51 protein-coding genes and 1 tRNA gene (1 of these 52 running past the window's edge) are annotated in these 57,671 nt (G+C 38.8%); 28 read left to right on the forward strand and 24 right to left on the reverse strand.

Going from position 1 to position 57,671, the window contains the following annotated elements; genetic code table 11:
* Window positions 1–93: 93 nt before the first annotated feature.
* Both B3E92_RS02545 and B3E92_RS02550 read right to left on the reverse strand, forming a co-directional pair.
* Window positions 94–1,191 carry a TlpA disulfide reductase family protein gene (locus B3E92_RS02545; RefSeq protein ID WP_286895231.1) on the reverse strand — a complete coding sequence of 366 codons (1,098 nt, stop codon included), beginning with the start codon at window positions 1,189–1,191 and terminating at the stop codon, window positions 94–96.
* Between the two features lie 20 nt (window positions 1,192–1,211).
* The gene (locus tag B3E92_RS02550) at window positions 1,212–2,510 is read right to left on the reverse strand and encodes a hypothetical protein (protein WP_286895232.1); all 1,299 of its coding nucleotides are present in this window, start codon (window positions 2,508–2,510) and stop codon (window positions 1,212–1,214) included.
* A 125-nt stretch (window positions 2,511–2,635) separates the two neighbouring features.
* On the opposite strand from B3E92_RS02550, the gene B3E92_RS02555 reads away from it, so the two are divergent.
* The 3 genes from B3E92_RS02555 (at window position 2,636) to B3E92_RS02565 (ending at window position 5,388) form a co-directional block, all read left to right on the forward strand.
* Window positions 2,636–3,778, forward strand: a complete 1,143-nt coding sequence (locus B3E92_RS02555) for a hypothetical protein (RefSeq protein WP_286895234.1) — start codon at window positions 2,636–2,638, stop codon at window positions 3,776–3,778.
* Between the two features lie 36 nt (window positions 3,779–3,814).
* On the forward strand, window positions 3,815–4,042 hold the full coding sequence (locus B3E92_RS02560) for a hypothetical protein (protein ID WP_286895236.1): 228 nt from the start codon (window positions 3,815–3,817) through the stop codon (window positions 4,040–4,042).
* A gap of 266 nt (window positions 4,043–4,308) precedes the next feature.
* A complete protein-coding gene (locus B3E92_RS02565; protein ID WP_286895238.1) occupies window positions 4,309–5,388 on the forward strand; it encodes a fatty acid desaturase in 1,080 nt (359 codons plus the stop codon).
* A 175-nt stretch (window positions 5,389–5,563) separates the two neighbouring features.
* Here the strand turns inward: B3E92_RS02565 and B3E92_RS02570 are convergent, their stop codons facing one another.
* Complete coding sequence (locus B3E92_RS02570; RefSeq protein WP_115050152.1) at window positions 5,564–6,298, reverse strand: SDR family NAD(P)-dependent oxidoreductase; 735 nt, start codon at window positions 6,296–6,298, stop codon at window positions 5,564–5,566.
* A gap of 225 nt (window positions 6,299–6,523) precedes the next feature.
* Window positions 6,524–9,337, reverse strand: coding sequence for a PAS domain S-box protein (locus B3E92_RS02575; RefSeq protein WP_286895240.1), 2,814 nt, complete (start codon window positions 9,335–9,337; stop codon window positions 6,524–6,526).
* Between the two features lie 442 nt (window positions 9,338–9,779).
* Here B3E92_RS02575 and B3E92_RS02580 point away from each other — a divergent pair, with 442 nt between their 5' ends.
* Together B3E92_RS02580 and B3E92_RS02585 are read left to right on the forward strand one after the other, a co-directional pair.
* Window positions 9,780–10,502, forward strand: coding sequence for a ferritin-like domain-containing protein (locus tag B3E92_RS02580; protein WP_046675105.1), 723 nt, complete (start codon window positions 9,780–9,782; stop codon window positions 10,500–10,502).
* A 21-nt stretch (window positions 10,503–10,523) separates the two neighbouring features.
* Window positions 10,524–11,357, forward strand: a complete 834-nt coding sequence (locus B3E92_RS02585; RefSeq protein ID WP_046675104.1) for a ferritin-like domain-containing protein — start codon at window positions 10,524–10,526, stop codon at window positions 11,355–11,357.
* A gap of 65 nt (window positions 11,358–11,422) precedes the next feature.
* Here the strand turns inward: B3E92_RS02585 and B3E92_RS02590 are convergent, their stop codons facing one another.
* The 3 genes from B3E92_RS02590 to B3E92_RS02600 all read right to left on the reverse strand — a co-directional run bounded on the left by B3E92_RS02590 (window position 11,423) and on the right by B3E92_RS02600 (window position 13,435).
* Window positions 11,423–12,259 carry an anti-sigma factor gene (locus B3E92_RS02590; RefSeq protein WP_286895242.1) on the reverse strand — a complete coding sequence of 279 codons (837 nt, stop codon included), beginning with the start codon at window positions 12,257–12,259 and terminating at the stop codon, window positions 11,423–11,425.
* A gap of 2 nt (window positions 12,260–12,261) precedes the next feature.
* Window positions 12,262–12,717: an RNA polymerase sigma factor gene (locus tag B3E92_RS02595; protein ID WP_286895244.1), complete on the reverse strand. Its 456-nt coding sequence runs from the start codon at window positions 12,715–12,717 to the stop codon at window positions 12,262–12,264.
* A gap of 397 nt (window positions 12,718–13,114) precedes the next feature.
* Window positions 13,115–13,435 (reverse strand): hypothetical protein, encoded by a 321-nt coding sequence (locus B3E92_RS02600; protein WP_286895245.1) that lies wholly within the window; start codon window positions 13,433–13,435, stop codon window positions 13,115–13,117.
* 439 nt (window positions 13,436–13,874) lie between these two features.
* On the opposite strand from B3E92_RS02600, the gene B3E92_RS02605 reads away from it, so the two are divergent.
* The 5 genes from B3E92_RS02605 to B3E92_RS02625 all read left to right on the forward strand — a co-directional run bounded on the left by B3E92_RS02605 (window position 13,875) and on the right by B3E92_RS02625 (window position 16,969).
* The gene (locus tag B3E92_RS02605; RefSeq protein ID WP_286895248.1) at window positions 13,875–14,864 is read left to right on the forward strand and encodes a preprotein translocase subunit SecD; all 990 of its coding nucleotides are present in this window, start codon (window positions 13,875–13,877) and stop codon (window positions 14,862–14,864) included.
* A 147-nt stretch (window positions 14,865–15,011) separates the two neighbouring features.
* Window positions 15,012–15,455: a hypothetical protein gene (locus tag B3E92_RS02610; protein ID WP_286895249.1), complete on the forward strand. Its 444-nt coding sequence runs from the start codon at window positions 15,012–15,014 to the stop codon at window positions 15,453–15,455.
* A 180-nt stretch (window positions 15,456–15,635) separates the two neighbouring features.
* A complete protein-coding gene (locus B3E92_RS02615) occupies window positions 15,636–16,331 on the forward strand; it encodes a hypothetical protein (RefSeq protein ID WP_286895250.1) in 696 nt (231 codons plus the stop codon).
* Window positions 16,328–16,693, forward strand: a complete 366-nt coding sequence (locus tag B3E92_RS02620) for a hypothetical protein (RefSeq protein ID WP_286895252.1) — start codon at window positions 16,328–16,330, stop codon at window positions 16,691–16,693. The genes B3E92_RS02615 and B3E92_RS02620 overlap by 4 nt, the downstream gene beginning before the upstream one ends.
* A gap of 194 nt (window positions 16,694–16,887) precedes the next feature.
* A tRNA-Leu gene (locus B3E92_RS02625) sits at window positions 16,888–16,969 on the forward strand.
* A 133-nt stretch (window positions 16,970–17,102) separates the two neighbouring features.
* Here the strand turns inward: B3E92_RS02625 and B3E92_RS02630 are convergent.
* Both B3E92_RS02630 and B3E92_RS02635 read right to left on the reverse strand, forming a co-directional pair.
* Entirely contained in the window at window positions 17,103–17,486 is a 384-nt protein-coding gene (locus tag B3E92_RS02630) for a hypothetical protein (protein WP_046675100.1), read from the reverse strand.
* A 239-nt stretch (window positions 17,487–17,725) separates the two neighbouring features.
* Window positions 17,726–18,694 (reverse strand): ROK family protein, encoded by a 969-nt coding sequence (locus B3E92_RS02635; protein WP_046675099.1) that lies wholly within the window; start codon window positions 18,692–18,694, stop codon window positions 17,726–17,728.
* 396 nt (window positions 18,695–19,090) lie between these two features.
* Between B3E92_RS02635 and B3E92_RS02640 the strand changes: the two genes are divergently transcribed.
* On the forward strand, window positions 19,091–19,906 hold the full coding sequence (locus B3E92_RS02640) for a DUF389 domain-containing protein (RefSeq protein ID WP_286895253.1): 816 nt from the start codon (window positions 19,091–19,093) through the stop codon (window positions 19,904–19,906).
* A gap of 10 nt (window positions 19,907–19,916) precedes the next feature.
* A complete protein-coding gene (locus tag B3E92_RS02645) occupies window positions 19,917–20,384 on the forward strand; it encodes a hypothetical protein (protein ID WP_286895255.1) in 468 nt (155 codons plus the stop codon).
* A gap of 71 nt (window positions 20,385–20,455) precedes the next feature.
* Here the strand turns inward: B3E92_RS02645 and B3E92_RS02650 are convergent, their stop codons facing one another.
* The gene (locus B3E92_RS02650; RefSeq protein ID WP_286895257.1) at window positions 20,456–21,148 is read right to left on the reverse strand and encodes a CPBP family intramembrane glutamic endopeptidase; all 693 of its coding nucleotides are present in this window, start codon (window positions 21,146–21,148) and stop codon (window positions 20,456–20,458) included.
* 75 nt (window positions 21,149–21,223) lie between these two features.
* On the opposite strand from B3E92_RS02650, the gene B3E92_RS02655 reads away from it, so the two are divergent.
* A complete protein-coding gene (locus B3E92_RS02655) occupies window positions 21,224–21,661 on the forward strand; it encodes a helix-turn-helix domain-containing protein (RefSeq protein WP_070566885.1) in 438 nt (145 codons plus the stop codon).
* Between the two features lie 7 nt (window positions 21,662–21,668).
* On the opposite strand, the gene B3E92_RS02660 is transcribed toward B3E92_RS02655, so the two are convergent.
* On the reverse strand, window positions 21,669–22,157 hold the full coding sequence (locus tag B3E92_RS02660; protein WP_112375864.1) for a hypothetical protein: 489 nt from the start codon (window positions 22,155–22,157) through the stop codon (window positions 21,669–21,671).
* A 161-nt stretch (window positions 22,158–22,318) separates the two neighbouring features.
* On the opposite strand from B3E92_RS02660, the gene folE reads away from it, so the two are divergent.
* From folE to B3E92_RS02685, 5 genes are all read left to right on the forward strand, one after another.
* Window positions 22,319–22,990, forward strand: a complete 672-nt coding sequence (gene folE, locus B3E92_RS02665) for a GTP cyclohydrolase I FolE (protein WP_286895259.1) — start codon at window positions 22,319–22,321, stop codon at window positions 22,988–22,990.
* A gap of 66 nt (window positions 22,991–23,056) precedes the next feature.
* Complete coding sequence (locus tag B3E92_RS02670; RefSeq protein ID WP_286895261.1) at window positions 23,057–24,064, forward strand: CobW family GTP-binding protein; 1,008 nt, start codon at window positions 23,057–23,059, stop codon at window positions 24,062–24,064.
* A 488-nt stretch (window positions 24,065–24,552) separates the two neighbouring features.
* Window positions 24,553–26,592, forward strand: coding sequence for a M13 family metallopeptidase (locus B3E92_RS02675; RefSeq protein WP_286895263.1), 2,040 nt, complete (start codon window positions 24,553–24,555; stop codon window positions 26,590–26,592).
* A 186-nt stretch (window positions 26,593–26,778) separates the two neighbouring features.
* Window positions 26,779–28,587: a glycoside hydrolase family 2 protein gene (locus B3E92_RS02680; protein WP_286895266.1), complete on the forward strand. Its 1,809-nt coding sequence runs from the start codon at window positions 26,779–26,781 to the stop codon at window positions 28,585–28,587.
* A gap of 110 nt (window positions 28,588–28,697) precedes the next feature.
* A complete protein-coding gene (locus tag B3E92_RS02685) occupies window positions 28,698–28,874 on the forward strand; it encodes a DUF6496 domain-containing protein (protein ID WP_167450483.1) in 177 nt (58 codons plus the stop codon).
* 58 nt (window positions 28,875–28,932) lie between these two features.
* Here B3E92_RS02685 and B3E92_RS02690 read toward each other — a convergent pair whose 3' ends face one another.
* From B3E92_RS02690 to B3E92_RS02720, 7 genes are all read right to left on the reverse strand, one after another.
* On the reverse strand, window positions 28,933–29,340 hold the full coding sequence (locus B3E92_RS02690) for a hypothetical protein (protein ID WP_286895268.1): 408 nt from the start codon (window positions 29,338–29,340) through the stop codon (window positions 28,933–28,935).
* Window positions 29,341–29,506: 166 nt separating this feature from the next.
* On the reverse strand, window positions 29,507–30,121 hold the full coding sequence (locus B3E92_RS02695) for a DUF417 family protein (protein WP_046675093.1): 615 nt from the start codon (window positions 30,119–30,121) through the stop codon (window positions 29,507–29,509).
* A gap of 67 nt (window positions 30,122–30,188) precedes the next feature.
* A complete protein-coding gene (locus B3E92_RS02700) occupies window positions 30,189–31,028 on the reverse strand; it encodes a helix-turn-helix domain-containing protein (protein WP_286895269.1) in 840 nt (279 codons plus the stop codon).
* 32 nt (window positions 31,029–31,060) lie between these two features.
* Window positions 31,061–31,795, reverse strand: coding sequence for a YoaK family protein (locus B3E92_RS02705; protein WP_070566898.1), 735 nt, complete (start codon window positions 31,793–31,795; stop codon window positions 31,061–31,063).
* Window positions 31,796–31,844: 49 nt separating this feature from the next.
* Complete coding sequence (locus B3E92_RS02710; RefSeq protein WP_286895271.1) at window positions 31,845–32,651, reverse strand: glycoside hydrolase family 16 protein; 807 nt, start codon at window positions 32,649–32,651, stop codon at window positions 31,845–31,847.
* Between the two features lie 197 nt (window positions 32,652–32,848).
* Entirely contained in the window at window positions 32,849–33,700 is an 852-nt protein-coding gene (locus tag B3E92_RS02715) for a universal stress protein (RefSeq protein ID WP_286895274.1), read from the reverse strand.
* 226 nt (window positions 33,701–33,926) lie between these two features.
* Window positions 33,927–34,952 (reverse strand): NAD(P)-dependent alcohol dehydrogenase, encoded by a 1,026-nt coding sequence (locus tag B3E92_RS02720; protein WP_286895276.1) that lies wholly within the window; start codon window positions 34,950–34,952, stop codon window positions 33,927–33,929.
* Window positions 34,953–35,169: 217 nt separating this feature from the next.
* On the opposite strand from B3E92_RS02720, the gene B3E92_RS02725 reads away from it, so the two are divergent.
* The 5 genes from B3E92_RS02725 to B3E92_RS02745 all read left to right on the forward strand — a co-directional run bounded on the left by B3E92_RS02725 (window position 35,170) and on the right by B3E92_RS02745 (window position 41,823).
* Window positions 35,170–35,394, forward strand: coding sequence for a YdeI/OmpD-associated family protein (locus B3E92_RS02725; protein WP_053003798.1), 225 nt, complete (start codon window positions 35,170–35,172; stop codon window positions 35,392–35,394).
* 209 nt (window positions 35,395–35,603) lie between these two features.
* On the forward strand, window positions 35,604–36,026 hold the full coding sequence (locus B3E92_RS02730; protein ID WP_070566908.1) for a hypothetical protein: 423 nt from the start codon (window positions 35,604–35,606) through the stop codon (window positions 36,024–36,026).
* 105 nt (window positions 36,027–36,131) lie between these two features.
* Window positions 36,132–37,217 (forward strand): efflux RND transporter periplasmic adaptor subunit, encoded by a 1,086-nt coding sequence (locus B3E92_RS02735; RefSeq protein WP_286895279.1) that lies wholly within the window; start codon window positions 36,132–36,134, stop codon window positions 37,215–37,217.
* Between the two features lie 15 nt (window positions 37,218–37,232).
* The gene (locus B3E92_RS02740; protein WP_088162530.1) at window positions 37,233–40,394 is read left to right on the forward strand and encodes an efflux RND transporter permease subunit; all 3,162 of its coding nucleotides are present in this window, start codon (window positions 37,233–37,235) and stop codon (window positions 40,392–40,394) included.
* The gene (locus tag B3E92_RS02745) at window positions 40,387–41,823 is read left to right on the forward strand and encodes a TolC family protein (protein WP_286895280.1); all 1,437 of its coding nucleotides are present in this window, start codon (window positions 40,387–40,389) and stop codon (window positions 41,821–41,823) included. The genes B3E92_RS02740 and B3E92_RS02745 overlap by 8 nt, the downstream gene beginning before the upstream one ends.
* A gap of 77 nt (window positions 41,824–41,900) precedes the next feature.
* Here the strand turns inward: B3E92_RS02745 and B3E92_RS02750 are convergent, their stop codons facing one another.
* Together B3E92_RS02750 and B3E92_RS02755 are read right to left on the reverse strand one after the other, a co-directional pair.
* The gene (locus tag B3E92_RS02750) at window positions 41,901–47,900 is read right to left on the reverse strand and encodes an alpha-2-macroglobulin family protein (protein ID WP_286895282.1); all 6,000 of its coding nucleotides are present in this window, start codon (window positions 47,898–47,900) and stop codon (window positions 41,901–41,903) included.
* Window positions 47,901–48,037: 137 nt separating this feature from the next.
* Complete coding sequence (locus tag B3E92_RS02755) at window positions 48,038–48,610, reverse strand: hypothetical protein (protein WP_286895284.1); 573 nt, start codon at window positions 48,608–48,610, stop codon at window positions 48,038–48,040.
* A gap of 363 nt (window positions 48,611–48,973) precedes the next feature.
* Here B3E92_RS02755 and B3E92_RS02760 point away from each other — a divergent pair, with 363 nt between their 5' ends.
* Window positions 48,974–49,471 (forward strand): DinB family protein, encoded by a 498-nt coding sequence (locus B3E92_RS02760; RefSeq protein WP_046675081.1) that lies wholly within the window; start codon window positions 48,974–48,976, stop codon window positions 49,469–49,471.
* A 51-nt stretch (window positions 49,472–49,522) separates the two neighbouring features.
* Here B3E92_RS02760 and B3E92_RS02765 read toward each other — a convergent pair whose 3' ends face one another.
* The 3 genes from B3E92_RS02765 to B3E92_RS02775 form a co-directional block, all read right to left on the reverse strand.
* Window positions 49,523–50,113 (reverse strand): dihydrofolate reductase family protein, encoded by a 591-nt coding sequence (locus tag B3E92_RS02765; RefSeq protein ID WP_286895286.1) that lies wholly within the window; start codon window positions 50,111–50,113, stop codon window positions 49,523–49,525.
* 118 nt (window positions 50,114–50,231) lie between these two features.
* On the reverse strand, window positions 50,232–52,301 hold the full coding sequence (locus B3E92_RS02770) for a M48 family metallopeptidase (RefSeq protein ID WP_286895288.1): 2,070 nt from the start codon (window positions 52,299–52,301) through the stop codon (window positions 50,232–50,234).
* A 151-nt stretch (window positions 52,302–52,452) separates the two neighbouring features.
* On the reverse strand, window positions 52,453–53,379 hold the full coding sequence (locus B3E92_RS02775) for a 2-hydroxyacid dehydrogenase (RefSeq protein ID WP_046675078.1): 927 nt from the start codon (window positions 53,377–53,379) through the stop codon (window positions 52,453–52,455).
* Between the two features lie 232 nt (window positions 53,380–53,611).
* Between B3E92_RS02775 and B3E92_RS02780 the strand changes: the two genes are divergently transcribed.
* The 4 genes from B3E92_RS02780 (at window position 53,612) to B3E92_RS02795 (ending at window position 57,341) form a co-directional block, all read left to right on the forward strand.
* Entirely contained in the window at window positions 53,612–55,150 is a 1,539-nt protein-coding gene (locus tag B3E92_RS02780) for an ArnT family glycosyltransferase (RefSeq protein WP_286769931.1), read from the forward strand.
* 167 nt (window positions 55,151–55,317) lie between these two features.
* Window positions 55,318–55,875, forward strand: a complete 558-nt coding sequence (locus B3E92_RS02785; RefSeq protein ID WP_286895290.1) for a hypothetical protein — start codon at window positions 55,318–55,320, stop codon at window positions 55,873–55,875.
* Complete coding sequence (locus B3E92_RS02790) at window positions 55,868–56,749, forward strand: helix-turn-helix domain-containing protein (protein WP_286895291.1); 882 nt, start codon at window positions 55,868–55,870, stop codon at window positions 56,747–56,749. The genes B3E92_RS02785 and B3E92_RS02790 overlap by 8 nt, the downstream gene beginning before the upstream one ends.
* Window positions 56,750–56,939: 190 nt before the next feature.
* Window positions 56,940–57,341: a hypothetical protein gene (locus B3E92_RS02795; protein WP_112375845.1), complete on the forward strand. Its 402-nt coding sequence runs from the start codon at window positions 56,940–56,942 to the stop codon at window positions 57,339–57,341.
* A 13-nt stretch (window positions 57,342–57,354) separates the two neighbouring features.
* On the opposite strand, the gene B3E92_RS02800 is transcribed toward B3E92_RS02795, so the two are convergent.
* On the reverse strand, window positions 57,355–57,671 hold the final stretch of the coding sequence (locus B3E92_RS02800) for an NIPSNAP family protein (protein WP_239468817.1). The gene runs 475 nt beyond the window's last position; the window shows 317 of its 792 coding nt (coding positions 476–792); its start codon lies off the right edge, out of view; the stop codon is at window positions 57,355–57,357.

Consider the following 57,671-nt stretch of genomic DNA (forward strand, 5'->3'; position numbering starts at 1 on the left):
CATAGCCATATTTAATAAAAAAGCTGCCTCAATAAATTTGAGACAGCTTCATAACCTCCCCCTCGGCTCCTACTCTATTTTTTATACTGGATCTTAAAGCAAAGGATCGAGAGATTCTTTTATAGTACGTTCTAGGTCCACCCCAGATCCTCCGGTATCTATGATAAAACCATTTCGATCAATGATATAAACCTTTGGTAATCCCTGCACCCGATAGTTAATTGCTGTTTTGCTATTCAGCGCTTGCTGATCGCCCACATTGGTCCAGGATATGCCGTCTTCGACCGCTGCTTTCTTCCAAATCTCCCTATTTGTGTCTAGGTTAAAAGATAGGATCTCTAGACCTCGTTTTTTATATTTAGCATACAACATCGGTAGCTTCTTATTACTTTTTCTACAAGGCACACACCAAGCAGCCCAAAAATCGAGAACAACAATCTTTCCCCGAAAATCAGTCAAATTCACATCATTATTATTAAGGTCTTTGACAATAAAAGCTGGAGCCAGATCCCCTCTTCTAAGTTCCTTTGCTTGGAGAAATTCCTTTAAGAACCGTCCTGTTCTACTTTTTTTCATATTCTGAGAGAACCTATCAAAAGCCAACTGCAAGGAATCTCTTGTCAATGATGTCCTTAAGAAATAGAGTTCCTGCATAAGTGGATAAGACGGTGTTTTATCAAAAATATTGTGGACTCTCAACTGTCTGATGGACCGATAATAATGGTCCGATGCTATTTTCAACTCCACCAGTTGGACCGAATCGGTTTCAATTTCAATTTTTCGGTCAAGCTCAGCTGCTCCTTTCCACATGGGATCCAGTTGCCTATTGATTGGGATGGCATCAGCCTGTGATCTGGAATTCAGCACCGCTATATCCGAAAAATGTAAACTATCGCCTAATATCTTCATGCGAGCCGGTTCAATCCAGATGACTGCCCTCAAATTGGGCTTTGCCGTTAGTACATATAAAGAAGGCTCCTCTAGAGTTCCTTTTATGGCACATTTTCCATCCTTAAGTATGACGTCATAGGACCGACCACCTTCCTGGAAGCTATTCAATTGAAGCTTTGCGCCATTGGAAAGTCCCGAGATATCAAATTGTATTTCGAAAGGCTTTCCTTTTTCTTGCTGAGCCAAGCAAGCTAGCGGTAAGAAAAATAAAAAAGGAAATATCTTTTTTAGTATCATCATATGCATAATTGGTTTACCTATCAAAAACTAATATCCTTCCTCTCCGACCCACTTAAACGGGTATTTCTAACAAAACCTGCCCCTTTAAAACGATATTGCAAACCAACTATTTCAGTTGGTGCATTTTTAATCATCGTAGTGTATGTAGGTTTATCATTGATCCAAAATTTAACCTGCTGATTTTTACAAACTATTTTAAGCTTGGTCCACTTGGAAAGATCGCAGCCAAATCCACTGAGGTCATCTTGTTTGCTATCCGTATAAAAGCCACCAGCTGTAAGAGCTATGTCACCGATACAGGCTGTATTTACTAAAGGTACAATGATGATATCGTTTTTAGCCTGTAAGAGTACTTCCACGCGCTGGCAATTATTACCATTATTGCTCGCTCCTGTTTTGATGTCTGTTTCAAAACTAAAGTTGTCGGTCATAACTCCTGTCATATCCTTTTGATTGTAAAGTCTTACCAGTGGAGCATCAGGGAGGAGGTCGACATTATAGCTATTCAACAATTCCTGAGTAATGGCAGTTTCATGGGGTAACACGATTTCAGTTTTTTTGAAATACAAAGGCTCCTTTCCCGAGGCTGCTTCTTCTAATCCTAGCCAGCCATTGGTTTTAATCTGTATATCATGTTCTCGAACAATTTTATTCCCAATAATCAGTTTAGCTCTAAAGTAACCTGGATAATAATAAATCGCAGAATGGTGTTTGCCCTTTCTATCCACCTGTATCTTACGGCTGGTGTCCCAACTTTGTGCAATGAATATCGAATCGTTTTCATTTGCAGCAGAAGCATCGTAATTAAAAACGACCGAATTTGGCAAGCCTTCTGTCAGCATTGTCTTCGACGAGAAGTGGAAGGCACTATTATTAATAGGCTTCTTATTTGGAATAAACCTATTACCGAAAAGTCCGACCAAGACAAGGACGAAAACAGATGAAATAGCGATAATAAATATAGGACCGTGCTGTTTTCTTTTCTTCACCTTTGGTTCAAAAGCGGATTTATGCAATAACTGCTCCTGCGGTATATATTTCTGTGCATAAGCATTCCGAAAAGCCCGCCAGTCCTCATGATCAACGTAGCGCGCCAATGTATTTAATGTCGTGAGGGCTGGTTTGCTCTGGTAATCAATCCTACCAAAAATCCGCTTCAACGTAGAAACACTAAGTATTACTCCCGTTTTCTCCTGTATCTTGTCCGAAAGTTTTTCAAAATCAGCTGTACTCCAATGAGCTGTTTCCCCCCATTCAAGTTGATTTTCAATGGAATTCTTAAGATGCAGAAACAATTCGGGATCACTCAACTTAACCATAATTTATTATATATCAACATTTTAAAAACAAACAATCTGCTTGAACAAACTTGAATAAACTTGCCGCAAGGTTGAGCGAGTTGAAATAAGGTCTATCCGTTAAATTTATCAAAAATTTAATTAACATGAAAAAGATATTTTTGACACTAGCCTTCATATGGGTCATTCTATTACAAAGTTATACTCAAGAAAAAAATAGCAAAGCATCAATAAGCAAGAGCATTCCATTAAACGCAGAACAATGGTCCTTCCAGCACGGAAAAGTTGATTTTCTAAACTTTAAAGGTCGTAAAGCAATGAAAATCGCTCCAGCATCTGGTCCAGTCGTGATTAAAGACTTAATTTTTAAAGACGGAACCATCGAGTATGATGTGATACCTTCAAAAACAGAGTTCGCCAGCGCCATTTATTTTCATCGAAAAAATGAAAAAGAACAGGAGATTGTCTATCTCCGAGTTCCTAAAATGGCTCATCCATTCGCTAATGAAGGCATTCAGTACTGTCCCATCTTAGACGGTGTCAACATGTGGGACATCTATCCCCAATATCAGGCACCTGCGGCTGCTAAAACAGAAGAATGGAATCATATTAAACTCGTCATATCAGGTGTGCAAATGCAGGTTTTTGTCAATAACAGCTTGAGATTGACCGTACCAAAACTCGAGGGACGAGAAAATACTGGAAGCATTGCCTTCGACGGCGATGCATACATCAGTAATATCGAGATTAAACCTAATGAAATTGAGAACCTACCGCAAGCCGAAGGTGTGGACCTGACCCGACATGAGGCCAATTATATCCGAAGTTGGTCGATAACCCAACCCACGACTTTGGAAGAAGGGCGAGAACCAACTACTTTTCGTGACCTGCCGAAAGACGAAGCCTTCACGGAAAAAATAGCAACCGAGCGGTATGGATTGGTAAACCTTACAAGACGCTTCGGTAGTGCCGAAAAGCGTCGGATAATATGGCTAAAAACTATTATTACAGCACAAGAACCTACATTAGCTAATCTCCAGCTCGGATTCTCAGATGAAATATGGCTTTACCTAAATGATCAGATTACCTACACAGACAAAAATATCTTTAGGCAGAATATGAAAAGGTATCCCGACGGAAGGATATCTGTACAGAACGGGAATACCCGCTTAAAACTTAAAAAAGGTGAAAACCAATTGCTCATTGGGGTATCCAATGATTTTTATGGCTGGGGATTGATGGCACGTTTAGAAAATATGGAAAATATTACCGCCATAGAACCTTATTAGGTAAAAAAACGGGCTATCGAACATATCGAGCGCTATTTGGGCACCTATGCTGCCGAGATATCGCCCGCATTTAAGCTCACCTTTGTACAGAAAGACAGTATGCTTATTTTAGAGGCCCCCAGTCAAGAAAATGTAGCGCTCGATTATCTTGGAAATGATCTCTTCAAAATGGGGCTTGGAATAGAACTTCAATTTACGCCTGACCTGAAACAAGTCGTAAGAAAAGAGAATGGGTTTGAGATGAAATTCATTAAAGAACAATAGTATAAAAAGTGTTAGAATATGGCCCTTAAAACTTTAAAAATAACAGGGACCTTATAGGGACTTCATACGGACCTTATAGGGACCTCATTCGGATGAATAGCTATAAACTCCCTTTAAATTCCGTATCACTTTATGGTAAAATAAGCATTAATCGTGATGCGTTTGCTTATTAATATTATAGCTTCCAGCAAGCTATTTCATCCTTCTCGAATTGCTTGATACATCTTAAGGATATGTTAAACTTTTAACATTAACACTTTTTAACCATGGAATATGATACCTTTAGCAAAAATTATAATTTACATCAACCACAAATGCCCTTTTTAGACCATGTTCTGCAAGTTCCAACCTACGGATGGAAAGACGACGATGGAAATCTCGTAAAGCCAAGCAAAAAAGAAATTTTCACTGAATTCTTCAAACGCCTTAATATTTTTAAGGATAAACGAAATTGGTTACCCTTTTTTAGCTGGTTAAAAGTAGCTTGCCTCATCCCCTTTTTTATCATCTTTTTGGTTTACCATTTCAGTTGGTGGACTGTGTTAGCCGCGTTCCTGTACAGTATGATCGTTATGGGGACCCATGGAACGATATGGCATCATCGATTTGCGACACACGGCGCATTTAAATTCCGCAACGGTTTCTGGCGTTTTTTCACGCAGAATTTGACCATCAATGTAATTCCCGAAGAAATATATGTTATTTCACATCATGTTCACCACGCAAAATCCGATAAACCGGGTGATCCCTATAATGCCCAAGCTGGCTTTCTATACTGTTTTTTAGCCGATGTAAATCACCAGCCTATTGCTAAGAACCTTACGGAAAATTCCTATAACCGCGTCAAATTGCTTATGCGACACACGGGTGTAACAGCTAATAGTTATGCGCAATATCAAAAGTGGGGGTCGTACGTCAATCCTTCACATGCAATAGGATCCTGGATATTAAACTGGGCTTTTTGGTATGCCGCCTTTTATTTAATCGGTGGTCACGCACTTGCCTGTACACTCTTTGGAGCCGCCGGCTTTTGGGCAGTCGGTGTGCGCACATTCAACTATGAAGGGCATGCAAAAGGTGAAGACAAACAACGTGAAGGTATCGATTTCAATGAGAGAGACAAATCCATAAACCAGTTATGGCCTGGCATTGTAGCAGGCGAATGGCACAACAACCACCATTTATATCCAAAGAGTGCGCGGAGTGGCTTTAAGCCTTATCAGATAGATCTCGCATGGTGCTATATTAAAATGATGCATAAATTTGGAGCCGTCAGCAGCTATCGGGATGACAAGAAAAGATTTGATGAACAATATCGTATCCCATACCTAAAATCTAAGGAATAATCAATCGTTGCATTTCGAAGCGATCTTGGTCCTTTTCCATTTAATGTAATAAAGTTTCAAATTTTATTTGAATCCGAATTGTAAAATCGACTTTGGAGACAGCGTCTTCTTTTATCGTCAGCATACTGTTCGGCGCTACTCATAAACATCGATAGCGCCGAACAATAGTGAACATCTAATTTTCTTGATGATAGAGATCAGAAAATATTTTTGATAATTTCGCAGGCTCTTCTCGCCATGCGGCATACATACCTTGTCCCATTTCATCCGGGACTATATCGAGGTTTCCGGCTGCGACACTTTCTACTATCTTTATTGCGATACGATCTGGATCTGGCATATCCCAATCACTTCCCTTGTTCATATCGGTATCAATTGCTCCCGGATTAACAGCATATACTGTCACATCCTTTTTAGCCAGTTCAATTCGAACAGACTGTGTAGCAGAATAAAGTGCTGCTTTGGAAGCAGCGTACCCAGCAATAGAAGGTAAAGGCGAATAGGCGGCAATCGAAACAATGTTGATCATGATAGATGGCCTATTCTTTATCAGAATTGGAGCAAATGCACGCATCATGTTTATTGTTCCAAAATAATTTACCTTCAGATCATTTTCCATCGCCAATACTTCTCCTTGTAGCATATTCCCTGGATTTAAGGTTCCTGCATTGTTAATCAGAATCTCAGTATCTGGGGCTGCTAGCACACTCATTTCAACTTGTTTAACATCGGTAATATCTAGTTGCAGCGGTACGATTCGATGATCGTTGAATGCTGGCATATTTTTTAAATCCCGGCAGGTTGCATATATCTTCCCTGCACCGTTATTGAGCAATGCACTTACCAGTGACTTTCCTATCCCTCTATTAGCCCCTGTAATCAGGATGACTTTATCTTTAAAAATTTGCATGGTGTTTTATTTATTATCCAACACAAAGCTATCCAGAAAGATAATGCTGTAAAATCCGAAACTTGCGATAATAAACATGCTCTTGATACGCTAGAAATCAAAAATCATATTCAAAGGAAATCAGACACTTCATCATCGCCCTATCAAGAGAACCTATTAACTGTGCATAAATGGATAACTTAGGTCGTAAATACGGCTCATGCAACTTTGAGAGCTTACTTCAAACTAAGAAACGTTCACCTTTACTAAAGCTGTATACAGCTCCTCCGGCGTAAAGGGTTTGACTAACCATCTACTTATGGCCACGGAATGACATAGCTGTTCTATATCCTGCTGATTCGAACTAAAAATAGGAATAATGGTCGGCTCAGTATTGTTATCGAAATTTTTTTCACGAATATTCTGTATCGTTTCAATACCGCTGATGATAGGCAATTGATGATCGATCAAAATTGCATCAAAATGATGTCCCTTTTTTAATATCTGTAATACCTCAAATCCAGTTTTTGCATGCACGGTATTAATCTTCTTTAACGATAACATCCGATCCAAATCATTTCGCTCCGACTCTTCCTCTGCAACAATTAGTACATCCTTTATTTTTTTTAATTCATCCCACGCATTAATTTCCCAAACGGCGGGAACATTAATAGTGAAAAAGAAACGACTACCGGCACCAAAGGTACTCTCCAATTTCAATTCACTGCCCATCATTTTAAGCAATTTATTCGATATTGTTAGTCCAAGGCCAGTTCCCCCATAACGTTTAGTCATCGAGTTATCTTCCTGTGTGAATGCATCAAATATCCGTTCCACATTGTCCTCTTTGATACCTATGCCTGTATCTTTGACGCTAAAGCACAGAACAGCCTGGGTGGCATCATGTGATTCTACTGTAATGCTGAGTTCAATAGTTCCCTTCTCGGTAAATTTTGTGGCGTTGCTCAATAAATTCATCAATACTTGCTTGATACGGAGGGCATCAACCCAAATATAATGTGGCACATCGGCCGCGATATTCAGATAAAACTCTAAATTTTTGGCTTTGATCTGCATATTGAGAAAGTTTGTCAGTTGAATAACCAAGTCCTGAAGATCCGTCTGTTCAACGTCCAGTTCTAGTTTGCCAGCCTCAATTTTAGAGAAATCTAGAATGTCGTTTACAATTCCAAGCAATAAATTGGCTGATTGATCAACGATACTCAGATATTCCCGTTGAGTATCTTCAAGTGCTGTCCCAAGCAACAAATCGGTAAAGCCAACAATCCCATTCAAAGGTGTACGAAGCTCATGGCTCATATTTGCCAAAAATTGTGATTTTGCTGCACTTGCCTGTTCAGCTACTAATTTCGCCTTTTCCAGCTCTTCCCGTTGATGAATAATCCGGCTAATATCAGTTGCAATCGCAAGATAACCGATAACATTTTCGTTAATATCCCGAATAAATGTAACGGCTAAGGAAACATACAATCTAGATCCATCTTTTCGACAATAGGTCCACTCTCGCTGTTCAGCACCATGCAGCTCTGCCATATCTACAAAGAAACGAAGTTTATCTACCGAACGTCCTAATTCAACTTCCAGTTCCTTAGCTCTCAACACGAGCTCCTCTTTCGAATGAAAATGTTCAAGCCCCAATTTCCCAATGACCTCTTCACTGCGGTATCCCAAAAGGTTTTCCGCTCCTGTATTAAACAATGTGACTACACCAGTCGTATCGGTCGCGATAATAGCTACAGCGGAGGTTGCATCCAATACTTCTGAAAGCAGCTTTTTTGAATTCGAAGACTCTGCTTCGATGCGTTTACGCTTATCAATATCCTGAAAGGTACCGTATAAACGAACGCAATGGCCATTTTCAAAATCAGCATTTCCCAATGCACGTATCCACAGTTCATGACCAGCGAAGGTGACAATCTCAAGCTCCAAATCCCAAGCTTCTCCCGTAGCGAGTGCATGTTCAATGGCAGTCTGTATTTTATTCCTACTTGATCCCGCTTTATAGAACTGTAACGCAGTTGTTAGCTCTGGTTCATAGTCTTCGGGTACTTCATGAATTTCTCGCGTAATTTCGGACCAAACAATCTTCCCATCAGCAGGCGTATATTCCCAGCCTCCAATTCTAGCTACCCTTCCAGTCCGCATCAATATTGCTTGGGCATGCTTCAGTTCCTTTTCTAGAAAATGCTGTTCCGTAATATCCACGGCATTGCCAATCACATAGGGTATTTTGTTCCCATTGGTCTGCAAAATATTATTAAACATCCAGATACGCGTCTCACCCGAGCGTGTCAAGGTTCGCATTTCTCCTTTGATTGTTCCGCGTTGAACAATTGCGCCCAGATAGTCCTGTAAATTCTTGTGCCCCTCCGATGGGACAATATCAAAAAGTGATCGTAACTGAATCTCCTCCCGTGTATAGCCCAAAGTCTTGGCTCCAGCTTCATTGACGGCTATAAAATTGCCCTTCAGATCATGCGTACACATAAGTCCCTGAGAGTTATCGAAAAATGCTTTCAGTTTTTGTTCACTTTCTTTATACTTTTCTTTTTCTTTTCTGTTGACAATAAGCGCGACAACCTCATCCCGAAGAAGGGTTAGGATCTCTTTTTGATGCTGATCGAGCTGCCTTGGAACACGATCAATAACACATAAGGCCCCTAAGGCATATCCGTTGGGATCGATTAATGGTAATCCAGCATAATAACGAATGTTTGGTTCTAAGGTAACGAGTTCATTCGATTTGAAGCGATCGTCTTTTTTGGCGTCCTCAACTTCCATCAGCTGATCTTCTTCCAGCGTATATTGGCAAAAAGAAACATCGCGCGTTGTTTCGTCTATCTCCAAGCCAACCCGCGATTTAAACCACTGCATATCCTTATCCACTAGTGAAATCAATGAGATGGGTGTACCGCACACTAGTGATGCAATTTTCGTAATGCGGTCAAACTCTTCCTCGGCTGCTGTGTTTAAAATTTCGTATTCATGCAACACGCGTATCCGATCTGATTCATTCTTTGGCGATAATTTAGCGTTCATTCAAAAGCCTGTATTGTTAATAATTTTATCTTCGAAGTCTTTATAGGTCCAAATGTATAGCATGCGCTAACGTACAAATAATATTTCACTAATCTTTAACGATTGATTTGAATCATTCCAATGCCCAATTAATATCGATTTGGTTTTAACTTTTCTTAGTCTATCGTAAAAAGTAGAAAACCAGCGGTAATAGCATGATAAAATATAATCATGAACACCGCTGTGTTAAAATAGTTTTAAATAAAAAACAAACTATTAGATTAAAAGATCACCGATAATAAGCGCCGTGCTGCCTTCGGTTCCCAAAAGGGAGAAGATTATATCGGTTTTTCATTGCCAAAAATATATTTAAAAAAAAAAGAATTTATGAAATCCAAGCTTTCCAAAAAGTCGTAAATGGGTATAAGTACAGAAAAAAATTATAAACTAAAAGACTTTTGTTATGGAAAAGATAACCTCCCACAACGAAACACTATTGAACTCCAATAGTGACATGGACAAAAGAGATCTCAGACGAAGAGATTTTTTAAAATATGCTGGAGCCAGTGCTGCTACATTAGCCATCCTGGGTATGTCGAGTTGCAAAAAAGACCACGATGATGGCATGGATAACGGTGGTAAGGGCATGTACTTTGGTAGCGGCGACATTGCCATCCTAAATTATGCCTATGCACTTGAACAACTTGAAGCTGCATTTTATATCCAGCTAGTCAACAACCCCTATAGTGGCATGACGGACATGGAAAAAACTTTTTTTACGGATATCCGTGATCATGAAATTGCTCATCGTGAGTTTTTCAAGGTAGCCCTAGGGGCCAAAGCCATTTCAAGTCTTGAATTTAATTTAGGCGGTATCAATTTCAGCAGTCGCGAAACGGTACTGGCAACAGCAAAAACATTTGAAGATCTTGGCGTTTCGGCCTACAATGGTGCTGGATGGTTAATAAAAGATGTCAATTATTTACTGTTGGCTGGCAAGATCGTATCTGTTGAAGCTAGACATGCCGCCTGGGTTAGGGATATGATCGACAATGGTAGCTTTGCCAATCAGGAAGTAGTGGATTCAAATGGTCTTGATGTCGCAAAGAGTCCAAGCGTTGTCCTTAGTGCCGCAGCGCCATTTATTAAATCCAAGATTGATGTGAGCGATCTACCAACTTATTAATTCACCTAAAAACTGATTATCATGAATCTCTTAAACGTTTTTGAACAAATAAATGCTGTAGATCCTGAATTCAGCGATCGCATCAGCCCTCGTCGCGAAGCAATTAAAAGTTTGGCTTCAATGAGCAAAAAAATAACTTTGGCTGCCCTGCCCTTTATGATAGGTGAGCTCTTTAAAAAAGCTTATGGTGCTACGGCTCCCACAGATGTCAATGGAGTACTCAACTATGCGTTGACTTTGGAATATCTCGAAGCAGAATACTACACTATGGCAGTTGCCAAAGCAGGTCTTATCCCCACAGGTAAACCACTCGGTGCGATAACCACCATTCGTGACCATGAAATTGCACATGTGAATTTTCTTAAACAGGTATTAGGCAATAAAGCTGTTTCAAAACCAACCTTTGATTTCACCGCTGGGGGGACTTTCGGCAATGTTTTCAGTGACTACGACACATTTTTAGCTATCGCACAAGCATTTGAAGACACCGGGGTAAGAGCTTATAAAGGGCAAGCGGGAATTTTACTCGGCAATCGTGTTGTACTGACTGCGGCGCTTCAGATCCATTCTGTTGAGGCACGACATGCCTCTCATATCCGCCAAATGCGTCGTGCTCGCGGAGGTGGAGCTGCCAATCAAAAACCTTGGATTACAGGAAGTAATGACAGTGGTATTGGCGCAGTTGTCGATCCGGTATATGCAGGCGAAAATAATATAACACAAGCGGGAGTGGATATTACAACATTGGCAGGTGCCATGGGGAAAATTTCGACCAATGCAGCAACCCAGTCTTTCGATGAACCTCTAACTGCAGAAGCTGTACTTAATATTGCAGGTCTTTTTATAAAATCCTAACAAAAGACGTAGTTTACCTGTTTTTAGCATGTCCTGATCGGTTTATCCCATCAGGGCATTGTTTTTTATATACTCCCCATTAAACATAATGCTGTGAGTGTCGGTACATCTTTGCCGCCTTCATCTTCGAGGGTAATAGCAAAAGCCTGGGCCTTTGGAATATCCAGCATCTTACTTGCTGTATCTCCTTTTAAGTCAAGTGGAAAAACACCGGCATTAACAGGTTTACCATCGACCATTGCCCACAGTTGATATTGCTTACCTTTGGGTGCAACAGGCATGTGCTCAATACTCAGATAAACCGTCTTTGATACTTGATCCCAGAATACCAAAGCAAGGTAATCGGGTTTAGTTTCTACCCCCTTCAGAGGGATTGTTTTTATTGCTGGATTTTGAACGAGAGCCCATTTATCCTGTAGGGTAGCAAGTTTTGCCTGCTCAGCATCAAGTAAGGACGTCGTCTGATTTAGCTTATTCGCTGTATCTTGTTTACGTTGATATAGGAAGATATTAGCACCAATACTAACGGCTAACAATAGGCTTGCAGCAATAGTCCACTTGTATGATCGAGCAACAAGCGTTTTCTTTTCGGTATCCATAACAATTACGTCGTTATGGTCCGTAGAAGAAGGTACTAATGTTTCATCAATTTTATGATCTTCGTTTGGTACTAGATTTTCTGCAATGAGTTTATTCCATATATCCTGTTTTAATTGCATAGGCATCTCTATCGCTTGGCTATCGGCCAAATCTTCGAGTGCAATCTCTGCTTCGATGATGGCTTGTTCCACTTCGCTATTATTTTTTCGGATACAATTCAAGATGCTCACTTCCTCTTCAGAAGCAAGTCCCAAAACGTACGATTCAATAATCCCCGACGATATGTATGCTCTAATATCCAAAACTAGCGGTACTCTTTTAGTAATTGTTGTAATTGTATAAAAGCTGCCCTGGTACGTGTTTTTACTGTTCCTAGCGGCACATCAAGCTGTTCAGCGATTTCTTGTTGTGTATATCCTTCATAGTAGGCCATCTCAATCAAGATTCGCCATTCCGGCTTCAATTTATCTAAAATATTTTTAAATCCAATAAAATCTGCTTTCGTGTGTTGTTCGCCCTGACTTAGATCTTGTTCTTCCTCCCTATTTACGATATTTGAGAGCGGTTGGTTTTTCTGCTCGTTTACGATAGCTTTTGATTTTCGATGATCGAGGGCTGTATTGCGGGCAATGTTAATCATCCAGGTATAAAGGCGGCCTTTTTCTGCATCGAAAACATCGATATATCGCCAAATTTTGACGAATACATCTTGGATGACTTCTTCCGCATGCTCCGTTGAGACCACGATACGACAAACCACACCAAAGAGTGCATCGGCATAGTGATCATAAAGATAACTAAAAGCCTGTTGATTTTTTTTTTCAATAAAAGAATCAATGTTTCTTCAGAAAGGTTGTGTAATGGACTCAAATTTTACGTTTATAATACGCTAAAGATGAAAATTAAAAATTTAAAAAAAAAGCAGCAAAGACAAAACAAGTTAAAGTACCTATAAAACGGGTTAAAATACCTAATATAAGTTAGCCTATTTTCTGTTAATCCTCATTATTATTTATATTTTAATACGCAATGCATGATTTGCTTCCACCATATCGTACTAATTTACTCTTTTTTGTATTTCTAATTTTCAATGCTAGTTTTTCATGATTTGATTCCGCCTGGGAGGACGAATCACATTTAAATCTATTAAAATCTGTCTAAAGCTTTATTTTGTCGGACGAATTCCCCTTAGAAATTGGATTTATCGATAGCATATCACATGTCGCCAGATAAAATTCATCAATTAACTGGATAATCAAATCATCTCTTTGGTTATTAACAGCTAGTCCCACCCAATTTTTGGAGGGAAGATACTTACTCCGAGTCCATTGAACAGGCTGCACTATTTGTTTTTCTGAACGCAACCATTCTAATCCACTATCATTGAAATATATCTTTTCATTTGACAAATCCATCACGATGAAAGGTCTTTTCTTAAAATAGAAAATACTCATATCAAGATCTGCAATTACTATCATTCGAATATGTTTTTTGAGATGCATATATGCATTTATACGGGTTAGTGTTGACATCTATTTATCTTATTGGCTATAATAAAATCATCATAAATTTCCATGAACATTCAAAGCAGGCGAAGTGTTCATCAGACGAGAATCAAAGATATTCGAACCAGCGGTCTAAGTGGGGTATATTTTGTTCTAATAGGTGGAAAAAAAATGTTAATGTAAGTTGAAAATACGACGGATAAAACCGCTAATTTACCAAGCGAAAGAATATGTGTTAGTTTGCCCCATTACAGGTTTCGGCGAATCGTAAAATGCCTGCACGGATTGTAAATACCACCATTGAACCAGTGTTGCAATGGTTTAAATTTGATAAACAACAAAAGATATGCGGAAAGAAAGTAAAAGCACGTCATTCATTAAAAAAATTCTAGGCTTAATTAGTCTTATCCTTATGGTAACAAATAGTAAAGCACAACAAGTCACGCACTATTTTCCAAGCGGAAAAGATAAGGCAAAGACAATCAGTGGACAGTATGGTGGTAATAGCGGAATTTGTCTTTTTGAAGATGGTAAATTTCTGTTATATGGTTATGCTACATCTGTTTTCGGGTCCTATGTTTTTGAAAAAGATTACCTGCTTTTCTATCCGGATGAAGCCCCTTTATTTCAACTGTATGGGCGTCACAATGCTAACTTAAAAGACAGTACTCGTTTCAATCTGGCAGGTTTTGAAAGCGGGAAAACCTATGTACAATTTGATAATGACAGTACACATCGGGTTTTCAATGACAAGGCAAACTGTTTCAGCCCTCCTTTTGTTCATCAGGAATCCAAACCGGTTCAATCGCTTAAGTTTATTGTACAAAATCAGTATATGGAAGATGATAGCACTTATCAAGTCTTTCAGTATAGCAATGAAGGAAAATTCAATGATTTTATAGCTGCTTATAACAAGCCCCAACGTGCACGTCAACATTTCAGCGCTTACCTATATTTGGCTGAAGGTAATAAATTAGCCATCAGGCTCTCCAATTATGGCGGAGAAAGAGGTTTTTTAAGAGAAAATCGAGACGGTTCAAATCAAGAGCATTGGAACGAAATATTGACCATGAAGAAAGATTATGATCAGGCAAACTATATCGACCCCATAGAAATATTTAGCAATGCACATTACACAATATTTTACCCTGACCTCGAACAGTACATTTTAGATCCTGTCACCAAAAGATATATCAGCAAGTTTGCATCAGACAATGAAGCTTTTTTTGCGGGAAATCCTGAGCAAGACGATCGGTATTTAAATAAGTACATCCGGCAAGGTATGTCCTTTCTGCAAGATGAAAGATTCGATAAATCAAAACTAGCTAAGACCAGCTTATTCTTTACGAGCTGTGACGAACCTGAAAAATCATATCATTATGAAAATGGATCACAGCAATAATCGCTCAAAAGCCACAGCAATGATTCAAGTGGGAGCTTAGCGCTATTAAGAGTCGAAAGATTAGCACGTTTTCTTAAATATGGCTTAATTTTGGTAGTAATGACTAGATAACTGGATAACATTTATACTAGTTTTATTTCGGTAAAGATGATGAATTATAAAACGCTTATTATTGGACTAGGATTCCGTTCGCTAGCGGGTTGTGCAACGCAAAAGGAAAATATTGGAAATAGAACAGAGAGAGAAAGTGTATCCTTAGCTGAGGGGCAAAGAAAATCATTGCGAGAATATCCGATCAAGATCAAATTTAATGGTATTTCAGAAGATAGCCGTTGCCCTGAAGGCGTCAACTGTATCTGGTCTGGAGTTGCAGTAGCAGAAATTGAGATCGCAGAAAAAGCAACTAAACCCACGACAATAAAGCTCGCAACAATAGACCTACAGGATAGAGGTTACCAAAGAACTGCCAACACCAACGGATATACCATTTCATTACAGGATATCGCCCCTTACCCGAACAAGGAACAAGGGACACAAACGCTACGGGGTAACTACAAAATCGCTGTTATTGTACAAAAAACTGTAAAATAAGCCCGCAGCGGTTCACTATGCGCCAACAATCGTCCTATGGAAATAGTCATTGAAAAATGACCCGACTCTATTAAAGAATGACCCAATTTTTAAAAACACCAATACATATATTTTAATTATATGCATGGATACTTATTGGTTCATTCCTTGAAAAATAATACCTTTGCCAAAACCTCATTTATGAAAAAGTTTTTTAAATTTATTAAGATTACATTTTTTTCTATACTGGCTATTATCGGGCTATTATTCCTCTATTTTTTCATTTCCAATCGGATATTTATAGGAAATACCAACGCGGAAAATATAGCGTACCTCAAGCTTCATAAAACGGAGATTAAGGATCGTATTGTAGATTCTCTATTCGACAATAGTTTCTATAATTCGGATATTTTCTTACTCGGGGAAATTCATGGCTACGCAGACAATCAAAAGTTGGACAAAGAGCTGCTATTCTATTTGAACAAAAAGCTCGGTGTTAAATATTACATTGCTGAGATGGATAGTACAAATGCCAACAAACTAAACAGCTTTTTATCCAAGCCGCTAAAAGATAACGCCCTACTGAAAGATGTGGTTCACTCCATTCGCAAACGTATCCCGCAACAGTCTAGTTTAGAGCTATATCAAAAATGGGTCGAAATTTATGATTATAACCGCCACCTTGCCGATTCGGCAAAAATCACTGTTATTGGCATAGACAAAAGCTTTACAGCGGATAAATCTGACGTATCCAGGGATTCAGCTATGCTGTTAAATTTGGAAAATTATATTAAAAATCACCATATTGATGGTCAAAAACTATATGGACTATTTGGTTTTTTCATGTTTTACAAAAAGGAAAGGATGCAACCAATGATCCTTTTGCTACACGCTTGAAAAGTAGCGGCTATAAAGTATCTAGCTTTGTTAGTTATACCATTGCTAGTGAAATGTATCTTCCAAAGAATCCTCAATTTCCAACCCCTGCAGATGAAAAAGTAGATTGGGTAAATGCAGATGGCCCACTTATGCTCGTGAAAGGCATTCAGGATCTAAAAGAATTAAGTCGACCAAATAGTATATCATTGTTTAAACTCAATGCAGCACATTCACCCTATGCTACTTCTCAAAATTTAATAACTGTAAAATCACGGCTTTTTGGCGAGAATATCATACCCGCTGAGAAGACTCATACAACTGACTTTTTTCAATATGTATTTTTGTTACGAAATTCAAAGGCCTTAACAAAACTTGATTAGCACAGCAAGCATTTCATCAAAAAATCGGGTAAACAAGCTGCCTGCAGATCATGTGATCAAAGAGACAAGTATCCTAATGAAAAATATTCCATTCATAAACAGGATGATCCGTATTTAAAAGAAGGAATCTAGCATATCGACTTGCAAGATATCACTTTGGTTTATATATTTGCGACATCATAAGAAATCCTAATGCGGAAGTGGCGTAATTGGTAGCCGCACCAGACTTAGGATCTGGCGCCGCAAGGCGTGGGGGTTCGAGTCCCTTCTTCCGCACTTATCATTCTCCCGAGCTTTCAGCTCGGGATTTTTTTTGACCAGCACTTTTTGATGCTAAGTTATCACCATTGAGGGTATAATTTCTTGAAGCAAACAGAATAGATTAGCGATAATATGTCGCGTCAAGAATTTAAGCCGCCCAGTCAAATGGTTTTGTACAAGGGTCACACTCATATTTCAACACTTTTCCTAAGCTTTTCGCTTTTTTACCTTTTTTTACGAACACATAAGCCAAGTCTACATATTCCTCTACTTCGGCCCCACTTTCATCCCGTCCTTTTACAACCACAGAATAATATTTTCCATCCGGATATGCCTTGAAATATACTTCTTGAACAGTAATCTTTTTGGGTATTTGATTATCACAACAGCTACACCATAAAATAACGATGGGTTCTTTTTTAAGGTATGCAACGGCCGTTTCGGCTTGCTTTTGTGTCAAGGCCTGAAGTTGATCTGCTTTTGAGAATAAAGCTGTACACAGCAACAGAAGGAGAAAAATGGTCTTTTTCATTTGGAATAGTGTTAAGTTTAAAAGAACTTATTAGCAAAGACTATGCCTTTAGCTTCTCAAAAAAAGATAACAGTCGCTATAATAAATTAAATGGTCAGTTATTTCTCCATAAATCCCCGACAACAAGATCATATATATTCTGTGAAAGTGCCGTTGTATTTTAGCGATTTAACCAAGTTGTTCTCAAAACACAACAGTCCCGATAAGCGGTAATTCTGCCTTGAGAACAAACCAATATATTATTTTTCCCAGACCAATGCGCTTGCACCAAGAATAGCAGCGTCAGCCTCTTCCAATTCACTAAAGACCAGTTTAACTTTGTTTCTAAACAAAGGAAAAAGGTTTCTTTCCATATGGAGTTTCGCGGGTTTTAAGATAAAATCACCGGCCTTAATTACTCCTCCAAAAAGTAGAATTGCTTCAGGAGAAGAAAACATCACAAAATTTGCTAATGCTTCACCTAGTTTCTGCCCAGTATACCTAAATACCTCAATGGCTATCGCATCCCCTTTGAGCGCACATTCATGAACTGTCTTCGAATTGATCGCGTCCTCAGGGAATTGATTCAACATCGATTCCGGAAATTCGGCCCGCATTTTCTTGGCTGTAATGGTGATTCCCGTAGCAGATGCATAAGCCTCTAAACTTCCTTCAGAACCCGTACTCCAATGTTTTCGTCCTCCTGGTTTGACAATGGTATGGCCCAATTCGCCAGCAAAGCCATCGTGTCCATAAATAAGCTTCCCTCCGGCCACTATGCCGCTTCCTACTCCCGTGCCTAAGGTAATCATAATAAAATCTTTCATGCCGCGTGCCGCACCAAAAAGCATTTCACCATAAGCAGCGGCATTTGCATCATTGGTAATGGTGCAGGGAATCTTAAATTTGGCCGTCATTAAATCGCTAAATCGAATCACACCTTTCCAAGGGAGATTGGGAGCGTGGTCTATTGTCCCAGTGTAATAATTAGCATCAGGCGCGCCGACACCAATTCCATCAAAGCTTTGTTCACCACCAAATGCTTCAATTAAGGGATAAGCTTTCTCGTACAACGCATCAATAAACTCTTCCACCGTTTGATAAGCATCTGTTTTTATGCTTCCTTTTTCAAGTACTTCGCCCCGATGATTGACCACACCAAATTTTGTATTGGTTCCACCGATATCTATTCCCAACGCCACGCGTTTTGATAAATCTATTAATGACATTTCTCTTCCGTGTTTCTAAGTTCTAAAATTACTAAAAGATAATATTTTATAAGGAATCAACAAAATCTTCTTCACAATTATCCATAAATAGCATGCTAATCCCCTTTGAAAAGCCGATCTACCGACCACCAGATCAACCTAACTTAAAAAATTTAAATGTGCTAAATAGCCGATAAATATGAGGTAAAATAAAGTATCAGCAACCTAAAGCAGACAACGATATCTGCCGGTCACCCGGGATTTCAGCCAAATGAAAAATGGATTTCACGTTATTAACGAGTGTTTTTGTCCGTAAAGACTTTGTATAGCAGAATTACGACAGAGGACTAAAATCGGCATAATTTTAGCGTCTTAATAATTGCTGAATAATTGCTGAGCCGCTATATTAATACGCTAATGAATAAAATATTGAGATTTTTCGATCTACATCAGGGAGAAGACCGAAAGGAGGCTGTTCTAGAAAATGTTGTGAGCAATATCTCTTTTCGCGGTGCTAATGCATGGATTCTAGCATGTGCAATTGTGGTTGCATCTGTAGGGCTAAATGTAAATTCTACAGCGGTAATTATCGGTGCTATGCTTATATCTCCATTAATGGGCCCGATTGTTGGAGCTGGATTTGCGTTGGGGACATTTGATTTTCCCCTCTTAAAAAAATCATTAAAAAATCTATTGATAGCAACTTTAATAAGCTTAGTTGTTTCTTATATTTATTTTCTTTTAAGCCCCTTCAAGGAAGCGCAATCCGAATTATTAGCGCGTACATCGCCCAATATCTATGACGTAATGATTGCACTATTTGGTGGTTTAGTAGGGGTTATCGCTATTACTAGGGTAGACAAAGGTAATCCTATTCCTGGCGTTGCCATAGCAACAGCCTTGATGCCCCCACTTTGTACTGCAGGCTACGGATTAGCTATCGGTAATCTCAGTTATTTTGCGGGTGCTTTATTTCTATACATCATCAATTGTGTTTTTATCTGCATTGCTACATTTATCATTGTCAAATATTTGCGTTACCCCAAAACTCATTATATCGATAAAAAACGCGAAAAAAGAATTACTCAAAGTATTACCATCATCACGATTATTCTTGTATTGCCAAGTGTCTATTTTGCATACAATCTACTGCAAGAAAAAAAAATACACCAGCAAGGTAAACCAATTTGTTCAACAGGAACTCAGCAACAAAGGTTACACCGTTATCTATGAAAAGCTGGAGATGAATAGTAATCCAAAGAAACTTGAACTTGCCTTTTTATCAAAAAAATTCAGTGACAAAGAGGTAGAATCTTTACAGCGTGTAATGGAATCATTTGGTATTACCAATACTAACCTTGTCATTCATCAGGATAGTTTAGATTTAAAATCGAGTATTCTAAGCGAAATAGACAGACGTACAGCAGCTGTAAGTGAAAAGGATCTCACGATACGCGCCCTAAACAATGAATTAGCGAAATACCAGTTGGCCAGTCCGCAACTTGATCGCGATATCGCTGTATTATTCCCCGAACTGAATTCCTATAGCATTGGTGTCCAACAACATTATGCAAAGGCCGATAGCGTCGCCAGGATCGTAGCATTTATATACGCTACCAAGATCCCACTTCCATTAGCGCAACACGAAAAATTACAACAATGGTTGCAAAATCATTTTCCTAAAGATAGTGTAGCGATTATTAGTCAATAGTAGGCAATCCATCGGAAAATATATTTTTAATAGCATCTGCTCAACAAGCAAGTAATGGAAAAATTAAAAGATCAGGACCAGCCATTCGTGTTTTTTAACGATTTAAGGAAAATATAACACAATACTGGAAAGCCTACATAGTAAATAACGACAATGAACAGCGGAAATATTCCTTCAGGTCTAACCGGATCGACGGCATGAGCTTTTACCAAAAGTTGCAATCCAATATTTTTTTCCTTTGAGAATACGACCATCGTTGTGAAATTATAAGCAAAATGCAAAGCAATTGGAAATATTATTTTACCTGTTTTTATACATATACGTGCTAGTAAATAACCAAATACACCCGTCGACATAAAAACTCTTGACATTTCAAACACATGTCCGATTATGCCATATGAAAACCAGTGATAAACTCCAAAAGCTATGGCTGTTATGAATGCAGCTTTTGTCTTCCCAAAGCGACTGACTAGCATATACAATAGAGCTCCTCTAAAGATCAATTCTTCAAATATAACTGCTTTTGATACATAATAAAGACTTCGAAAAAAATCTCCAAGTGTATACTCTGGGTTAAACTTATAAGGATTTTCTACCAAATAGGCTATTCCTAAATAGAGGATAACCAAATAAAACATTGGTACAACCAAACTTAAAAATAACGGTTTGCCTTTCGCATAAAAGCCCAATACCTTAAGGTCCTGGTGACAGAAGTGTTTTAGTAAAAACCAAGAAACCAACAATTCAATAACAATAGCAATCATACTTTTTTTCTACAAAGCTATGGCCTTAAATCATTTAATTTTACGACATTTGAATACGTCGCAAAATGCCGTAAGATGACCAATAAATCAAGTAAAGAAAAAATTGCACTTCTGATCAAAAATGCACGTATAAACCGAGGCTACTCACAACAGCAACTTGCTGATCTGGTCAAGCTTAATCTGCGATCCGTACAGCGTATTGAAAATGCTGAAGTCCTTCCAAGGGCCTATAACCTAAATCTTATAGCAAGGGAACTTGAGCTGGATATAGCAGTACTGAAAGAGGAAAGCAATATTTCAGATACAGCAGAACCTGACCAAATCAATAATACATTTAATAAACCTCGAAAACTCATACTAAGTATCGGTATCGGATTGATTGGTATTTTATTAATAGCCGCCTTTCTATCACAATCAAGTGGTTTCCCGGAAACAAGCTTTGAACTGTTTTTGTTGCTTGCTTTGGTTGTTGTGGTTTATGGGATCATACTTTGGACCATTTGGCGTAGTTAACAATCTACTACTTTACGATAGATGCATCTTGTATAAAAATTTCAACCCGAGTCCTGTCTTTTTCGTTAAGCTTGACATATCCTTTTAAAGTAATAGGGTTCTCCTTCAACCAAATTTTATCGTTGTTAGCCAACGTAATCTCTACCATCGGTGGAATTCCATTTTGCCCACAAAACATGCATTGTAAAACAGGTAAAACGGACAATAGGAACCTGTTATGTCGGAGACCTGCCTTGAGCGGCACCATATACCCCTGAAGTTCCACCTTCATGCCATCCATTTTTGCAAGCTTACTGGGAAAAAATGGCGTGTATATCGTTTTCCCATTTTTCTTGTTCACTTTATACAACATGGTATCAAAGGTTTTCCAAACTTCATTCATGAGTGGCTTATGGTCTGCTAAATGCTGAGATTCCAACCCCGTTTGTGCCAAGACTGAATAACACTCTCCACCTAAAAAAATGAATAAAAAAACAAGAGTAAATTTCTTAAACATAGCCTATTAAAGATGTGACAATCAAATATAGTGAAAAAACATTACATGCAACTAAATTGCATTTACTACTTTTTCACTATATTTATAAAAATAAGTTAACAACTCCTAATTGCAGGAGCCTTCGTATATCTAATCAGCGTACACTAACAAAGGAATTATTTATGAACACATCATTAAAAAGAGACATCTCCTCCCCTATCGAAAATCTAGGCGATCTTCATATCATGACTTCGATTGATACACCTATGCGACATGATGCATTTACACGAACCGACAGCGAGAAAATTAAAAAGATCGCGCAGCTTTTTCAGGATATCATGCATGAACTAGGCCTTGACCTCCAGGATGATAGTCTCAGTGGAACCCCCTATCGTGTGGCTAAAATGTATATCAATGAATTGTTCTATGGCGTCAATCCAGCCAATAAGCCCCAACTTTCCACATTCGAAAATCGATATGGTTACAACAAACTATTGGTTGAGAAAAATATACGTGTAAATTCAGCCTGCGAGCATCATTTTCTGCCAATTGTGGGACGAGCGCACATTGGTTATATAGCAAAGAAAAAAGTAATCGGATTATCAAAGATAAATCGTGTAGTAGATTATTACGCACACCGCCCACAGGTACAGGAACGGCTTACGTTACAGATTTTTAATGAACTTAAATCGACCTTAGAAACGGATGATATTATTGTGCTCATTGACGCAGATCATCTCTGTGTATCAGCACGGGGAGTTAAAGATACGACCAGTAGTACAACTACCATGGAGTATAGTGGGATATTCGCATCGGAAAGTCAAAGAAATGACTTCTTTAATTTATTGAAATAAGATACCATATGGAATAATTTTCCATGTACTTCTGATAATTATAGATCGCATATTTAATCATAAAAAATGAATAAAAGTCATGCTCGCCCTGTCACGATACTGACAGGCTTTTTAGGTGCCGGAAAGACTACTTATCTAAACGCCCTAATGAAATCATATCCGAACAAACGTTTTGCTATTATCGAAAATGAAATCGGCCAACTCAACGTTGACAGCATGTTACTGACTGAAAATTACGGACAACTTATTCCACTTCAGGAAGGCTGTCTCTGCTGTACGCTAAATGACGAGCTCTATAGTTCTCTTGAATTACTTTATAAAAAACAAGATAGTTTTGACGAGTTGGTTATCGAATGTACTGGTTTAGCCATACCGACTGCAATTATAGAGCCCTTTACGACGCACCCGATATTCCATAACTACTTCCCTTTAAAAAAAATTATTTGTCTCGTAGATGCCGCTCTTGTCGAAGATCAGATCAAGGAAAGAGATGAAGTACTCAGACAAATTATGGCGGCTGACGCCATCATCATTAATAAAACCAACGATGTACACCCAACTTATCTAGATTCGCTGTACAATTATTTAGCGAACCTAAATCCACTTGCAAAAACTTTATATTCGAAAGGAACAATGGAATTTCCTTTTGAAATAATTGAAGATATAGTGTACACAAAGAAAATAGAAACGTTTTCTTTTCTCAAAAACCTGTCCCCCAATAAGACGACAATATTAGGTCAATCGAGTTTCGGAAAATCACATCTCAAAGATATTTCGACACGAATCTACACCTTTGCCGAAGAGTTTAATTTCGTCAATTTATTCCTTGGTTTGAGCAAGCTTGTCGGAAAATATACAAACAGAATCTACAGGGTAAAAGGAATCGCATTTAAAAAAAATAGCGACAAAAAAATCATTATTCAAGCTGTAGGTTCTCGTATCGAAATGAGTTATGGCAGCCAATGGAAACAGGAGGATAAAAAGTTGAATACGATGGTTTTTATCGGGAAAGAACTGGACAGTCTGTATATAGAGCGCCTTCTTACAAGACTACTGGAAAATCATTCCAATTAATAAGAGGTAAATACCATCATCGATGTACGATGTCTTAGAATTGCTGCGCTCGATAGTGAATTCGCGCACGGCTTTTCTAAATTCCACTGTGGAAGCTTTAAGGTGATTAATTAATCTATCAATTTATGTAGATTTATATTTCAGCCGCGCTCCAAAGAAATGCAATCATTTCCTGACGAACCAGCATACGATACTTGCATTCGGAAAGAAATTTGGATTCTATTGAGGTAGCAGTTAACAGATCGCATTAAAAATCATAGGTCAATGTATAATAAAATTATAGATTATGCACAGATTTACTTGTTGCTGAATTAGAATTTTCCGTCATTTGTGTAAATGATTTTTTAGCTTTAAAAAAATCACAGCTAATTATTGACATGGCTGCTACAAATCGAATTACACGGAGCAAATAACATAACCTATTTTATCCGTAATTTGTGCGTACTCCCAGATTGAATTATTGAAAATCATACAACATTAAAACAACAATGAAAAAATTAACACTCGCCCTAATTTTCTTGGCTGGAGTCTACACACAGCATGCGGAAGCACAGACAGCAGGTACAGTACCCGACAAAGGACTTGATCTGAGCTTAATGGACAAATCTGTACGTCCACAGGATGACTTTTACAACTACGTAAGCGGAACCTGGATGAAAACGGCTAAAATTCCTTCCGACAAACCCACTTGGGGAAGCTTCAATAAATTGGCAGAAGATACGGACAACAATTCGATGAAAATTCTGAACTCACTTTTAAAAGATAAATTTCCTGAAGGAAGTGAGGGCAAAAAAATACAGGACCTGTATGCTTCTTACATGAACTTACAGAAAAGAAATGCAGACGGTATTAAGCCGATTCAGGGAAATTTAAACAAAATTGACGCGATTAAAAACCTAAAAGATCTTCAGAATTATTTAACTTCCGTAACGAAAGAAGGTGAGAATAATTTCTATGGCTGGGGTGTCTATGCTGATTTAAAAGATTCAAAAATGAACGCAGTCTACTTAGGAGATGCCTCCTTAGGACTTGGAAGAGATTATTATCAAAAAGAAAATGAAAAAAATACCGAAGCTATTGCCGAGTATCAAAAATATGTAGCTTCCATGTTAACAGAATTGGGGTATAAAAATGCCGAAACTGCTGCAAAAGGGATTGTTGACTACGAAAAAAGCATTGCAAAAACCTACCTGACCAATGAACAAAGCCGGGATAATACATTACAATACAACCCGCAGACTATGGCTGAGCTATCTGCTCTAGTCAAAAATGTAAATCTACCTGAGTACCTCAAAAAAGTTGGCGTCAATACAGAAAAAGTAATCATCGGAGAATTAGGTTATTATAAGAACTTTGACAAATTGGTCAGCAACCAGAACCTTCCTGTCATTAAAGATTACCTTAAGTTTCATCTTATTAATGGGAGTGCCTCTTATTTGAGTGAAAAACTGGGAGATATGCGATTTGCTTTTTATGGGAAATATTTAAGAGGTCAGCAAGAGCAAAGAGCACTAAACAAAAGAGGATTTGAACTGATCAACTCCACTTTAGGTGAAGCTTTTGGGAAGTTATATGTTGAAAAATATTTTCCTGCAGAAGCCAAAGCGCAAATGGTGGAATTAATTGACTATTTAAAGAAAAGTTTCGCACTTCATATCAATGATTTAACATGGATGTCCTCTGTCACCAAAGTTAAAGCGCTTGAAAAACTAAATAAATTTACCGTAAAAGTTGCCTATCCTGACAAATGGAAGGACTATTCTAAATTAAATATTCTATCGGAAAACAAAGGTGGAAACCTGTATGCTAACTTGCAAAGTATCACCACATGGCGATATGAAAGAGATTTGGCGAAAATCGGAAAAGCAGTAGACAAATCAGAATGGGGAATGACTCCACAAACAGTAAATGCCTATTACAATCCTGTAAACAATGAGATCGTGTTTCCAGCAGCAATTCTCCAACCTCCATTTTTCAATCCACAAGCTGACGCCGCGGTTAATTTCGGTGGTATAGGTGCTGTAATTGGCCACGAAATGAGCCATGGATTTGACGATTCCGGAGCGCAATTTGATGCGGATGGAAACTTGGTCGACTGGTGGACACCAGAAGACAAAGCTAATTTTGAAAAAGCAACAAAAACACTCGCAGCTCAATACGATAAATATGAACCTGTAAAAGGCACTTTCGTCAACGGAACATTTACAAACGGTGAAAATATCGCGGATTTAGGAGGTGTAAACATTGCTTATGATGCACTTCAACTATATTTAAAAGATAAGGGAAACCCAGGTGAAATAAGTGGATACACACAAGACCAACGTTTTTTCCTAAGCTGGGCAACGGTATGGAGAACCCTATCCAGTGAAAAATATATGGTCAACCAAGTTAAAACTGATCCACACTCTCCAGGATATTTCAGAAGTTTTGGTCCATTGATCAATGTTGACGCTTTTTATAAAGCTTTCGATGTTAAACAAGGAGACAAACTGTACAAGTCACCGGAAGAAAGAATCAAAATCTGGTAATAAACATTATACAGGAGCTGTCTCAAAAAAAGGCAGCTCCTGTAATTTTCTTTAATCCAATATCTATTTCTCTTGTGAACCAACCAACCCCAATATCGAAAGCCCCACTAGTAACATTTCGTTTATAATTCACTAAATCATTTTAGTATACTTATATTCATATTCTGAAAAACCAAGAAGTATACCATGATAAAAACCAAAACCTCAATTTTTGTGCTGGCACTATCGCTCTTCGGTTGGCTTAATGCTTTGGCACAACAGCCACAGCTTTCAACCCCATGGACAGCAATAGCCAAGCAAACAGAAATCCCACTTTCCGAATATCCACGTCCCCAAATGGAAAGGAATGAATGGCTATGTCTCAACGGTAAATGGGATTATATAGGTGGAAAGGATGCTCCGAATGCACTAAATCCTGCTGTCCCCATTTCCTTTGACCACAGCCGAGAAAGCATTCTTGTCCCCTATTGTCCAGAGTCCTATTTATCCGGAATACAACGCAAACAAGAAATTAATCTGTGGTATCGTAAAAATTTCGAGCTACCTAATCATTGGAAAGGGAAAGATATTATACTCCATTTTGGTGCAGTGGATCACGATGCAACTATATTTGTAAATGGTAGAAAAGCTGGTACTCATTCAGGTGGCTACGACTCCTTCTGGATCAACATCACTGAGTTTTTAAAGGCCGGTCCAAATAACATTGTCGTCGCAGTGCATGACAAGAACGACGGTAAGTATCCTTCGGGCAAAAATGGACCTCGAGGCGACTATACATTTTCTTCTGGCATATGGCAAACTGTGTGGATGGAACCAGTAAGCAAAAACCATATACAGGGAATCAAATTGTTGCCTCAAGTAGCAGAAAAACAACTAAAAATACAGGTCACTAGCACAGCGAAGGCAAAAGTTACGGCCATCGTTTCTTCAGAGGGAAAAGAAATTTCAAAAACGGTAATTCAGTCGGGCATGGAATTTAATATCCCGGTAGAAAATCCAAAACTTTGGTCTCCTGACTCCCCCTTTTTATACGATTTAAAATTAAGTATACATGGGAAGAATGGAGAAATCATTGACGAGGTTAAGAGCTATTTTGGTATGCGTGATATTAAACTTGGTAAGGTAAACGGAATTGTAAGGCCGCTCTTGAATGACAAATTTGTGATGCAGCTCGGTCTCCTGGATCAGGGGTATTGGCCCGATGGTATTCTAACAGCACCTACGGAAGAAGCTCTCAAATATGATATCGAGTTTACCAAAAATGCTGGTTATAACCTTATTCGTAAGCATATGAAAACCGAACCCCAACGGTTCTATTATTGGGCAGATAAAATGGGACTGCTTGTGTGGCAAGATATGCCCTGCCTTTGGTATCCCGAAGAAGATACTACGATTTATCGAAAAGCATTTCGTGATGAATACAAGGCCATCGTTGACGACCATTACAACTCGCCATCCATTATCGCCTGGGTTCCTTTTAACGAAAATTGGGGCGCTTTCGATGTACGCAATATTACCGACTGGACCAAACAATATGACCCTTCACGTTTAGTGAACGGTAATTCGGGATTTAACAACAATCCATCTTACCAAAAAGCTTATGGTGACCCCGGAAATGGAGATTTTGTTGACACCCATATCTATGTTGGCCCAAAGGGTGCTTCAGAACCTGATTCGAAACGAGCAGCTTCCCTCGGAGAGTTTGGTGGCGTAGGCTTATTTGTCCGCGGTCACATGTGGCCTGTCGAAAACAATGCCTATGCCTACGAACCCACTATAGAGGCACTCACAGACCGTTATATATTCCTAATGGATAATGTCGAACAATTGCTCCGATACAAAGGATTGAGTGTTGCTATTTATACGCAAACTACCGATGTGGAACATGAAGTCAATGGCCTATTGACTTACGACCGTAAAATACAAAAAATGGATCTTGAAAGAATAAAAGCAGTCAACCAAGCCGTGATTAAAGCTGGAAATGAATTGAATTAGCGGATACAGATGTTCGCTATTTCGCTCTCAAAGAATTTTCAAACGATTCAACTGAAACAGCTGTTCTTTTTGCAGAAGTGTTTAATAACAGATCAACAGGTAACACTATTATGGCAAAATATTCAGAAAAAGCATCTGAGAAAGTTGAAAAGACGATGCACGAAATGAAAGAAGGAAAATTAAAATCTGGTAGCGGGAAAAAGGTAACATCACGAAAACAGGCGATTGCTATCGGCCTCTCCGAAGCAAAAAAAGAAGGTGCCAAAGTACCCAAAAAAAAATCCTAGCAAGTAAACTTGCTAGGATTTTCTCTTTAGCCCAAATTATGCTTTTTCATGCGGCAATCTACAGTAGGGATTTTTTCTTGTCTGTACCATCATAAGGATCTGACAAAACATTTTGACTATCCTCGACATCTATAAAATTTTGATTTACATCTACGGGTGTATAAATATGAACACTGCTTCCATTTCTTTTTTTGAGATAATATTGAATCTTTGTTGTATCAATATTGGTCACATCTGAAGCTGTCCATATCATTTTATGACCTGCACCATCAATCGTTATTACTGTATCATTGCCACGAGGGATGATACGCTGCAGTCCCAATTCTCCTTTTCGATCACCTTCTCTTGTCAACAAATGTGTGTTACCATCTTTATCAATCATCCTGATCTGTTGATTATTGTTGCATCCAACTAAAAGGATGAAACTAAACAGAAGAAATGGAAGGGTCGTTCGTATTATTTTCATATCGTTCGTGGTATAACTCAATATAGTTTAACGACGAGACACAAAGATGCTGCCAAAATACAGCTGGCATGAAAGATACCTTCCAAAAGTTGGTGGATTTACCCCGAGTAGTGATCGCCTCCAGCAAACAACCTGCTGCTAATTCACATACAAAAACTATCTGTCTCTATTTTATATTCGTTTTTTTTATCAGACGGCTGGCACTTTCTGCTGCAATGATCAATGCTGCTGCAAGCATAATTACATCTTTCAGGACTAATCTACCGGCCGCGGATAAATAAGGAAAACCATAATTAGGTGACGGGAAATCTCCATCTAGCTTTGGCACAAACGCCTCTGGAGTTGTTATCAGGAAAGAAAGTGTAACCAATGACATAAGCACGGTACACAATGCCCCAAAAATTCCGATTTTAGGATACCAGATACCTAAAAATATCATCAGACCAATTGAAACAATTACAAAGCCAAGTATATAAGAAAAAATATAAGTTCCATTTTCTTGGTGCCATGCAATATTTTTCTTTACGACACGACCCTCCGGATTTTTAAACAACTGGTATTCCGGTATTAGCTCTCCGTTTTTATCCAACACCCGTTTTTCCGTATTATGATAAAAAAAACGCATTGCCGGACTATTAATAACAAAAGGAACTATACCATCAGCTTCATATTGAAATGCTTTTAATCCTCCAATCCATGCCATCACAATAAAAATTGAAATTCTAGCAAAGTTTGTAAAGATATATTGTGACTTTGCCAATAGCTTTATTATTTTCTCCATAACGTAGTTTGTTTAATACCATGCAAAACTAAACAATGGCTTAAATCCACAACATGGACAAATAGATCTATAACATAGACTTTTCGGCAACAATTGATAAACCGACCCGCTTCCGAAATACCTTAGGAGATACGCCTACCATCTTCTTAAAAAATCTACTGAAATAAAACTCGTCTTTGTACTGCAAATTGGCTGCTATTTCTTTAATACTTTTGGCCGTCAAATGGAGCTGTCTTTTACTTTCCAATACGAGGCGTTCCTGGATCAACTTTGAAGGGGATTTTCCCCATTTCAATTTTATTTTTTTCGTAAAAATGGCTGGACTTAAACCATAGTTCGCTGCATAAAAGGTAACTTCTTTATGCGCTTTATAATTCTTTTCCAAAAACTGCTCAAAGTCATCAATAATATCTCTATGAGCCCAATACGGTTTTTGTAGGTCGTTAAAAAGTAGCTTTTGTCTACTCGCCAGCGCTAAAATCAGCTGTAAATAGGTTCTGCTCAATGACTGATCATAGGATTCCGACGACATTTTGAGCTGATCTATTTTTTCCATGATAGTTGATATCTCATGATAAATAGCTGCTGAGAGCAACACATGAGGTTGCTGGTAGATGTTGTTGAATAGAATTCCATTACAGGCAACTTCATCTTTATGATATTCTATACAATAGAAATCGCCGTGAAATTTTAGCACACTAAAGGTACTTTTCTGCACCACATCCATCGTAAACAACTGATAGGGAGACAAAAACAAAACACTTTTAGGATCCGCATGGTATGTCACCAAATCAACCGAAAAACTCGTCGCTTTCTCAAATAAAAGAATGCAGTACAATGGTTCACTAATGTTGAATCTACCGGCAGATAATACTAATTTTTCAAACAGGATATGGGAATAGTTCATGTTATTAAGCTAAAATATGAATTTAATCGAACCTATTCATCCGGTCTTAAGCTTCGCTTCAAATGATAAAACTTAAGTAGAATATGGTCATACCATAAGGCAAATAAAAGCATACTAGCCGGTAACAATAATGTTTTCAGTTTAAAATATTGAAACATAAAGCCGCCTACAACTCCCCCAATAAAAAAGCCTCCAATAATCATCAACTTAAGAAAAATACTTTTGTGTAATTTCACTTTTTCAGCAATTTCTCTATAAAAAAGTAACTGCGAGATTTCAATACCAAGATCAGTAAACAATCCCGTCAAATGCGTCGTTCTGACAACTGATTGTGACACCTTCGTTACCAGGGCATTCTGAAGTCCCATAGCAAAAAGCAGGGCAAATGAAATTATGGTTGGTAACGTTGGCCCTGCTTTAAATAAAGCTGGGAGCAGTCCTACATTAATTAAGATAATAGACTCCATACAAATTGGAATGATATAAGCGTTATGTGATTTCTTTTTTGAAGCTAATTCTACAATAAAACCTGAAACGGTAGCTCCCATTAAAAAAAAAGCAATGTATAACAGATAAATCAAAGCCATCTTATAATTCATTAAAATCAACTGTTCTGAAAAAAATGCGAAGTGACCTGTGACATTCGTTGTTAAAGTGCTAACGGCAAGAACACCTGTAATATTGACCAAACCCGCCACACAAGATAAAATAGAGGCTAACTTTAAATTATGAATATAATTCCTTCCTCTCCCTTGATGCCTAAACATTTGAATTAATCTTTATAAATTAGAGAAAATAGATGAAAACAAGATTCATTTAAGGTTTCAGTAAATCATATACCCTGACATAATCCACCTCCATCTCTGCAGGAAATGCGCTGCTATCGACGCCTTGCACACCGCCCCAATCTCCACCAACGGCCAGATTCAATAGTAAATGAAATCTTTTATCAAATGGCCACACGCCTTTTCCTTCATTTGGAAAACTGTAGATCTGTACATCATCCACGAAACCAAGAATATACTCGGGGGTCCAGTCTATCCGATAATTATGAAACTCCGATGTTGCCTGATCAATTCGTTTCATCACTCCTTTTTGAGTTCCGATAGAATGATTATAATCCTTTGTATGAACGGTAATATGTATTGCATTCTCGTCATAACCGACATGCTCCATGATATCTATTTCTCCCGAATGTGGCCATCCTCCGTAAACCCAATCTGTCGGTAACATCCAAGCGGCTGCCCACGTACCTTTCCCTTTCGGCACCTTGGCTCGGACTACAAATCGACCATATAGAAAATCGCCCTTGTTTTTACTCACCAGCCTGGCAGAAGTATAGTTCAACCCTTCATATTGTTCTTTTATTGCAGTAATACGTAAAACACCATTTGCAACACTTGCATTTTTCCTGTTTGCATCTGTATAGTATTGAAGTTCATGATTTCCCCAACCATTATGCAAGGAGCCTACATCATATCCCCATTTTTTTGCGTCCGGAAGACCATCGTAATCGAACTCATCACTCCAACTGGGCATTTCAGCAAACTTATATTCTCCTACATGTGTACTATCGGGACTTACGGAAAGTATTGCGATCAAAGGAAGTATCCAAAGGCTCATTATGTTTATATTTTATACAATTATTGATAAAGCTAATGAAAAATATGAATAGATTACCTCACATCGGAGACGCAATTTAAAGCTCCGTTAGTAATTATAAAATCGCGGCTACTAACTTTAGTTTAATCATTTTCCCTTTACTAAAACGTGTACTATCAACCAATGGAAAGTGATAAGCAGGAGGAGATTACCCGCAATTAATATAAATTACGCTTAAAAAAGGTAGGTACAGTCAGGTTGCGATAAATTGCTTTCGTAAGATTTCGGGAAAATATACTTTTGAAAAAACTTTTAGGACTGTACGACACAAGTAAAAGATCAATAGCTTCGATTTCCACCATGTAGTCGATACAACGTGGTATAGGCATATTGTAATCTAAACGATTGACCGCATTTTTTTCCACATAATCAATTTTATTAAACGAAAATTGGGCGGATAGCTTTTGTTTCCAGTCTTCAATATCTTCTTGTTTTGGAGAGATATACTTTTGTGTTACGTGCAACAGGCTGAGATTAAATTTCTCCGGTACACGTAAGGTGAAACTGTCGAGTAGATCATATTCGGACGCTTTAAAATTGCTCAGTAATGCGATATTTTGCAACCTAAATTTTTGGAAAGTGATGGGTACTGCCAAGACACCGATTGGACTCTTTTTTATCAGGGCGAAGGTATTGCTTCCCAAGACAGCTTTTTGTATCATACCTTTACCTTTAGCTCCCATGACGATAAAATGATATTCCTTTTCTTGTAGTAAGTTTAGTACCATTTTTTCCAAGTTGCCGGCCAAACTTACGGTTTTACAGCGGAGATCAGGAAATTCATCGTCGATACGTATCTGCCAGTCCTTGAGCATGCTTTCAGCCTCTTCCTTCTGAGGCTTCAAAAACATATTCTCCATTTTCGCATGGACACCGTCTTTTATTGGGATGGTATAAGTATGCAGAAGTTCTACTGTCCAATTAAATTTTTTAGCCAGATTCGCCGCATATCGAATAGCAGTCCATGAGTTTTCAGAAAAATCGGTGAGTACGAGAATTGTTTTGTCCATAAATATTTTGCAGATAAATCAGCGCGGATTATTAGTATTACAACAGTAAAGAAGGCAGAAGGTTTTTAATAATCAATCAAAAGAGAAACTTTAAAAAAAAGGTTTTCAAACGGGGAGAATGAAAACCTTAAATAACCAATTATAAACCTAAATTATGATACAACAAAGATAAACATCAAAAAGATAAAAACCAAAATAAACTACTAAAAAGATAGACTTTTTTTTATTAAGGAATCAGTACAGCCCTTCCTTTGATCTTACCATTGCGCATTCGATCATAAACTTCGTTAGCCTGATCAAGCTTAAACTGCTCAATTTCAATATGAATCTTCCTTTGCCTAGCTAAACCTACAACTTCCATAAGCTCAACCCGCGAGCCCCAATATGGGTTTGTCATACTCACACCAAAAGGAAGCCCCGACATATTGTACTGGTAGTGTCCCCCACCTAATCCAACAATTGTCAGGTCACCATCCAAACCAACAACCTTTGTTCCTAGATCTATAGTCGATGTCGCGCCTACAAAGTCAATCACTACTTTAGCTTTTTTAATGCCCGTAATCTTATTGATTTGTTCGGCTGCATTTGCATCCTTCGAATTAACCACATAGGCTGCGCCCAGTTCTTTAGCAAAGGCTAGTTTTTCTTCGGTGACATCACAGGCAATAATTGAACTCGCGCTTACTTCATTTAGTATTTGTAAGGCAACATGGCCCAAACCTCCAACTCCGATCACAACCACATACTCATCCGCTGTCAATTTGCCTATCGAACGTTTTATCGCCGAATAAGGAGTAAGTGCCGCATCCGTTAATGGCGCAGCAACGACTGGATCTAAGTCATAAATTGGGACCAGTAAACGCGAAGAAGGGACAAGCATATATTCCGCCATCCCACCATCAAGGCCTAGCCCACCACCATAGGCCATTTCAGACTGGTGATCACAATAATTTTCCTTTGATTGCTGACAGGGCTTACAGTGCCCACAACCCCAAGGGCCATAGACCAGTACCGCGTCTCCTTTTTTATAGTCTTTTACATCCGATCCAACTTCTTCAATCCAGCCCGCATTTTCGTGTCCCAAGGTAAATACCGTATCTACAACGGTCCCCTCATCTATAATGTGGAGATCAGAATGACAAACACCTGCACCACCAATTTTTAGTAATACTTCATCGCCCTTAGGAACGGGCTTCACAAGATCATTCACAACGCGGACATCTTTATGCCCAAAAAAACGTACTGCTTTCATATTGATTTTTTTTGTTGACTAATAGAAGAACAAATAAGAACGATATATGTTTCAACACATATAAAGACAGCGGCAACATGTAAGTCTTATTTCAAGAAAAAGTATTGCAATCCCCTGATCGTATTACCTAACGGCAAGTCAAAAGTATTCATGCAATAAAGGCCGGCAACTCGAAGATATTTATGTATTTTTATCGGGAATCAAATGATAAAAATACATGCTAAAAAAAGGTGAACATATTGAAGGCGTTCCTATGGAACTCCAACAATTGTTGGATATGGACGAAAAAGCCAATGCTTTTTTTGAAACACTCTCCAAATCATACAAACAGGGATATTGTGATTGGGTAGGCTCAGCTAAACAGGAACAAACTAGAAAAACAAGGGCAGAAAAAGCAATTCAGATGCTAAGAAATAATCAAAAAACGCTTAAAACCCTTTAAAAAAGGGGCATTAACCCCTAGAAATGAGTTATAAATTAACGACAAGAATAAATTTGATAGGCAAAGGTATTCAGAATAACATCGCAGACCTTTTTACATTTCAGCAATGTCAATTTTCAATAATTGTAACAATACTAGATAAACTTTAAAATTTCGATACCCAAATCACTTGTATCATTTTTAAAGTTTAATTACATTTGCTTTCAAGGATGCAAGGAAAATTCCATCAATATCTGTTCGGCGTAGTTTGCGCAATACTTATCAGTTTTGGCTGGTATCATGTGCCAACACCAAATAATATTCCCTCCTGCAATCTTCACGCTGTCAATCACTTCAACAAGCAAGTAAAAAGCGAAGATTATGACACCAAAGTTATTCGCAAAACTAAACGTCCTCGACATGAAAAATTAAGGGCTTATTTTTCAGAAAATGATAATGAAAACGACGACACGGGAAGCGATTCCAATAGCCCTAACTTATTCGCACTTAAAGGAGATGGTTTTGGAAATCTAGTCTCTTATATCCATCCCGAATTTCACAATACACGCACAGCAGTTTCGCTTGCAAATTCCAACCAGCTTACTTCACGAAAAAACGCCCTATATATCCATTACAGTGTATTCAGGCTGTGATTTTTTAATAATTTCTTAAAAAAACATCAAAATAGCTTTCAAAACCATTTGGAAGCAGGTCACACTATTGTTCAATTTTTCGAAAATAATTAAAAAACTATTATTATGGTCATGAGAAGCTTTATGTATATAAGCCTGTGCCTTATTATTCTATCGACAAGCTGTCAGTCAGAAAAAAAAGACAAAAAAGAAGCTGCAGTTTTCAATGTCACTACTCCTTTGGTCAAAGATACAATTGTCAATAAAGATTATGTAGCCCAAATCCGTTCGATCAACCATATTGAATTGCGCGCGCAGGAAAAAGGCTACATTCAATCGATATTTGTCGATGAAGGTCAATTTGTACAAAAAGGACAACCCCTATTTAAAATCATGCCCAACCTCTATGAGTCCGATGTTAATCGTGCTAAAGCAGAGGTAAAATATGCTGAAATCGAATATCAGAACACCAAAAATCTGTCCGAAAAAGATATTGTCGCTCCGCAGGAAACTGAAATGGCAAAAGCAAAATATGAAAAAGCCAAAGCTGAGCTAGCCGCGATGAATACTCATCTCAAATTTACGGACATCGTAGCACCGTTTTCCGGAATCGTTGGTAAGCTTCACGTCCGTAAAGGAAGTCTTGTCGACGAAGGCGAGTTGATCACGGAATTGTCCGATAACAGTAAAATGTGGGTTTATTTCAATGTACCCGAAGTGGAATACCTCAATCAAATGGACGCAAAACAAGACAATGGCCCGCTACGTGTACGGTTAAACATGGCCAATGGAAAAGAATTCGGTCATGAGGGTATTGTTGAAACAATTGAATCAGACTTCAATAATGAAACTGGAAATATTGCCTACAGAGCGACTTTTCCGAATCCAAAGGGATTACTGCGTTATGGTGAGACAGGCAATATCGTCATTACATCACCCTATTACAATGCGCTTATGATACCGCAGAAAGCAACATTTGAGGAGCTTGAAAAAAAATATGTTTACGTTATTACAAAAGATAATAAAGTAAAAGCAAGAGAAATAAAAGTTGCTGCCGAACTGCCGCATATCTATGTGGTTTCTTCCGGATTGGGCAAGGATGAAAAGATTCTGCTCAATGGACTTCGCATGGTACAGGAAAACCAGACCATTGAATCCAAATATCAGACTCCGGAGAAAGTCATGTCAAACTTAGATTTATATGCAGAGTAATTAAAAAGCAGCATTATGTTTAAAAAAGTAATACATCGACCGGTATTTGCTATTGTCATATCGGTTGTCATCCTATTTATCGGAGGTTTGGCCATAAAGCAGCTTCCTACTGAGCAATTTCCAAAAATCGCACCGACTACAGTGGCGGTCTCCATTGCCTATCCTGGTGCAAGTGCCGATGTACTTGTAAAATCCTCACTGATTACACTGGAGAATGCAATCAATGGTGTACAGGGAATGCGCTATATCGCTACCGACGCAACCAGCGCCGGTGAAGCGACCGTAAACGTCGTATTTGATCCCGGAACGGATCCCAACGATGCCGTAGTACTGGTCAAAACCAGGGTGGATCAAGTCATGCCACTATTGCCTGAACTTGTTCAAAAGGAAGGAGTCGTCGTCAATCCCATTCAGCCCAGTATGCTGATGTACGTGAATCTTTACAGTACAAATAAAAGCATGGATGAAAAGTTCTTGTACAACTATGCAACGGTAAACATCATTCCTGAAATCAATCGTATTCATGGTATCGCCAAATCACAAATCTTAGGTAGCCGTAGATATGCCATGCGCGTCTGGTTAAATCCCGATCGTATGCGTGCCTATAGCTTATCAGTTGATGAAGTGATGAAAGCGATAGGAGAACAGAGTATCATCGGCCGTCCCGGTCGACTGGGACAAAGCTCGGGTATTGCAGCGCAATCCCTCGAATATGTCCTAACTTATAAAGGACAATACAATACACCTGAAGAATACGACAATATTATCGTTCGCGCAAACGGCGACGGTGAAAACATCAAGTTAAAAGACGTGGCTAAAGTCGAACTGGGAAGTGAATTCTTTGACATCTATTCCAATTTAGACGGTCATCCCTCGGCTTCAATTGTGTTGAAACAGAATTATGGCAGTAATGCCAATGACGTTATTAAAGATGTGAAGGCAAAACTTGCTGAGATGAAAGGTAACTTTCCTCCAGGTATAGACTATAAAATCAGTTATGACGTATCCCAATTCTTGGATGCTTCTATCGAACAGGTGATGCATACCCTACGCGATGCTTTTATTTTAGTTGCCATTGTTGTGTTTATTTTCCTTGGCGATTGGCGTTCGACGTTGATTCCAATCATCGCCGTGCCCGTTTCGCTGATAGGTACATTCTTCGTCATCCAATGGTTCGGTATGTCGATCAACTTAGTGACCTTGTTTGCATTGGTGCTTGCTATCGGGATTGTCGTGGACAATGCCATTGTGGTCATTGAAGCAGTACATGCCAAAATGGAAGAAAGTGCCATATCGCCATACAGCGCTGTAAAAGAAGTCATGGGCGAAATCGCAGGTGCTATTATCGCTATTACAGCTGTTATGGTGGCCGTTTTTATCCCCATTTCATTTATGACAGGCCCTGTCGGAACATTTTACCGTCAGTTTTCAATTACCATGGCGAGTTCCATCGTGATATCTGCAGTAGTCGCATTAACCCTTACTCCTGTGCTTGCCGCGATGCTCCTGAAAAATAACCATGGTAAACCAAAAAAATCAAATGTATTCACTAAATCGCTCGACCTTTTTAACCGTACTTTTGATAAAATAACGGGCAAGTATGCCTCCTTACTTCGTAAAATTGCCAGCCGAAAAGTAATTACATGGGGTATCTTAATAGCATTCTGTGTCGGAATTTTCGTCATTAACAAAACGCTTCCAGGAGGTTTTATACCGAGCGAGGACCAAGGCACAATATATGCCATTATTCAGACTCCTCCAGGATCAACATTGGAACAGACCAATAAGCTTTCCAGAGAGCTCCAAAAGATCTGTCAAGGGGTAGATGGGGTAGAATCTGTCTCATCACTGGCGGGTTATGAAATCATGACGGAAGGCCGTGGATCGAATGCCGGAACCTGTCTTATCAACCTCAAAACCTGGGGTGAACGTGAACACTCCGTTAAAGAGATCATGGAAGAACTTGAAGAAAAATCAAAAAATCTAGGTGCAACGGTTGAATTCTTCGAACCTCCCGCTGTTCCCGGGTTTGGTTCTTCAGGAGGTTTCTCCATGCGCCTGCTGGACCTCAATAGGACCACCGATTACCAAGATTTCGATAAAGTAAATAAAGCATTTATCGCTAATCTAAAGAAACGTAAGGAACTCACCGGAGTCTTTACATTCTTTGCCGCCAATTACCCACAATACGAATTGGTATTTGACAATAACGCCGCCATGCAAAAAGGCGTTTCCATTGGTAAAGCCATGGACAACCTCAATATCCTTATCGGTAGTACCTATGAGCAGGGTTTTATCCGTTTCGGTCAGTTCTTCAAAGTCTATGTACAATCTTCACCAGAATTTAGAAGGCTACCTTCCGATATCATGAACCTTTACGTCAAAAACGATCATGACCAAATGGTTCCTTATTCGGCCTTTATGACCTTAAAAAAAACACAGGGACCAAACGAAATTACGCGCTACAACATGTACAATTCGGCCGCCATCCGTGGACTTCCGGCAAATGGGTATACAACGGCTGACGCTATTCAGGCAATCAACGAAACTGCACTTCAAACATTACCACATGGCTATAAAGTTGCCTGGGAGGGCTTGTCCTATGATGAGGCCCAACGTGGAAACGAAGCCGTTTATGTCTTTTTAGTCGTCTTAGTCTTCGTATATCTTGTACTTGCTGCACAGTACGAAAGCTTTATCATTCCGTTTGCGGTATTGTTGTCGCTACCAGTTGGTGTATTTGGATCATTCTTCCTATTAAAAGCTATGGGACTGGAAAATGACATCTATGCACAGGTCGGACTGATCATGATTATTGGTTTATTGGGTAAAAATGCGGTGCTTATCGTAGAATTTGCCGTGAAAAGGCGCCAAGCTGGCGATAGCATATTAGAAGCAGCTATTGAGGGCTCACGAGCACGTTTCAGACCTATCCTCATGACCTCATTTGCATTTATCGCTGGACTTGTACCACTTGTCTTTGCCAGTGGTGCCGGAGCTATCGGTAACCATACCATAGGTGCCTCAGCGCTGGGAGGTATGCTCGTCGGAACTATCTTTGGCGTTATTGTCATTCCCGGACTCTACTACATTTTTGCAAAATTGGCTGACGGAAGAAAAATGATCCAAGCCGAAGACGAATCACCATTAAGCGAAGACATGATACATTATGAATAAGAACAGATTATATCACTATACAGGTTTCGCATTTTTCTTGCTTAGTCTTGCAGCCTGCAAACCACTGGAAATAAAACAACGTGCCGAAAATAGAACCGTTCCCGGAAACTATGGGGATGCTGACAGCGACACCGTGAATACAGGAAAAATCAAATGGAACAGCTATTTCAGCGATCCCAATCTACAAGGACTGATCGGTCAGGCACTAGCAAACAACCAGGAGCTACATATTATGCTTCAGGAAATTGAAATAGCCAAAAATGAGGTAAGCGCCAAAAAAGGTGAATATCTACCTTCCGTAGGTGTAAAAGTTGGTGCGGGGGTCGACAAAGTAAGTCGCTACACAAACATTGGAGCGATGGAAAAGAATACAGAAATCGAACCCGGACGCGAAATGCCTGAACCGCTATTTGATTTTGGAGTTGGTGTACAGGCACAATGGGAAACAGATATCTGGGGTAAACTCCACAATGCGACTAAAGCGCAGCTGCAACGGTATTTTGCCAGCGTGGAAGGCAAAAACTTTATGGTAACTCACCTAATATCCGAAATTGCAGATTCTTATTATGAACTCCTGGCACTGGACAACGAACTTCTGGTTATCAATGAGAATGTAAAGATTCAAAACGACGCCCTTGTCGTCGTGAATGACCTGAAGAAAAATGCGCGATCCAATAAATTAGCGGTCAAAAGATTCGAAGCCCAGATATTGAAAACCCAAGGTATGCAATATGATATCAAGCAGAAGATCACAGAAACAGAAAATAGAATAAACTACCTTGTTGGAAGATTCCCGCAGCCGGTTCAAAGAGACCAAGCCTCTTTTGACAAGCTTGTTCCTCAAACCGTCTACACAGGTATTCCTTCGGAGCTATTAGAAAACAGACCCGATATTAAGCAGGCGGAGTATGAACTTGCAGCTTCCAAACTGGATATAAAATCGGCTAAAGCCCGCTTTTACCCATCCTTGGATATTGCTGCTGGTGTAGGGTTTCAGGCCTTTGATCCAACTTATCTCGTTAAGCCGGAATCATTTCTGGCTTCGCTCGTTGGAGAACTTACTGCGCCCCTGATTAACAAACGAGCGATCAAGGCGGCTTACTATAATGCCAATGCACGACAGGTTCAGGCTGTTTACCATTATGAACAGACCATATTGGCTGCATATATTGAAGTTGCAAACCAGCTCTCCAAAATTAAAAATCTGGAGAATGGCCTACAAATTAAGACCAAGGAAGTCGATGCATTAAATGAGTCTATCGGTATTTCCAACGACCTCTTTAAATACGCTCGCGCAGATTATATGGAAGTTCTGCTAACGCAACGCGATGCCCTGGAATCTAAATTTGAGCTCGTTGAGAAGAAGGTCAACCAACTCAAAGCAAGCGTAGCGATATACAGATCCCTAGGAGGCGGATGGGATCATTAATAGCGCACTTTTAATTTTAGTTTTTATATGTTGGGGACTTATCATGTGATAAGTCCCTTTTTATTTTAACAATACACTTACTCCACCACGATTTCTTTCATTTTCTCGTTTCCATAATATGTCGGGAAATACATTAATTCAGCCTTCGCGGGGTTGACAGTATAAGTCCCGGTATAACGAGGTAAAAGTTCGATCTCAAAGGTATGTGTACCTTTCCCCAGTTTGTTGCAAAAAATGACGACACGATCTTTGAAATGCTCTCGGTGCGCCTCGATTCTATAGTATCCATTGGTTTTTGTTTCATAAGAACATCCCGCCGGTATCGGAACTTCAATCTGCACATACTCAGCTTCACCAGTTAATGTTACGCTTGCTTCAAGTTTTACAGGCTTCCCTTCCTTGAGTGCCGCTACCGTAGCACCATTGTCCTTAAATCGCGTTGCCACGGCAAAGCCCTTTTCTTTTTCTACAGCTGGATTGGGATTCCAAAAATTTTGATAAGCCGTCACAAAAGCCGGCCCCGTCCCTTCTTTCCTCACTTTAATCTGCTCATCCGACTTAAAGCTTTGCGTATACGGAAATGCAGTGACGCGTTTGCCATTGATGACCATTACCAGTGCCTGGAAAGATTCACCCTCTTTCAGTACATCAGGAAGAATACTTCGTATGATACGGGAAGATTCGTAGATATTATACCATTGGTTTTGCTGCCGCTGCGCGAAAAAGTAATTACGGATATTTTCTAAATCTGAATCATGACCACCAATTGATTTTAAGACACCATAAGCCAACAATGTATTCTCGGTATTGGTTTCCGTTGGGCGCATAAAAAATCCGCCTTTCTGATCTGTTGTAGTTCCAGAAGTCCAATAGAGCCCACCTAAGACAGCCTTTGACGCGTATTTAAGAACGGTATCTGCAGCATGTGAATCCTTAAGACCCAGTTTTGAAATCAACAGATATTTCAACAGTTTATCCTTGATGGTTTTACTTTTCAGTTTTGTGTCGATTTCGAAGAAATAATCTTTGTAATCAGCTTTAGGATCCAACCGGAGTAGATATATCAAGGAGCTAAACAAATTCTCCTTGGCCCCGTGAAGCTTATCTTTATCCAATAGAACATCCAGCGAAGCCAAGCTGCTTTTCAACATGGTCTTTTCACGTTCTGCATAAATCTCCGTATCGATCTCAACCTGGTAGCCGGCTTCTCGGGCATCCAACAGTACCCCGATCACATAGTTGCTGATCCAGGTCACAGTTTCACTTTTGTTCCACCAACCCCAGCCCTGATTGGAATTTTTGTTTTTCTGTAACTCCTTCAAAAGATCCTTTATCTTCTTATCCTCTGTAAAGGGTTTTCCGATCAATTTTGTCAGCTCTTTTTTAGAAAGTAACGCGCTCAATTTGGAAGCCATCTGTTCATTGCATAGAAATTTATAACGATCGATCGATTCAATTTCCCGTTGTAAAAATTCCAGCGAATTTGCTTCGGCATGCAAGGTGATTTCGCCTAGTGCTGGAGAAGTTTTTAGTAAATATTCTGCGGTACTGTTGAGTACTTTAAAATCTCCTTCATGTTGTTCAAGCCCCTTTTCAAAAATCGGAATGCTACGTTTTTCACCATCAAAATATCCATTTGACAATTCGATCGAATAAGCAAGTTGGACGCTGTCCCCCTGAGCGGCAATAACTGATATAGGATCCCGATAGGACTTCGCAATTTTCAACGTTGCCTCCTGCGTTGTCAGCCCATTGTTGATGGTACGCAAGAGCTGCAAGCTGTCGCTAAGATAATTAACAACCCTTCCCATGGCTGTAAACTGATCACTTCTGATGGCAAATCGGGGAGTCGCCAAATGTGCCGAAACAGCTTTAAAGGATTTGACATTTAGCTCTTTTATGTCGGCGAAATTTTTACTTCCTTTAGCGATAAAGAATGTTCGCCAATTGGTAATATCATCCGGATAGGTCGCTTCAAAATTAACTTTTCCCTGAGCATCGGTAGTTAGCTTTGGCTGCCAGAATGCATCATCGCGGAAGTTCACGCGCATCGTATTTCCAGATTCCAAATAGGGCATATCCACAGCACCTGTCGATGTCGCAGATGCTCCAGCTTTCATCTGAACCATCACCACGCCATTGGCGGCCCGCGCACCGTACAATCCCAGCATAGATTGATCTTTAATCACATTCAATGACGCGATAGTCGATGGATCAAGACTTGAAATATCACCTTCAAAAGGGACTCCGTCCACTAAAATCAATGGTTTTTCATTGGGGGCCGGACTAGCAGCGCCACGAATACGAATCCCTGCTACAGCCCCCTGCAGCATAGCTGTAGTCACCCCATCCATCCTAGCATTGATCGATTTCACTGCCGCAGTCAATGATTGCCTTTTTTGGACGCCATACCCCACAACAACCACTTCATCCAATTGATTTTCGCTTGGCTTTAATTCCACGAAATAATCTTTGCCACTGGAGAATTTGACCGTAGCGGTATTGTACCCTAAAGCAGCAATCTCAAGTACCGTATTTTTGTCATCGGAGAGCTCAAGTTCCACACTACCATCAAAGCTTGTGAAATATCGTTTTTTGGTATCCGGAACACTCACCTTAGCCCCAATTAATGGCGTATCCCCATCATAAACTAAGACCCTGGCGACCTTATTATTCTTTCTCTTCGTTCTAAAATCTTCCCGGTCTATTTTTAAGAGCTGCGGAACAATCTCTTGCCCATGGCTTATAGAATCCCGCAATGGATTTTCTACGGTACGCACAATAATTTCATCACGTACAAGTTTGTAAGCCAATCTTGCCGCTTGGGATGCATTGCTCCATTGAATAGAATCCAGCCGGAGATAATTCATCCCATTGGCTTTGAGTTTGATTGGCAAACTAAAAGAAGTTGAATCATCCTTTACAATATGCAAAGTAACATCGCCGACTGGAAGATCTCCAAAAGTTCGATGTCCACCGTAAAACAGTCGAAAATACATTCTCTCCTCGACATTCGTCGGTTCAATAAAGATCAATGTAGGCCGGATGCCTTTCTGTGCAACATCATTGCCCAAAGTTAAATTCAATTTAAAAATAGCCTCATTTTTTCCTTTCTTCACCGTAGCAAATTGTGCCAATCCCGTGCTATTTTGCATGATCTCTTTGAAAGTACGTTCTACGTTTGCCTTGATATCCTCCAATGACCATACCTTCTCCTGAAAATCTAAATTTGGCTTGAAATCATACAGATCAATCCGCAAAGGATTGCCATCCCAGCTTTTTTGCTTTTGATAATTTTTATAGATGCTATATTGATAGCCCCCCTCAATTTCAAAACGTCCAATTTTCGCTGTATCAACCATGAGCGTACCTATTTTGGACACACCATTATACATTTCTGTCCTTGGAAATGGTCCTACCATCAGTGGCACAGGAACCTGTGTACGCAACCGACTATCGTAAACGGTTTTTCTTACAGGATTGAGGTAATAGAGATCTCCAGCTGTCTGGATATATGCTGGCCTCTCAATCAACACATTATTATTGGGTAATTGCCAGGCTCCAAAATTGTTGGTTACTGTAATCAACTGGCGCTTCAATTCAGTCAATTCGTTTTCGTAGAACTTGCCACGTTGTTCTTTAGGTAATTGGTAAACCAAAATCTGGCCTTTACTGAATGCTTTTTCGGGGTAGGTAAAACCAATCGTATCCTGTGAGGCATTAAAGGAAACAATGATCTTTTTTCCCTTTTCAATATAAAAGCCACTTACACGAATGTCGCGATCCTTGGTCCTAAATCTAAAATCATGCTGACCCGGAGCAACTTCAAAAATACTGCTGTTGTTTTGCTGCTCTTGCTTAGCATAAGTCAGCACGCCGTCTATCCATACCAAATGTATCCCCTGAACCACACCATTCACAACGACATAAGGGGAAATCTGGCTCTTGACAGCATCTAAAGGAAGAGACTCCTGATAATAATCTTTGGGATATAAAAACCGATAAAAAGCCATCGTATCCAACTGCATGTCTCTAGACCATTTTGCCCAATTTTGAAGAGCTCCCTGATGTGCCTTCTCATCATCATCCAAACTAAAATTAAGATTTTGTGAGACTCTTGCCCTTCGCATCAGACCACCCATAGTAATATTTGGAGCGGTTGCTGACCTAAATTTTGAGGTAAAACCATAGGCCGTAATATCAACATCCTTCAAAGGTTTACCATTCTTATCCGTAACCGAAAGTTCCACGTCAGCCTTCTGCCCCGGATAAACTGTCGTCGCCGTGTTGACTGCCAAATTTAAATTCTTCTCCACATAGGGTAATTCTTCCTGGATAACTTTTGATTTTCCTCCAAAAAGATAGGTGATTTCCATGCTATACCCGTCTTTTCCACGGGCTAAAAATTTACTATTTAACGTGGTATGATAACCCGAAGCAATCGTACGACCAGCACGATGGACACGATACCAAAATGGAATCATAGCGGGATTATTGACATGCAATATCACCGAATCCGCAGTTCGATAAAACCGATAATTCAGTTGTGCCTGTTCTTGATCCTCTAAATATACACTTTTACTCAATCCATTCGACTTGACAACAATTTCTTCAGCCTGCCAGGGTATAGAAACCAAATTAGGTAAACTCAAATTTTCAGTCTTCAGCATTTCGCGATGTTCACCTAATATCATTAGCTGAGCAGTTGTTGGCATCGCAACACCTTTTTCAAAATACTTCAGCTCTGCATGCCCGTCTTTTACAGCAATACGAATTTCTTTTTCGCTGTTGAGTATATTGAGGTCGAGACTTCGTTCAATTCTTTCATTATCTGAACTTAGATAAGTGCCAATGGCCCGAAATGTAAGACCAATGTCAGCCGGAAAAATTGAATCGGGTAATACAATTTCCTTTTCCGCCACATCTGCGAGCGAAACGCTCGTTTGCCATAAAGTATCTGGAATAAAATTAACCTTATTGGCTTTTACATCAAGCGTATAAAGTGGACTTGTCACAACACGCAAATCTACTTTCCCATCATATATGGGCATTTCATTTTCATTTAAAGCTTTTAGTTTCAGTCGCACACTGTCTCCTTTAGCATATTTCGTCTTTTCGGACGTCATATTAAAACTTAGGCTTTTTAACTCATAATCTTCATATCGTAAAGACTGTTGATGCAAGACGGCTTTGGTTTTTGTAGATTCCAAAGAGATCCCATAATCTTTATCAAGGATAAGGCCAAGCCCCTTCAAATTAAATTCAAAGGTGTACATTCCCGGACGATAGGGAGCAAGTCGGGTCAAAACGGTATCTTTGGCATACCCATATCCACCTGTCAGACGTACGGCAATAGAATCACGGTAAGGTTTCCATTTTTCTTCCTCAAGATAAGCTTTAAATTTAACCTGCTCATTTGGCTTATACATTGGCTTGTTAAAAACCATAAAGCTTTCTGTCTGTTTAGTTTCCTGTTTATGAAAGAACCTCTTAATCTTAAACTTTGTTCTAAGCAAGCTATTTTTGATCCCTTTCCATAATGGAACCCTGTCTTTGTAAGGCCAACTCCGCTCTACACTCAGGTAATGATAGACACCCTTATGTTCAATACTGACAATATCGTCATTATTTGCATTGGCAACTTTATAGTAATGAAACTTCTTATCAAATGACATGCGACGTCCCTTCACTTTTACTTGTGCATCTTTTATAATCGTTCCCAGCGAATCGTATAGACAAATCGCAAAAATTTCTGCCGGAATAATCTTGACATATAGGTTATCACTAATCAATTCCTGATAAATGAGATCAGCTCCACTGGCGCGGACCTGGACATAATTACCAGGAGGTAAAGTCGGCTGTGGACTTCCGGTCTTATACTTGAGAAAAAAATCGCTGAGCATAGTTTCATCGAATTTCTTCTCTCCCAAGTGAATTTTTCTTAAAACTTCTGGGCTCAGTTTATAAATATAATAGTCAGAAGATCCACGCGGACTATTGAATAAGGTCGATTGCCCACAAAGGACCACAGAATACAGAACAGCTAAAAAGCAGACAACAATTGATTTCCATTTCATGTTTAAGATACTGGCTAAATTCTTTTAAAAATAGATAAATTTACCTAAAGCCAAGTACTAGATTTTTCCATCCGGCACTTCAACTTTCGTGCAGGGATGCGAAGAATATCAAAATTCCATAAACGGAGAAAAAAAAATTACAATTTCAACCTACCTTTGATTGAATCTACAACTTCAGTGTCCGAGGGAAAGTCACCAGCTCCCGAACCGGCGGAACGATTCACCAAAGGCGGCTCCTCACCATATAGAGTATCGCGGGCAATGACTACCTTCTTGTCGAGATCTACATAGCTAATGATATAATTGCGCTGATAAGCTTTATCTTTTTGACCGACCTTATTGACGTACTCTCCTTTTTCCTGCATGTCCATCGCTATCATAACAATGCCTTTGACAGCATCACCGGGATAATTATCTACTGTTCCCAATGCCTCGTTCCATTTTTCCTTATAAGTTATTCCCAAATCACCGGCACCGCCATTTTCAAGAATTAGACAGCTCTTCCCCCAGTCTACTGTGGACAATTGTACTGGATATTTATAAATAGCGGTATGATCGCCAAAACCTGCTAAAATTCGGGAAGATAATTGTTCTGTTTTTTCCTGATCCGCCTCCATATTTCCCAGAAGACGGTAAGCCCATATACCGATACCAAGTACTGCAACCAATACCAGGCCTACAAAAGTGAATATTGCTTTCTTATTTCCCATCGTTCAATTTTATTTAATTAATTACCAATCAAATATACTTAGTCTATATGCTCATTTTCACCCTTTTTACAATTCGCTTGACCTGCTTTATTATTTGCTGCGCTTGCGTAAATAAACGTTATAAAAAAACAAATACTCGAACCTTTGCAGTCCAAGTTTTCAACAACATGAGATAATAAGAGCTGCCACTATTTTATTTTTATCATAATTCGATAATTCATACTGACACATAGCTGTCACCTTGTGATTATATCTTTGTTTAACCTTAGTAGGAAAAGAAAAATATTAAACGAAAAAACAATTCCAGTGCGAAGGCTATTAGTAGGATAACTAATCGAATTTTAAATTATTACAGTAAAAAACATGGAAACATTACCACAATTAAAAGAAGAATTAGCGAATGAATATCAAATTACAAAAAACTTTATCGCACTTTTTCCTGAAGGCAAGAATGAATATGTCCCACATGAAAAAAGCATGAAAATGATGCGTCTGGCAACCCACTTAGTCGAAGTTTTCGAATGGCCAAGTACCATTTTAAAGACTTCAGAACTTGACTTTGCCAAAAGTGCTTATGTGCCAACAAGTCTATTGACCCGGGATGATCTCTTAAAAAAATTAGACGAAGATTACGAAGCCGGAAAAAAGGCTTTAGAAACAGCTAAGGAGGAAGACTTAATTCCAAGCTGGACCATTAAAAATGACGGCCATGAACTGGCAAGCTGGAGCAAATACGGTGCTATTCGTCACTCATTAAACCAGATTACACATCACAGGGCACAATTAGGTGTTTACTATAGACTCAATGATATTCCCCTTCCAGCAAGTTATGGCCCCTCTGCCGATTCACTGAATTTCTAAAAAGCTAGCTGCTGGAATGAACATACGACATCTAGATGTCGTATGTTCATTCTACGCCGGACAATAGGTATGTGCGACAACACCACCTGGAAAAACCTGCGCGTGAATAAGCTTTAGTTCACAGGGTTTGGAAAGACCGTCAAAGATGGGCAGCCCAGTACCCAATGCAATTGGATGTGTGATCAAATGATACTCGTCAATTAATCCGGTTTCAATTAAACTTCGCATAAATTCAGCTCCGCCATGCGCCAATATTGGCTTCCCAGATTCTGCTTTTAGTGCTTTAATTCCTTCAATGAGACCTGCATCAAAAACCCGGGCATTCATCCAAGAGGAATTCGCAGGAAGCTTTGTATTGTCTGCGAAATCTTTTGTTTTGGGATGATAGCCCTCTTTTGTAAAGACAGCTTTAGGGATTTCATTCATTGCTGCCGCAAAAGGATTTGTCGAAGCAGGCCAATATGAAGCCATTACTTCAAAGGTCTTTCGACCCATTAGATGAATGCCGGCAGATTCACAAATATTTAAAACCCATGCGCTAGAATGATCGTCGCCACTTTTAAACATCCAATCAAGTTCACCGTGGATGCCCGCAACAAATCCATCGATGGAAATAGACATTTTCATTATTAATTTCCGCATAACAAAAACTTTAGTTTTTAATAAAACAAATCCAATTTAAAATTGGGTTACTGTCTCTCAAAATTAAACCATTTCATTCGACGTACAGCGGGGACAAACCGTCAATATAGAAGGGCAATTACGACAGCCCTTTTTTCTGCCCCTTACCCTCCTCAAGGGTAAGCATAAAATCTAAATAGTGCTTTTTCTTCGCGAAATGCTGATCATCCAATAACTTTTTATAGACCGAGATGGCATTAAAAAGAATTTGAAGATTATCCTCATTATAACGATCTACATTAAAATAGATTAATTCCTTATTGATATATGTGTCCAATGACGTAAGCAACGTATCATCCAATTCGTCTTTGCTTCCAGGAAGTGCCATAAGTGTTGCCAGTTTCTTTTTTAACTCCCCTTCCATGGGTTTGACGTCTCGCAACCTAGCCTCAATATCTGCGAAAGGCAAAGTCTGAAATATAAACCGGGTGTTCTCCGTCATGTCAGCATAAAGTTTTTGTGCCTCTTCATAATTTTTATCGAAAAAAGCAAAATCATAATATCTCCGTTCAAACTCTTCACACATCCCCTGGTTATCCGCTAAGCGTGCAAAATAAGAGTGGATCTGTTGGTTATAGAGGGTAATTTTATGCTCCGTAGCTACAATATTGTTTTCAATTTTCCCCAGTAATTCGAAGGCATCCGCAGCACGATATTTTATACCATCGTAGTCAAACGACTTTAACTTTAATTCGCCTTTGCCGATTGCTTCAACGACATATTTATCATTTTTCAGGCTATTAAGTTCATATAATGCGTCAACTCTACTATCGGCAAATAATTCATCAAAAGTCGGCTTTGACTGTTCCTGAAAAATTGGCGTTTCACCTTTTCGCACAGGATGATTGTAGTCATAGAAATCATTGAATCTTTGATCAACAGCATACTTGTTCATCCGATTTTCAAAATCCGCACTGAAAGATGCTATTTCTAACAGCGAAGGAGGATGTTGATACTGTACCTGCGCAAACAACTTGTCCGAAATCTGGTTTGTTACCGCAGCACGATTAGCTAGCAATTCAATAGCAGGTGCGTTGTTGATTTCTTTCTTGACAATATTAAGCTGCTGTAATGCCTTTACCCGATCTTCATCCGACGGATGAGACGACCATTGATCTTCAAGATTTAATTTCGATTTATCATATTTTTTTAAAGTCGCTAATTCGATCTGGGGAAAGCCATTTCGCACTTGATATCTTTTGCGTTCCGCAAACAGGAGCATGACATAGCGATGCTCGGGATAAATATTGCGACTGCGGATATTTTCAGAAAATTTGCTATCATAGAAGGTAAGCACATTATTTAGTGCATGATTTGCAAAACTCAAGCGCAGCAGCGAATCAGCCAAAGCCTGAGAACCGGCAACATGTGCCGCAATCTCATCCGCATGAAATTCCATCTCTCTCGATAATGCCAAATAATTGAGATTTACATATTCGTAAAGATGCTTCAAAATATGCTGAATCTGTTGGATAATAAACACTGATATGCCAATAAAAATCGCAGTGTACCCACTGATGTTGCCCCATTTATCAAACATATTATCCAGCGATTCATTCTTATACAGCATATTGTAGATAATCTGATTAACATGGTAAACATAGCTACCCACTTTCATGCTCTTTTGTGAGAAGTGTCCAAACTCGTGTGCAAGAATAGCCTTTAATTCCTGTTGAGTAACTGCATTCACCAGCCCCACACCAATCTGAAGATTTTTCTTAATGGGTAAAAACATACTCCAAAAACTAGAGTCATAGAATACAGATGCATTGACCTCATGCGATAGAAAAACTTTCTTTGGAAAGCTGGTATCAACTTCTTTTACGACCTCATGAATAAGTGCGAATAATTGTGGTTCGTCGCGCTCATATATCTGCGTAAGATGTCCCGTATCAACTTTTGTTGACGCAAAAACAAATTTTAATAAAAAGAACAGTATAGTCAGACCTGTAGCGAGTAAGCCCAAACATAAAATTGCAGTGTAAAACATGGGCTTGGCGGTGAAAATCATTATTCCAAGTATGGTAAAACCAACAGTAATACCTATTGCCAAGAGCAGTAGAATAACGTAAGTAATCGCAAACACAACAATAGATAAAATTGTTTTACGCGCGTGTTTCCTAAAGTTTGTAGATACTTGTACCTTCATAAATTGTTTATAAAGCAAGGATAATTGACTATATAAATCTAAAAAATAAAATCCACTTGCCTATAAGTTTACAGCAAACCAACTTTGCAAACTTATCCGATAAAATACCAATCAATGCATTATGCCGCAAACCCACGTACATCTTAAATTGCTAATAACCTTTTTGTAAAGAAACCTCATTGAGCAAAGGTCGCCCGTCAACCATTCTTCGATAGTTATCCACCACTTGTAAGACGGAAGAGCCAATATTTGTCCTACTCGCAACATGTGGAGTTATCACAATGGATGGGCAATCCCAAAAGGGATGATCTTGCGGTAATGGTTCTTGATGAAATACATCCAGATATGCTTCGGCAATTTTCTTTCCATCAATTGCATCCAACAAATCACTTTCCACGAGATGTTCCCCTCGACCAACGTTCACGAGTACAGTTTCTTTTGGGCACAAATTGAACAAATCACAACTTAGAATTCCCTTTGTTGCATCAGTCAATGGTAGGATATTAACCATAAAATCCGTGTCTTCAAGGGCAGAACGAAGTCTTTTCATTCCAGTAAACGAATTCACTCCCTTAAGATTTTTAGGTGAATTAGCCCACCCATTTACGTTGAATCCCAATTGGACCAACCTTTCAGCCACATAACCACCAATTTCGCCTAATCCTAAGATAGTAACCCTGGTTTCACCAATTGATTTGTATAGCAAGGGCTGCCAATGTTTCTTTTCTTTTTCGTTTATATAAGCCGAAAACTTCTTCATCGAATGCATCAAGCAAGTCAAAACATGTTCAAACATATCGCTTTTCAACATGGGATCGATAATCCTACAAATGCGGAGATGGGATGAAATACTTTTGGGAAAAAGGTGATCTATTCCGGCGCCCCCAGACTGGATAACTTTTAAGTTTGGAAAATGAGTGTAATAATCTGCTTCAGGTTTCCAGCAAAGCGCAAATTCGACCGCATCATAATTTTCAATCTCAGGGAAGATCTCAACCTTTATTTCAGGTAAATATTTATTGATTTCTACCTTCCACTCCTCGGCCCTGGCCCTATTCAGTATTAATGCTATACTCATGTTTTGTTGGTTTACACGAAAATAACATTTTATGCCGATCTATCGTTTGCTTTCTTGGGGATTCTTAGTCTTACGTTTTCAAAAAATTTTGAGATGATTTCCTTTATTTAGACAAAACAGTGGGCTAGCTGTCTGCCCAAATTAGCTGAAACAATCGATTCTATTAAAAAACAAAGTTTAGAATCTATTTTAATCGTAAATTGGTGGAGGACATCCATAAACACAGATTCAGATGGCACTCAAAAACCGAATTATCCTAATAAGCCTAATCATTTTTAAATTCATCATGCAATACCAGTTGATTAGCCCAACCTACGAATTGCAGCGCGATGAATTCTTACATATAGATCAAGCAAACCATTTAGCTTGGGGCTACCTTTCCGTACCACCATTAACATCGTGGATTTCCTATCTCATCAAAATACTGGGCAATTCTGTCTTTTGGATCAAGTTTTTCCCGGCACTTTTCGGAGCCTTAACGATTCTTATCGTTTGGAAAACAATAGAATCGCTGAAAGGAAATTTATTTGCACAGTTCTTTGGAAGCTGTTGTATTATGTTTTCTGTACTATTCCGTTTGAATGGTTTATATCAACCTAATTCATTTGATGTCTTATGTTGGACCTCCATATATTACTGTATAATAAAATATTTAAACAACAGACAATCCAAGTGGTTATTTTATATGGCTATTGTTTTTGCGCTTGGATTTCTAAATAAATATAACATCGTATTTCTGATCTTGGGTTTGATCCCCGCAGTCGCATTGGTTCCGGAGCGAAAAATATTTACAGAAAAAAAGCTATATTACGGAATACTCATCGCCATACTAATTATCCTTCCCAATATAATATGGCAATACAAAAATAACTTTCCTGTATTTGTTCATTTCAAGGAACTTCAAGATACGCAACTTGTCCATGTTAACCGATGGAGCTTCATACGTTCTCAATTTTTGTTTTTTTTCGGGACCTTTCCCGTCCTCATTTTTGGATTATATGCACTGCTGAAACATCCTGCATTTAAAACATATCGTCTGTTCTTCTACTCATTCTTTATCACCCTTGGAATCTTCTTATTTCTAAGAGCGAAAGATTATTATGCAATAGGTCTTTACCCTATATATTTTGCTTTTGGCGCAGTTTATATTTCATCACTTTTGGAAAATAAAACCGGTCAGATTTTAAAACCTATTTTGATCGCTTTAACTGCGATCCTATTTCTTCCGGTCTATAATATTGCATTTCCCAATAGAAATCCGGCATATTTTGTGAACCATCCCGATAAATACAGAAAGTATGGTATGTTGACCTGGGAGGATGGTAAAGAGCATCCGCTCCCGCAAGATTTTGCGGATATGTTGGGATGGCAAGAACTTGCACGCAAAGTCGATAGTCTCTATGACCAAATACCTAGATCGGAAAATACGCTGGTACTTTGCGACAATTATGGGCAGGCCGGCGCCATAAACTACTATTCCAAACGCGGAATTAAGGCTGTTTCATTCAATGCTGACTACATCAATTGGTTTGATTTGAATAAACCATACCGCAATGTTATTCGAATTAAAGATCGCTGGGAACGAGAAAGAGAACTAGCAATAACAAGTCCTTTCTTCGGCAAATCAATATTGGCCGACTCCATTACAAATAGCTACGCCAGGGAATATGGCACAGTAATCTTCACTTTTATTCATGCAAAAATCAATATCAATGAACGTATCTCCAAAGAGATCGCATCAGAAAAAACAGCGAAGAAACTTCCTTTGTAAATAAATCATTTTTTAAGCGATTAAGCTAATTCCAGTCTATTTTTTTATTAAAAAAATAGTATATTTAATTCAATAGCCAAAGGCTTCCAGCGCAAATGATACTTATCGTATATCTTCTGGTATCATAACTACGCCATGGAGCTTAACACCAAATTAACAGGATAATTATGCGCTTTTTGAATTTCTTGAAAGGACAAAGTAATTTGAGACAGATTGACGTTAGTGAAGACGATGATTTTGTAGATTTACAGTTGACCGTCACAAAATACTGGAAAGATGACGACGAACATCATATTGTCCAAGCTAAGGGGCTTTGGGGTAGAGAGATAGTTGGTTTGTCAATCGCCTTTCGTCCCGACATGAAATTGGGCATTGTCGATACCGAAGTCGATAAACAAAGGTTTTATCGCGAAGGGATCAATTTCTATTCGATTGGCAAATTAAGTGACAATTTTACCAAAGCCTTAAATAGCCTCTTTAAAATTGATGGTACATCCTTTAAAATGCACGATAATATTGGATCGACCGCCTTTATCGTCAGTGGGCACCCGGAATATTTTGATGAAGAATATATTAAAGCTAAAGTTTTCTTTGACGACGGAAATGAAAAACATCATTACGCGGAATGGTATGTCAACATCGATTTAAAACACAATATTCTCGAACTTCGAGAAAAAGACCCCGGATATAGAAAAAACATCATTAGTATCTTGACAAATGTTTAAATTTGAGCGTGAATCCCTCAGCCTCAAAAAAAATAATACCATCCCATTAAATTCATTTCCTAATGAGTTTAATTCGGGAATGGCTATAAAAAGGAATGCTGTCAGAAATTTAGAGTTAGCTAAGATAAGTCAGGCACATCGTGATGATTTCTACTTGTTTTTTATTCTTGAAGAGGGAAATGGAATATTTGAAGTAGATTTTCAGCGCTATCAATTAGGCTCCTCCGCCGTAATGATCATCCAGCCTTACCAAGTACATCGGGGTTTAGCTATGGATTACAGCGCTTTTAGTGTCTTAATGATCAGTGTAGAAAACCTAAACTCAGACTACGTAAACGCGCTAAAGGATATTACGACGATTGCTCCCATCGAAATCGATCAGGATACAATGGCGGTCTTATCCCAGACTGTAGACACCTGTTTAAAAATCAACGAAAGAAGACATGAAAAACTATATACTGCACTAATGAAAGATAGCTGCAATACCATCGCGGCACTTATTATCTCGCAGTATTTAATCCAATCAGCTAAAAGTGATGCACAGTCTAGATTCGAACTGATCAGCAAACAGTTCAGTTCACTGTTAGATAAAGATTTTATTGACATTAAACAGCCTAGAGTATATGCAGAGAAAATGAAAATATCAACGGCCTATCTCAATGAATGTCTCAAAAAAACAACCGGAAAACCCGTTACTTATCATATTCAGCAACGCGTTGTATTAGAAGCAAAACGTTTGCTCTACCATTCAAATAAATCTGTAAAAGAAATTGCAGTAGAGCTAGGTTATGACGACTATCCATATTTTTCACGTCTATTTTCAAAAGTAACCGGTATGACAGCTCTTACCTTTCGAAATAGGAACCTTGAATAGTCCAATATTTACCACTTTTTATCTCTTTTAAACTAGAGCGAATTGGTATTTCTTTGTGTTAGAAAGCTTGGTTCAGCCCGTCGTTAGCGACAACTCGAACAGCGTCTTTAATGATTATCTAAATCCGACAGAAAGGAGATTGTAGTCCATTAAATATCAAGAAGAACACCACAAATAAAAGAGAAAAGGAATGAGATATTTTATCGCAGAGCCCGTCGGGCATATCAAAAACGATTTATTTTTTGAAGTCGCAAATTTTCTTTGGGACAGTGGAAATGAAGTTGCTTTAGGAAAAAACAGGATATGCGACTGTGAAAAAATGCAACATGATGACTACGATTACACCATTTCATTAGTCCCTAATAACGAAACTGTTGAATCCTTATTTAAAACACACTACACCATCCTAGGCAAATATTTTGACAAAATTAATAACAGCAATCCGATGCTAATATTAGCAAATACCGGCATTTATACGAATGCCCTTCCCTATCCCCATAAGATTTACAGTTTTGAAAAATTGGACAAACAGGCGTTAGCCAGCTTTTTTGACTGGTGCAAAAAATTCAATTTGTTTGTTAGGAGAAGATAAACAAGTTCAACCACTAAATATCAGAATATGCAGTGGGATATAACAGTACTTTTATACTTTTGGAAACGTTATTCTGATATTGCGGTAAATCCTGCATTGGTTTGTATAAAGGTCCAAAATCTTTCCAATGTATATTCCGATCTTCCATGTTCTCAAATGCCGTCAGATACATCAGGTTGGGCATTGTGCTACCAGCAATCACCTGTCCATAAAAAACAGCATTAAAATTCAGTTTTTTGAAAATATCGATCTCTCCATTGTTAAACATCGCTATCTTATTTGCAGAAAGCTGCTCGGTTGCGGCCTCATAACTGCGTAGTTCATAAATGC

It is taken from the genome of Sphingobacterium sp. UBA6317 (assembly GCF_002440385.1).
In the GTDB taxonomy this organism is placed as follows: Bacteria; Bacteroidota; Bacteroidia; order Sphingobacteriales; family Sphingobacteriaceae; genus Sphingobacterium; species Sphingobacterium multivorum.

What these genes read in the sequence shown, in the direction of transcription:
- B3E92_RS02545 (WP_286895231.1), bottom strand. Translation starts at nt 1,191, where the DNA reads ATGATGATACTAAAAAAGATATTTCCTTTTTTATTTTTCTTACCGCTA.
- B3E92_RS02550 (WP_286895232.1), bottom strand. Translation starts at nt 2,510, where the DNA reads ATGGTTAAGTTGAGTGATCCCGAATTGTTTCTGCATCTTAAGAATTCC.
- B3E92_RS02555 (WP_286895234.1), top strand. Translation starts at nt 2,636, where the DNA reads ATGAAAAAGATATTTTTGACACTAGCCTTCATATGGGTCATTCTATTA.
- B3E92_RS02565 (WP_286895238.1), top strand. Translation starts at nt 4,309, where the DNA reads ATGGAATATGATACCTTTAGCAAAAATTATAATTTACATCAACCACAA.
- B3E92_RS02570 (WP_115050152.1), bottom strand. Translation starts at nt 6,298, where the DNA reads ATGCAAATTTTTAAAGATAAAGTCATCCTGATTACAGGGGCTAATAGA.
- B3E92_RS02575 (WP_286895240.1), bottom strand. Translation starts at nt 9,337, where the DNA reads ATGAACGCTAAATTATCGCCAAAGAATGAATCAGATCGGATACGCGTG.
- B3E92_RS02580 (WP_046675105.1), top strand. Translation starts at nt 9,780, where the DNA reads ATGGAAAAGATAACCTCCCACAACGAAACACTATTGAACTCCAATAGT.
- B3E92_RS02585 (WP_046675104.1), top strand. Translation starts at nt 10,524, where the DNA reads ATGAATCTCTTAAACGTTTTTGAACAAATAAATGCTGTAGATCCTGAA.
- B3E92_RS02600 (WP_286895245.1), bottom strand. Translation starts at nt 13,435, where the DNA reads ATGATAGTAATTGCAGATCTTGATATGAGTATTTTCTATTTTAAGAAA.
- B3E92_RS02605 (WP_286895248.1), top strand. Translation starts at nt 13,875, where the DNA reads ATGGTAACAAATAGTAAAGCACAACAAGTCACGCACTATTTTCCAAGC.
- B3E92_RS02610 (WP_286895249.1), top strand. Translation starts at nt 15,012, where the DNA reads ATGATGAATTATAAAACGCTTATTATTGGACTAGGATTCCGTTCGCTA.
- B3E92_RS02615 (WP_286895250.1), top strand. Translation starts at nt 15,636, where the DNA reads ATGAAAAAGTTTTTTAAATTTATTAAGATTACATTTTTTTCTATACTG.
- B3E92_RS02630 (WP_046675100.1), bottom strand. Translation starts at nt 17,486, where the DNA reads ATGAAAAAGACCATTTTTCTCCTTCTGTTGCTGTGTACAGCTTTATTC.
- B3E92_RS02635 (WP_046675099.1), bottom strand. Translation starts at nt 18,694, where the DNA reads ATGTCATTAATAGATTTATCAAAACGCGTGGCGTTGGGAATAGATATC.
- B3E92_RS02640 (WP_286895253.1), top strand. Translation starts at nt 19,091, where the DNA reads ATGAATAAAATATTGAGATTTTTCGATCTACATCAGGGAGAAGACCGA.
- B3E92_RS02645 (WP_286895255.1), top strand. Translation starts at nt 19,917, where the DNA reads ATGAATAGTAATCCAAAGAAACTTGAACTTGCCTTTTTATCAAAAAAA.
- B3E92_RS02650 (WP_286895257.1), bottom strand. Translation starts at nt 21,148, where the DNA reads ATGATTGCTATTGTTATTGAATTGTTGGTTTCTTGGTTTTTACTAAAA.
- B3E92_RS02655 (WP_070566885.1), top strand. Translation starts at nt 21,224, where the DNA reads ATGACCAATAAATCAAGTAAAGAAAAAATTGCACTTCTGATCAAAAAT.
- B3E92_RS02660 (WP_112375864.1), bottom strand. Translation starts at nt 22,157, where the DNA reads ATGTTTAAGAAATTTACTCTTGTTTTTTTATTCATTTTTTTAGGTGGA.
- folE (WP_286895259.1), top strand. Translation starts at nt 22,319, where the DNA reads ATGAACACATCATTAAAAAGAGACATCTCCTCCCCTATCGAAAATCTA.
- B3E92_RS02670 (WP_286895261.1), top strand. Translation starts at nt 23,057, where the DNA reads ATGAATAAAAGTCATGCTCGCCCTGTCACGATACTGACAGGCTTTTTA.
- B3E92_RS02675 (WP_286895263.1), top strand. Translation starts at nt 24,553, where the DNA reads ATGAAAAAATTAACACTCGCCCTAATTTTCTTGGCTGGAGTCTACACA.
- B3E92_RS02680 (WP_286895266.1), top strand. Translation starts at nt 26,779, where the DNA reads ATGATAAAAACCAAAACCTCAATTTTTGTGCTGGCACTATCGCTCTTC.
- B3E92_RS02685 (WP_167450483.1), top strand. Translation starts at nt 28,698, where the DNA reads ATGGCAAAATATTCAGAAAAAGCATCTGAGAAAGTTGAAAAGACGATG.
- B3E92_RS02690 (WP_286895268.1), bottom strand. Translation starts at nt 29,340, where the DNA reads ATGAAAATAATACGAACGACCCTTCCATTTCTTCTGTTTAGTTTCATC.
- B3E92_RS02695 (WP_046675093.1), bottom strand. Translation starts at nt 30,121, where the DNA reads ATGGAGAAAATAATAAAGCTATTGGCAAAGTCACAATATATCTTTACA.
- B3E92_RS02700 (WP_286895269.1), bottom strand. Translation starts at nt 31,028, where the DNA reads ATGAACTATTCCCATATCCTGTTTGAAAAATTAGTATTATCTGCCGGT.
- B3E92_RS02705 (WP_070566898.1), bottom strand. Translation starts at nt 31,795, where the DNA reads ATGTTTAGGCATCAAGGGAGAGGAAGGAATTATATTCATAATTTAAAG.
- B3E92_RS02710 (WP_286895271.1), bottom strand. Translation starts at nt 32,651, where the DNA reads ATGAGCCTTTGGATACTTCCTTTGATCGCAATACTTTCCGTAAGTCCC.
- B3E92_RS02715 (WP_286895274.1), bottom strand. Translation starts at nt 33,700, where the DNA reads ATGGACAAAACAATTCTCGTACTCACCGATTTTTCTGAAAACTCATGG.
- B3E92_RS02720 (WP_286895276.1), bottom strand. Translation starts at nt 34,952, where the DNA reads ATGAAAGCAGTACGTTTTTTTGGGCATAAAGATGTCCGCGTTGTGAAT.
- B3E92_RS02725 (WP_053003798.1), top strand. Translation starts at nt 35,170, where the DNA reads ATGCTAAAAAAAGGTGAACATATTGAAGGCGTTCCTATGGAACTCCAA.
- B3E92_RS02730 (WP_070566908.1), top strand. Translation starts at nt 35,604, where the DNA reads ATGCAAGGAAAATTCCATCAATATCTGTTCGGCGTAGTTTGCGCAATA.
- B3E92_RS02735 (WP_286895279.1), top strand. Translation starts at nt 36,132, where the DNA reads ATGGTCATGAGAAGCTTTATGTATATAAGCCTGTGCCTTATTATTCTA.
- B3E92_RS02740 (WP_088162530.1), top strand. Translation starts at nt 37,233, where the DNA reads ATGTTTAAAAAAGTAATACATCGACCGGTATTTGCTATTGTCATATCG.
- B3E92_RS02745 (WP_286895280.1), top strand. Translation starts at nt 40,387, where the DNA reads ATGAATAAGAACAGATTATATCACTATACAGGTTTCGCATTTTTCTTG.
- B3E92_RS02750 (WP_286895282.1), bottom strand. Translation starts at nt 47,900, where the DNA reads ATGAAATGGAAATCAATTGTTGTCTGCTTTTTAGCTGTTCTGTATTCT.
- B3E92_RS02755 (WP_286895284.1), bottom strand. Translation starts at nt 48,610, where the DNA reads ATGGGAAATAAGAAAGCAATATTCACTTTTGTAGGCCTGGTATTGGTT.
- B3E92_RS02760 (WP_046675081.1), top strand. Translation starts at nt 48,974, where the DNA reads ATGGAAACATTACCACAATTAAAAGAAGAATTAGCGAATGAATATCAA.
- B3E92_RS02765 (WP_286895286.1), bottom strand. Translation starts at nt 50,113, where the DNA reads ATGCGGAAATTAATAATGAAAATGTCTATTTCCATCGATGGATTTGTT.
- B3E92_RS02770 (WP_286895288.1), bottom strand. Translation starts at nt 52,301, where the DNA reads ATGAAGGTACAAGTATCTACAAACTTTAGGAAACACGCGCGTAAAACA.
- B3E92_RS02775 (WP_046675078.1), bottom strand. Translation starts at nt 53,379, where the DNA reads ATGAGTATAGCATTAATACTGAATAGGGCCAGGGCCGAGGAGTGGAAG.
- B3E92_RS02780 (WP_286769931.1), top strand. Translation starts at nt 53,612, where the DNA reads ATGGCACTCAAAAACCGAATTATCCTAATAAGCCTAATCATTTTTAAA.
- B3E92_RS02785 (WP_286895290.1), top strand. Translation starts at nt 55,318, where the DNA reads ATGCGCTTTTTGAATTTCTTGAAAGGACAAAGTAATTTGAGACAGATT.
- B3E92_RS02790 (WP_286895291.1), top strand. Translation starts at nt 55,868, where the DNA reads ATGTTTAAATTTGAGCGTGAATCCCTCAGCCTCAAAAAAAATAATACC.
- B3E92_RS02795 (WP_112375845.1), top strand. Translation starts at nt 56,940, where the DNA reads ATGAGATATTTTATCGCAGAGCCCGTCGGGCATATCAAAAACGATTTA.